Source organism: Bradyrhizobium barranii subsp. apii (genome assembly GCF_011516635.5).
Classification (GTDB): Bacteria; Pseudomonadota; Alphaproteobacteria; order Rhizobiales; family Xanthobacteraceae; genus Bradyrhizobium; species Bradyrhizobium barranii.
Map to the genome: position 1 here is coordinate 573,909 of NZ_CP096255.1, position 57,671 is coordinate 631,579.

Below are 57,671 nucleotides of genomic sequence, written 5' to 3' on the forward strand. Positions count from 1 at the left end.
GATGGCGACGTTGGGCACGGTCAGCGCCATGCAGGCATCGGTCGAGCGTGCGATCGCCTCGGCCTGGCCGCGCTCTTCGGCGCCGATGCCGGGATAGGCGCCGGCGGAATCGGCGAGCGACAGCACGGGCAGGCCGAACCGCTCGGCCATCTCCATCAGCCGCACGCATTTGCGATAGCCCTCGGGCCGCGCCATGCCGAAATTGTGCCGGATGCGACTCTCGGTGGAATCGCCCTTTTCCTGGCCCATCACGCAGATGGCCACACCGCGGAAGCGGCCGAAGCCGGCAACCAGCGCCTCGTCCTCGCCGAACTTGCGGTCGCCCGCGAGCGGGGTGAATTCGGTGATCAGGCCCTTGATGAAGTCGTTGAAATGCGGCCGCTGCGGATGCCGCGCGACCAGCGTCTTCTGCCACGGCGTCAGGTTCAGATAGAGGTCGGCCAGCGCCTGCGCTGCCTTGTCCTCGATCTTCCCGATTTCCTCGGAGATATCGGTGCCCGAGGCCGCAAGCGTCCGCAGCTCGTCGACCTTGGAGTCGAGCTCGGCGACCGGCTTTTCGAAGTCGAGATAGCTGCGCATGTGATCTGGCATCAACTCAATATAGCGAGGACGGGGCGGGGCGTCGAAGCAGGTTTGGACCGGCGGAAAGAAATGTAGCTTCTTCAATGAGTTGGCTTGTGCGCTCTAAAGCAGCCCGCCAAATCATGCGTGAGGCCACGGCTCTTTCTGCGGAGATGTGGCCGAAGTCAAGGCGGTTTCATGGGTTGTCTGTAGCCCGGATGGAGCGAAGCGCAATCCGGGAAGGTCTTTCCGCGAGGCGGGCGGCCCCGGATTTCGCTGCGCTCCATCCGGGCTACAAGAGAACTATTTCTCCGCCAGCGGGTGCAGGTCGCGCACCAGGCTCTTCAGGCGCTCCTCGACCACATGGGTATAGATCTGAGTCGTAGAGATGTCGGTGTGGCCGAGCAGGGTCTGCACGATGCGCAGATCCGCGCCGTTGTGCAGGAGGTGGCTGGCAAAGGCGTGGCGCAGCACGTGCGGGGAGACCAGCCGGGCCTGCAGCCCCGAGGCGACAGCAAGCTCTTTCAGGTCGCGGGCGAAATGCTGCCGCGTCAGATGCCCGCTCTCGCCGAACGATGGGAACAGCCATTTCGAGGCGGCCACGCTGTTCTTCTTGTCGGCTTTTGCCGCTTCCGTCGCCGCGAGATAATCGGCCATCGCCTGCCGTGAGGCCTCGTTGAGCGGCACCAGGCGTTCCTTGTTGCCCTTGCCGCGCACCACGATCATGCGGGCGTCGCGTTTGGCCGCGGAGCGCGGCAGCGCCACCAGCTCGGAGACGCGCAGGCCCGTGGCGTAGAGCACCTCGAGCAGGCAATAGAGCCGCAACGCGCGCAGCCGTTTCGAGGGCGAAGCGTCCTCCGCCTCGCTCAATTCCTTGGCGCGGCTGAGCATGCGGTCGACATCCGCGATCGACAGCACCTTCGGCAGGCCGCGGCCGCGCTTGGGGCCGGACAGGATCGCCGCGGGATCCTCGGTGCGGATGCGCTCGTTCAGGAGAAAGCGGTAGAGATGCCGCATCGCCGACAGCCGCCGCGCGACGCTGGTGGACTTGAAGCCGCGGCTGTCGAGATCGGCGAGATAATCGCGCAGGATCTGCGTCTCGGCGTCGGCAAAGCTGTGCCCGACGCCGCCCAAAAATTCCGAGAAATCGGTGAGGTCGCGGCGGTAGGCGTCGAGCGTATTGGGGCCGGCGCCCTGTTCCGCCGCGAGCATGTCGAGGAACAGGCCGGTGAGCTTGCTGTCTGAGGGCTGTACGCGCATGCCCTGGAGGCTAGCTCCTATTTCTTGAGAAATTTATCCGGCGGGATCGTCACGGTCATTTCTCGCGACTTCGGGCTCACGAAGTTCGCCAGCGCGAAGACCACGCCATAGACGATGCCGGCGAGCACGGCGACGACCGTCAGGAAGCGGAACAGGCTGGGCATCGGGCAAGGTCTCGGGAAGGTCTCAGGCGTCCAAATTAACCAATGAAATCATCCAACATGTTCGCCGTTTCGTGGCAAGAGTCCTGTGGCGAGGGCCCCGAGGGGGTCGTATAGGTGGCCAAAGCATGCCGCCTCCGGCGGCAGATCGAGCGAGACCCATGCCCGACGCCGCGTTGCCGATACAAGCTGCCCCTGAGGCCGACATCCTGTCGGCGCTCGGGACGCGCTCGATCGTGCTCGTCGGCATGATGGGGGTGGGCAAATCCACCATCGGCCGCCGCATGGCGGCCCGGCTCAAGCTGCCGTTCGTTGACGCCGACACCGAGATCGAGGTCGCTCATGCCGGCATGACCATACCGGAGATTTTCGAGCGCCATGGCGAGCCGTATTTCCGGGATGGCGAGGCGCGGGTGATCGCGCGCCTGCTCGACGGCGAGCCGATCGTGCTGGCGACCGGCGGCGGTGCCTTCATGCGCGAGGAGACACGCAACCGCATTGCGGCCAAGGCGGTCTCGATCTGGCTCAAGGCCGACCCTGACGTCATCATGCGCCGGGTGCGCCGCCGCGCCGACCGCCCGCTACTCCAGACCGCCGATCCCGAAGGAACCGTGACGCGCCTCCTCACCGAGCGCGAGCCGATCTATCGCCATGCCGACCTCACCATCGCCTCGCGCGACGTGCCGCACGACAAGATCGTCGAGGAATGCATCGAGACGCTGCGCGCCCATCTCCGCGGCGAACAAGCCGCCCAATCACCTGCCGACGTTGCGAGTGCCGTACGATGACTGCGCCGTTGAAACATTCAGATCCTGTCAACGTCGATGTCGCGCTCGGCGATCGCGCCTATGACATCGTCATCGGCCGCGGCGTACTGGCCTCGCTCGGCGAACGGGTCGCGCGCTTGCGGCCCGGCGTGCGTACGGCAATCGTCACCGATCGCACCGTCGCAAAATACTGGCTCGAGCCGGCCGAAGCGTCGCTCGCTTCTGCCGGCATTCCGACCTCGCGCATCGTGGTCGAGGAAGGCGAGATCTCGAAAACCTATGCCGGCCTCGAAAAGGTCAGCGAGGCCCTGATCGCCGCGAAGGTCGAGCGCAACGATCTCGTCATCGCGCTCGGCGGCGGCGTGGTCGGCGATCTCGCCGGCTTTGCGGCCGCGATCCTGCGCCGCGGCGTCGATTTCGTGCAGGTGCCGACCTCGCTGCTGGCACAGGTCGATTCCTCCGTCGGCGGCAAGACCGGCATCAATTCGCCGCAGGGCAAGAATCTGCTCGGCGCCTTCCACCAGCCCGTGCTCGTCATCGCCGACACCGCCGTGCTCGACACGCTGTCACCGCGGCAATTCCGCGCCGGCTATGCCGAGGTCGCCAAATACGGCGTGCTCGGCGACGAAGCCTTCTTCACCTGGCTGGAGAAGAACCATTCCGATATCTTCAAAGGCGGCTCCGCGCGCGAGCACGCGATCGCGACCTCCTGCCGCGCCAAGGCCGGCGTCGTCTCGCGCGATGAGCGCGAGACCGGCGAGCGCGCGCTGCTCAATCTCGGCCATACCTTTGGTCACGCGCTGGAGGCCGCGACCGGTTTCTCCGATCGCCTCTTCCATGGCGAGGGTGTTTCGATCGGCATGACGCTGGCGGCGCAGTTCTCGGCGAAGCTTGGCATGATCGGCGAAGCCGATGCCGCGTGCGTCGAGCGTCACCTCATCGACGCCGGCCTGCCGACGCGCCTGCAGGACATCGCCGGTTTCACGCAGGAAGGACTTGCCGACGCCGACGCGCTGATGGCGTTGATGGCGCAGGACAAGAAGGTCAAGCGCGGCAAGCTCACCTTCATCCTGCTGGAGGCGGTCGGGCGTGCCGTGATCGCGAAGGACGTCGAGCCGGCGCCGGTGCGCGATTTCCTCAAAGAGAAGCTCGCGCAGAAGGCTTGATGCGCGGCTAACCGGTTTTTGAGTGGTGCATGGACTGGCTCGGATTTACCATCGTCATTCTCTGCCTGCTCGTCTCGGGCTTCTTCGCCGCGAGCGAGACCGCGCTGACCGGCGCCTCGCGCGCGAGCATGCTGCGGCTCTCCAAGCAGGGTAACCACGACGCCGATGTCGTCTCGCAGCTGCTGGACATGCGCGAGCGCCTGATCGGCGCGCTGCTGCTCGGCAACAACATCGCCAATATCAGCGCGTCCGCGCTCGCCACCAGCATCTTCACGGCCTGGTTCGGCGATGTCGGCGTGCTCTATGCCACCGGCGTGATGACGGCGCTGGTCGTGATCTTCGCGGAGGTGCTGCCGAAGACCATCGCGATCAACGCGCCCGACCGCATGGCGCTTGCGGTCGCCCGCCCGATGCGGCTGACGATGTATGTGCTGGGACCGTTGCTGCGGATCGTCGAAGTCATCGTGCGCCTGTTGATGCGCCTGTTCGGCCTTGCCGGCGAGCACCAGGCAATCCTGTCGCCGACCGAGCGCCTGCGCGGCGCGGTCGACCTGTTGCACCACGAGGGCAAGGTCGAGAAGCAGGACCGCGACATGCTCGGCGGCCTGCTCGATCTGCGCGAGCTGCAGGTCTCCGACGTCATGATCCATCGCACCGAGATGATGATGATCAATGCCGACCTGCCGCCGGAGGAACTGGTGCGCGAGGTGCTGGCGACCGAGTACACCCGCATTCCGCTGTGGCGCGAGAAGCCGGAAAACATCATCGGCGTGCTTCACGCCAAGGATTTGTTGCGCGCGATCCGTGCCGCGGACGGCGATACCTCGCGCATCGATGTCTCCACCATCGCATTGCCACCCTGGTTCGTGCCGGAAATGCGCCCGGTCTCCGAGCAGCTCAAGGCATTCCGCCGCCGAAAAACCCATTTCGCCCTCGTCGTCGACGAGTACGGCGAGGTTGAAGGTCTCGTGACGCTGGAAGACATTTTGGAAGAGATCGTCGGCGACATCTCCGACGAGCACGACGTCGTGGTCGCCGGCGTGCGCGCCCAGCCGGACGGCTCGGTCGTGGTCGACGGCTCGGTGCCGATCCGCGATCTCAACCGCGCCATGGACTGGCACCTGCCCGACGAAGAGGCAACGACGGTCGCCGGCCTCGTCATTCACGAGGCGCGCTCGATCCCCGACCGCGGCCAGAGTTTCACGTTCCACGGCTTCCGTTTCCGCGTCCTCCGCCGCGAACGCAACCGCATCACCGCGCTCCGTATTTCACCGGTGCCGCGTGACGCGGAAATGGAAGAGGCCAAGCCACGGCGGGCGGGAACGTCGTTTTGACGCACGGTGTCATCGTCCGCCTTGTGCGCAGTTGCGCACTGGGGCGGACGATCCAGTACGCCGCGGCCTATCGATTGAAACTCGCCAGCAGTGTTTACTGGATGCCCCGCCTTCGCGGGGCATGACAGCCGAATTGGCGAGCTAGGTCCCGCCTTCCCCCGGCGCCTGTGCGTGGATCGCGAGCGCGTGCACGCTGCCGGCAAGTTCCGCGGCCAGCGCCGAATTTATCATGCGGTGGCGATCGACCCGGCTCTTCCCTTTGAAGGCCTGAGACACAATATAAACGCGAAAGTGTGTCTCGCCGCTCGGTCGATGGCCGGCGTGGCCCTCATGCAAATGTGACTCGTCGACGACCTGCAGGCTTTCCGGCGTGAAAGCTTCCCGCAACTTGTTGCTGATAGTGTCTTTCATAACCATGAGTGCCATTAAAGCGCGCAGCCGCACTCCGTCAATTGCATAGGCCGCCTGCGGCGGCCGTACCTCGAAGACGCCGGAGTGAAACTTCGGCTGCGGGTTCCCAGCTAATTGCAATGTCAAGACTTGAAGGTTTTTGCATTGCGTAGTCAAAGTCAGTCATGCCGATCGATTCATCAAAGTTCTTCGACTCCATCCGGGTCAAGCCGAAAGGCAAGCAGCCGGAAGTGAAGCCGCGCGACGCCGTGGTCAATTGCGAATGGGCCGGGTGTCAGAACAAGGGTGCGCACCGAGCGCCGAAGGGCCGCGAGAACCAGCGCGAGTACTGGCACTTCTGCTTGAACCACGTGCGCGAGTACAACCAGAACTACAATTTCTTCTCCGGCATGAATGCCGATGCCGTCGCGCGCTACCAGAAGGATGCGCTGACCGGTCACCGCCCGACCTGGAAGATGGGCGCCAATGGCGGCAAGAAGGGTGCGGAAGCCGAGATCGACATGGCGTCCGATCCGTTCAGCATGTTCAGTGAGATCAACGGCCGCGCGGGCTGGCGGAAGGGTCCGCAGGCCGAGCCCAAGGCCGAGACGCGCAAGGTGATGAACGCCGAGCGCAAGGCGCTCCAGGTCATGGGCCTCGGCCCAGATTCCACGCTCGCCGACGTCAAGAGCAAGTACAAGGCGCTGGTCAAGCAGCACCACCCCGACGCCAACGGCGGCGACCGGTCGACCGAAGACCGTCTGATCGAGATCATCAAGGCCTACAACTACCTGAAGACGGTGGTCCGCGAGGCCTAGGCTACGCCTTCCGGGAAGGACAGTTCGCAAACCAGTCCTTCCGGCCTCCACTGCCGGGTCATGGTTCCGCGCAAGGTCCGGATGATGCCGTCGACCGCGCCGATTCCAAAACCCTTGCGCGTCGGCGCCTCGTTGACCCGAGGACCGCCGCTCTCCGACCAGTGCAGCACGAGAGCCTCTGCACCATTGGTTTCCCAGCTGATCTCCAACCTGCCCGAAGGCCTCGACAGCGCGCCATACTTGGCGGCGTTGGTGGCGAGCTCATGCAGCGCGACGGCGATCGACTGGGCCAGCGTGGGCGGCAGGTGGACGTCGTCTCCCGCGATCCTGATCCGCTCGCCGTCCCGGCTTGCGTACGGCCGGAGTTCCTCTTCGACGATGGTCTTCAGATTCGCGCCGGTCCAACGCGAAGCCGAGAACAGCCTCTGCACGTTGGCAAGCGCGCTGAGCCGGCCTGCAAACACGGTCTGGAACTCTTCCGCGGTATCCGCCTTCGTCAGCCGCAGCATCGCCTGAGCCACTGCGAGCAGGTTGTTGGAACGATGATCGACCTCGGAGGTGAGGAGCATCATCCTCTGCTCGGCCTGCTTGCGGGCCGTGATGTCGACCAGCATGTTCACCGCGCCAACCAACCGGCCGCGTTCGTCGCGCAGCGGCGTCGGATAAGGCATGAAGCAGATCCGGGAGCCGTCCGGCCGCTCGGCCACGGCCTCGACGTCGCGCACTGGCCGGTTCTGCTTGAGCGCGATTGCCATCGGGCATTCATCGTGGGGAAGCGCCGTGCCGTCGGGCAGATAGAGCTTCCAGGTCACGCACCACATCTCGCCGATCTTCGGCATGCGTCCGGCAAAATCGATGCAGGCGCGATTGAAGAAGGTGATACAGCCTTCCGCGTCGGTTGTGTAGATCGCGGCCGGCAGAGCCTGCAGCAAGTCACGGAATCGTCTTTCAGAATCCGTGCCGGCCTCGGTCCGGTTGGCGGCATAGCCTGCGGCGATCTCGCCGATCCTGGCCTCGTCCGCTTGTCCAAACAGGTCCAGCATTGGAATCTTGATCCGAGGGGGCTCACGGTTAAGTCCCCAGACCCAAAGATGTTCCAAGTTCGTCGCCCGGACCGTGCGCGCGTTCCCGCAATTACGATCTCGCGCGACGGCTCTGCCGTGTCATCGTGCGTCCGAGCGAGGCACGACAGCGCAGTGAACGGCCCGGCTGTCGTGCGCTTTCTACTCTATCCGACGGAAGCCTCCGGCATCGCCCCCACATAGGACGAACTCGGCCGGATCAACCGCCCCGTCCGCTGTTGCTCGCGCGCATGGGCGGTCCATCCCGCTGCACGCGCCACGGCGAAGATCGGCGTGAAGGCCTGGCGTGGAATGGCGAGAGCATCGAGCAGAATCGCCGTGAAGAACTCCACGTTCGTCTCCAGCGGCCGGTCCGGATTTTTCTTGCGCAGCGCGCTGCGGATATAGGCCTCGACCTCGCCGGCAAAGGGCAAATCGGTGCCGTTGGACGCCAGCGCCTCGACTGCGGTCTTGAGCACATCGGCACGCGGATCGCGCACGCGATAGACGCGGTGGCCAAAGCCCATCATCCGCTCGCCGCGCGCCAGCGCCGCATCCACCCAGGGCTGGATGCGCTCGCGCGAGCCGATCGCGTCGAGCATTTCCAGCACCGGCTCGGGCGCGCCGCCATGCAATGGACCGGTGAGGGCACAATAGCCGGCGGTGACGGCCGCGAACAGGTCAGCTTGCGTCGAAGCCACCACGCGCGCGGTGAAGGTTGACGCATTCATGCCGTGATCGCTGGCGGTGACGAGATAGGCGTCGAGCGCGGCGACCTCGCGCGGCTCCGGTGAGGCGCCGCGCAGCATCCGCAGCGTATCGGCGGCATGGCTCGCATTCGGATCGGGCGCGACCGGCTCCAATCCCTTGGCGCGACGGACCAGCGCGCCTGCGATCACCGGAAACGCGCCGACGATCGTCGCCTCATGTTCCAACCCGTTCTCCGCGCGCAGGCCCGCGACCGCCGCGCGGAACCCGTCGACGATGCCCATGCCGCGCGTCGCCGGCAACATCTCCGGCAAACGCGCGAACGCACGCTCGCGCGCCGCGCCCAGGCTCGCCCGCACATTGGCTTCGCTCAGCGTGGTCTTGCTCGCGCCATTCCAGAGCCGGGCGGTAACGCCCTCGAAGCTCGACTGGCTTGCGAGGGTGCCGACATGCTCGCCGGCGATGATCAGCTCGCCGCGCTCGCCATCGACATGGCTCAGCACGGTCTCGGCCGCGGGAACGCCGTCCAGCCCGATCTGGCTTTTGGTGAGGTGGATGTTCATGACCCAATCTCCTTTGCACTGCACCAGGAGAAAATCAGGCCTCTCGACAGATTGATCAATCTTGATTACATAAATCAATATGAATAATTCCGAGGAACTCTATCTGTCGGCCCGGGAAGCTGCCGCCGAGCTCGCGATCTCGCCGGCCACGCTCTACGCCTATGTCAGCCGCGGCCTGATCCGCTCCGAGCCGACGCCGGATTCGCGCAAGAACCGCTACCGCGCCGAGGATGTCCGCGCGCTCAAGGAGCGCCGGGTGCCGTCGCCGGAGCCGCGCGGCCTGCGCAGCTTCGACGCTGACCTGCCGGTCATGGACACGGAGATCTCGACCATTACCGAGGAGGGCGCGATCTACCGCGGCGTCAATTGCGTCGATCTCGCTGAGAACGACACGCTGGAGCACACGGCGACGCTGCTGTGGGACGTCTCCGACGTCGATCCCTTCACGCCGGACAATCAGCCCCAGATCTCCGACGAGATGCGCGCGATCGCGGAGGCCGCCCGCCGCGCCGCGCCGATCGACCGTGCCATCGCAGTGCTGGCGCTCGCGACCAGCGCGGACGCGCGTGCGTTCACCCGCGCGCCCGACGGCCGCGCGATGGTCGGCGGGCGCATTGTCCGTCTCCTGGTTGCGACCATGCTCAACGCCGAGCCATCATCCGAGCCGCTGCACCAGCAGATCGCGAAGGCCTGGGCGCCCGACAACAAGCACGCGCCCGACCTCATCCGCCGCGCACTGGTGCTGCTCGCCGATCACGAATTGAACGCCTCGACCTTCACCGCGCGCTGTGCGGCATCGACCGGCCTCAACCTCTATGACTCCGTCATCGCCGGCCTCGCCGCGTTGAAAGGGCCGAGGCATGGCGGCGCCGGCGTGCTGGCCTCGCAGCTCGTCAAGGCGCTGGTCGATCGCGATGTCGCCCCGATGGTTCGCGAGCGCGTCGCCCTGGGTGAGCGCTTTGCCGGCTTCGGCCACGGCGTCTACAAGCGCGGCGATCCCCGCGCGCAGTCGCTGCTGAACGCGCTGGCGCGTGCCGGTGCGCCGCGCAAATTCACGCGCGAAGTGCCGGAGCGGATCGTCGAGGCGACCGGCGAGCTCGTCAATATCGACTACGCGCTCGCCGTCCTCGTGCACGCGCTGCGCCTGCCCTTAGGCAGCGAGCTCGCGCTGTTCGCGATGGCCCGCAGCGTCGGCTGGATCGCGCACGCCAGCGAGCAATTGCAGTTCGGCAAGCTGATCCGTCCGCGGGCGCGCTATGTCGGACCGGCGCCGGGAAGAAGGGCTAGTTAGAATCTCTCAGCGAGCGCGTCGTCCTCCGCTGTCGTCCCTGCGCCCCGTGCGCAATTGCGCACTAGGCAGGGACGACGCCGGCGCACTAAGCCCGCGGCTTGGACGTCGCGACGAGGCCGTTCTGCCGGCGGCGGTAGTACCAGATGCCAAGGCCGCCGATGATCGCCACGGCCACCACCATCAAGATCCAGATGTGCTTGAACGGATGCCCATGGTGCGGCACGCCGAAATATTGGTGAAAGGCCGATACCGCCAGCACGCCCGGCAGCACATGCGCGGGAGCCCAGACCAGGATCGCCGGGATATTCACGGCATAAAACCTCGCAGGGGGCATCCCCAACGCGCCGGCGGTGACGGGCACGAAGGCGCGGATTGGCGGCACGAAACGGGCGAAGAACACGGCCCAGGTGCCGAAGCGGTGAAAGAAGCTTTCGCTCTCGGCGACCACCCGCGGATAGTTGGTCAGCGGCCAGGTGTTGAGGATCTCGCGCTGCCGCCGGTGCCCGATCCAGTAGGCCGAGCCGTCGCCGAGCACGGCGCCGATTGCCGCCGCCAGCAGCACCCATTGCAGCTTCAATTCCCCGCCTGGAACCAGCGCGCTCAGTGCCAGAATGATGGTCGAGCCGGGGATCACCGACCCCACCACCGGAACGGCTTCGAGCAGCGCCGCCAGGAACAGGGTCAGATAGGCCAGCCACACATGGGCTGAAACGAAGGATATGAGGGGATCGAGAAAGGACGTCACGTCGTCTTTCGTGGGGGGCTGGAGCACCGGGGTTCGGACCCTACATAAGTAGGTGCACGCGGTAAAAGTGCCATTCGCGTGGGCAGGCCACACCTCCCGCCCGAAATTCGAGCGTGATTCGCAAGGCAGCCCTCCAAAAATCGCGTTCCTTGCCTATCTAAATGAAAAGACAATGGAACTTTGATTGGGGCGCGGGCTTCTGCCGGCACGTTGTCTCTGATAAGTTCGCAACCGCACCCAGCCGCAGCCAACGTGCAAATAACTGGTCTCGGGATCGCCCGGGGCCTCGGAGGATTGATGACGACCGCCGCTCTGTCCAAAGTTGAGGAAATTTCCGGTCTGCCCGACATGAAGGTGTCGGTGCGCCAGGTGTTCGGGATCGACAGCGATCTCGAAGTCCCGGCCTATTCCGAAGTCGATCCTCATGTGCCCGAAGTCGATTCCGACTACCGCTTCGATCGTGCCACCACGCTCGCCATTCTCGCCGGCTTTGCCCGCAATCGCCGCGTGATGGTGACCGGCTATCACGGCACCGGTAAATCCACCCATATCGAGCAGGTCGCCGCGCGCCTGAACTGGCCCTGCGTGCGCGTCAACCTCGACAGCCACATCAGCCGTATCGACCTCGTCGGCAAGGACTCCATCGTGGTCCGCGACGGCAAGCAGGTCACCGAATTCCGCGACGGCATTTTGCCCTGGGCGCTCCAGCACAACATCGCGCTGGTGTTCGACGAATACGACGCCGGCCGCCCCGACGTGATGTTCGTGATCCAGCGCGTGCTGGAAGTCTCCGGACGCCTGACGCTGCTCGACCAGAACAAGGTGATCAAGCCGCATCCGGCCTTCCGCATGTTCTCGACCGCCAACACGGTCGGCCTCGGCGACACCTCGGGCCTCTATCACGGCACCCAACAGATCAACCAGGGCCAGATGGACCGCTGGTCGATCGTCACCACGCTGAACTATCTCGCCCATGACGAGGAAGTGGAGATCGTGCTGGCCAAGGCCAAGCACTATCGCACCCAGGAAGGCCGCGAAATCGTCAACAAGATGGTCCGCCTTGCCGATCTCACCCGTAACGCCTTCGCCAATGGCGATCTGTCGACCGTGATGAGCCCGCGCACGGTGATCACCTGGGCCGAGAACGCTGATATCTTCGGCGATATCGGCTTCGCGTTCCGGGTCACCTTCCTCAACAAGTGCGACGAGCTCGAGCGTCCCCTGGTCGCCGAGTTCTATCAGCGCTGCTTCAACGCGGAGCTGCCGGAATCGGCGGTCAACGTGGCGCTCAGCTAGACCATGCCAAACATCACCGTCGAGCGCACCATTGGGACCACCAAAAAGGCTGTGCTCGCCGGGCTCGGCGCCTATAACGACGAGCAGTTCGGGAAGCAGAAGGTCAGGAGCATCGCGGTCTCGCTGAAAGACCGCGGCAAGATCGTCGGCGGCATCGTCGGACACCTCTGGGCCACGGTTCTGTTCATCCAGTACTTCTGGATCGACCAGAAGCAGCGCGGCAAGGGTCTTGGCACGAAGCTGATCGCGGCGATCGAGGACGAGGCAAGACGGCAGGGCGCGATCCAGGCCCATGTCGACACGATGAGTTTCCAGGCGCCGGGCTTCTATCGTTCCTGCGGGTACGAGGAGTTCGGCACCCTCAAGGGCTATCCCGGCGGCGTGACGCGCCACTCGTTTACGAAGTCGCTATGAGCACATCATCATCCAATTCCAAATTCCGTAACACCAAGGAAGCCCCGACCGAGCCGTTCAAGCGCTCGGTGGCCTCCTGCTTGAAGGCGATCGCGAAGTCGCCGGAGCTCGAGGTCAGTTTTGCTGCCGAGCGCCCTGGTCTGGCGCCGGGCAAAGCGCGGCTGCCCGAGCCCGCGCGCAAGATGACCAAGCGTGACGCTGCGATCGTGCGCGGCCACGCCGACTCCATCGCGCTCAAGATCGCCTGTCACGATGCAAAGCTGCATCGCAAGCTGATGCCCGGCAATCCGCAGGCGCGTGGCGTGTTCGAGGCGGTCGAGCAGGCCCGGGTCGAGGCGATCGGCGCGCGCCGCATGGCGGGCGTTGCGAAAAACCTCAGCGCGATGCTCGACGACCATTTCCATCGCGGCAAGTTCGACGAAATCACCGATCGTGCCGATGCGCCGCTGGCGGATGCGCTGGCGATGCTGGTGCGCGAGCGCCTGACCGGCATGGCGCCGCCCACGGCGGCGAAGAAGATGGTCGATCTCTGGCGGCCCATTCTCGAGGACAAGATCGGCAAGCGGCTCGACCGGCTCGATGGCCTGGTCGAGGACCAGACCAGGTTCGGCGACGCCGTGCATGACCTGCTGACCGCGCTCGAGCTCGGCGACGAGCGCAGCGCCGACAGCGAAGACAACGACGACGACGAGGAAAACCGCGACGGCGACAACGACCAGTCCGGCGCCGAAGGCTCGCCCGATTCCGACGCCGCGCAGGAGATGAGCGCGGATCAGGCGCAGGCCTCCAGCGAGGAGATGAGCGAGAGCGCGATGGAAAGCGCGCAGGCCTCGACCTCCGACACGTTCGACGACGGCGAGCTTGGCGACGACGAGACGCCGGGCGAGGCGACGCGTCCGAACGCGCACGGCAAGAACGAGCCGCGCGGGCCGGAATATCACGCCTTCGCGCCGAAATTCGACGAGGTCATCGCGGCCGAAGACCTCTGCGACCATGACGAGCTGGAGCGCCTTCGCGCCTATCTCGACAAACAGCTCGCGCATCTGCAGGGCATCGTCGCCCGCCTCGCCAACCGCCTTCAGAGGCGCTTGATGGCGCAGCAGAACCGCGCCTGGGACTTCGACCTCGAAGAGGGCATTCTGGATCCGGCGCGGCTGTCGCGCGTGGTGACCGATCCCTATCACCCGCTGTCCTTCATGCACGAGAAGGAGGCGACGTTCCGCGACACCGTGGTGACGTTGCTGCTCGACAATTCCGGCTCGATGCGCGGACGCCCGATCACGGTCGCCGCGACCTGCGCCGACATCCTGGCGCGCACGCTGGAGCGTTGCGGCGTCAAGGTCGAGATCCTCGGCTTCACCACGCGCGCCTGGAAGGGCGGGCAATCGCGCGAGGCGTGGCTTGCCGCCGGCAAGCCGGCCAATCCCGGCCGCCTCAACGATCTCCGCCACATCATCTACAAGTCCGCCGACGCCCCCTGGCGCCGCGCGCGGAAGAATCTCGGCCTGATGATGCGCGAGGGTCTGCTGAAGGAGAACATCGACGGCGAGGCGCTGGACTGGGCGCACAAGCGCCTGCTCGGTCGGCCCGAGCAGCGCAAGATCCTGATGATGATCTCCGACGGTGCGCCGGTCGACGATTCCACGCTGTCGGTCAATCCCGGCAATTATCTCGAGCGGCACCTGCGCCACATCATCGAGGAGATCGAGACCCGCTCGCCGGTCGAGCTGATCGCGATCGGCATCGGCCATGACGTGACGCGCTACTATCGCCGCGCGGTGACAATCGTGGATGCCGAAGAGCTCGGCGGTGCCATCACCGAGAAGCTCGCCGAACTGTTCAGCGAGACCAACACCGCGCCCACGCATCAGGCCGGTCGCCCGCGGCGCAAATTGCATTCGTGAGCGCGCAATCGTCCCGCCGCAGCTTTCTTGGCTACGCGGCGGCGGGATTTTCCACTCTCGCACTCTCCCGACTGGCGCAGGCGCAGCCGACGACCGAGCCGCCGCCGCGCACCGCGCAGATCGAGCACGCCGTCACCGAGCCGGTCAGCGTCGAGGTGAACGCGCGGCCGATTCCCAATTTCGAGCCGCGCGACCGCTCGCGCGTGCGCTTCGGTCAGCTGCAATATCGCAGCGGCCTGGTGCTGACCTCGCCCTATCGCGGCTTCGGCGGCCTGTCCGCCATCCGGCTCGATGCGAAAGGCGAGCGCTTCCTCGCGATCTCCGACCAGGGCGGCTGGTTCACCGGCAGCATCCGCTATTCCGGCGGCAAGATGATCGGGCTCGACGACGTCGAGGCGTCCCCGATGCTCAATTCCGAGGGCCGGCCGATCACGGAGAAGCGGTTCTGGTACGACACCGAGTCGCTCGCGCGCGACGGCAATGTCGTTTATGTCGGGCTCGAACGCGTCAACCAGGTCCTGCGCTTCGATTTCGCCAAAGGCGGCACGCGCGCCCGCGGCGAGGTGTTGCCGACGCCGCCCGCCGTGCGGAAGCTGCCCTCCAACAAGGGGCTCGAAGCGATGGTCGTCGTGCCGAAAGGCCAGCCGCTCGCGGGCGCCCTGATCGCCTTCTCCGAGCGCGGGCTGGATGCCGACGGCAATCTGGTCGCGTTCCTGATCGGCGGTCCGTCGCCCGGCCAGTTCAGCGTCCGCCGCACCGAAAAATTCGACATCAGCGATGCCGTGCTGCTGCCGTCCGGCGAGCTTCTCATCCTCGAACGCAAATTCTCCTGGTTCACCGGCATCAACATCCGCATCCGGTCGATCCCCCTGAAATCCATCGCGCCCAACGCGCTGGTCGACGGGCCTGCGCTGTTCGCCGCCGATCTCGGCCACGAGGTCGACAACATGGAAGGCATCGACGCCCACGTCACGCCCGAGGGCGAGACCGTGCTGACGTTGGTGTCGGACGACAATTTCTCGATGCTCCAGCGCACGCTGCTGCTGCAGTTCACGCTGGTGGAGTGAACGTCCGCCCGCCCTTCTCCGACAAACCGTCATGCCCCTCCGCCGCGCCATCCTCGCCCTTATCCTCACGCTCGCTGCATCCTCGCCGGCCTTCGCCACGGCCGAGCATCGGTATGGAAAGAACGAATACGCCATCATCCAGGGCGGCCGCGCGCCGAATGGGAAGCTGTCCGTCGCAGCCCATGGCGGCGGCGAGTCCGGGAGCGAAGGCTTTCGCATCTACCTGATGGCTGAGCCCGGCCATCGTCGGCTGATGACGCTCGACAATGTCGACGACGACAACATTCTGGACTCGGCGCCGGATGCCTTCCACGCCGCCTGGTCGCAGGATTCGCGCACCGTCGCGGTCTCGTTCCGCAGCGAGCGCCATATCGTCACGCTGAATCTCTACGCCATCGACGGCGGCCGCGCGCGGCTGGTCGCCGGGCCGGATCTGTTCCGCGACGTGACCGGCCGCAGCGTCGACATCAAGACCGACGGCGACATGCGCACATCCGTGCCCGCGCTGACATGGCAGGCGCCGCGCCGTTTTCACCTCACCGAGTACCGCGTGTTCGTGCTCGACGACACCGCTCTCGCCGACAAGCTCGGCCCGCTCGGCAAGGCCAGCAAGCGTGACGGCGGCGGCAACACGATCCAGTTCTCGGCCGAAGCCGACGGCGAGCTGTTGCCCGACGGCCGCATCCGCATGGGCAAGCCCGTGCCGGGCAGGTTCGAGGAGCTGGAGTAGGCCCGGCTGTCGTCCCTGCGAACGCAGGGACCCATACCGCGTGATCTACCGATTGCGGGTGGTGCTAATCCTGAACGACCAATCTTCGCCAAACTCCTCCCTGGGGTTATGGGTCCCTGCTTTCGCAGGGACGACTGCGGAGATCGCGGCACGATCCCGTGATCATATGACGCGCGCAATGCATGGCGCCGCGGGCGGGCATGTCCGCCGTGCAGCTGGCAATTCGCCGTAGGGCTACTAAACTTCATGCAATCGCTTCCATTCCTCCATCCCCCGGAACTCCCTGCATGAGCGCCCTGTTTTCCCCGATCAAGCTGCGCGGCCTGACGCTGAAGAACCGCGTCGTGGTGTCGCCGATGTGCCAGTATTCGGCCGACGACGGCGTCGCCACCGACTGGCACTTCACCCACATCAACAATCTCGCGCTGTCGGGCGCGTCGATGTTCTGCATCGAGGCGACCCATGTCGAGGCGATCGGGCGCATCACGCCGGGCTGTCTCGGGCTCTACAGCGACGCCTGCGAAGCCGCGCTGAAGCAGATCCTTTCCTCCGTGCGCAAGCATTCCTCGACGGCCATCGCGATGCAGCTCGCCCATGCCGGCCGCAAGGCCTCCAGCGCGCGGCCCTGGGACGGCGGCCAGCTCATTCCGCAGAGCGCGGGCGGCTGGCAGACGGTGGCGCCGTCGGCGTTGCCGCACAAGGAGGGCGAGGCCGCGCCGCTGGCGCTCGATGCCGCGGGCCTGAAGCGCATCCGCGAGGCCTTCGTCGACAGCGCCAAGCGCGCTGCCCGGCTCGGCATCGACGCGATCGAGCTGCACGGCGCGCACGGCTATCTCATGCATCAGTTCCTGTCGCCGATCTCGAACAGGCGCACCGACGAATATGGCGGTTCGCTCGAAAACCGCATGCGCTTTCCGCTCGAGATCTACGACGCGGTGCGCGCGGTGTTTCCGCACGACAAGCCGGTCGGCATGCGGGTGTCGTCGACCGACTGGGTCGAGGGCGGCTGGGACCTGGCGCAGACCATCACGTTCGCAAACGCGCTGAAGGCGCGCGGCGTCGACTGGATCGATGCCTCCTCCGGCGGCGTCTCGCCGCTGCAGAAGATCCCGCTCGGCCCCGGCTATCAGGTGCAGTTTGCCGAGGCCATCAAGCGCGAGACCGGGTTGCCCACCATCGCCGTCGGCCTGATCACCGAAGCCAAACACGCCGAGGAGATCGTGGCATCCGGCAAGGCCGACATGGTCGCGCTCGGCCGCAGCCTGCTCTACGATCCCCGCTGGGGCTGGCACGCCGCGGCCGAACTCGGCGGCGAAGTCGAAGCCCCGCCGCAATACTGGCGCTCGCAGCCGTCGACGCAAAAGGCGCTGTTCGGCAAGACCACGTTCGGGGCGAGGTAGGGCGCGACGGGGGCGCTGCACTCACAACTGTCGTCCCTGCCTGGTGCGCAATTGCGCACTAGGCAGGGACCCATACCGCGTGATCTCACGATGATGCGCGGTATGAGTTGCCACTGCACAACTTAAAGTCTTCGCCAAATCTCTCCCTGTGGTGATGGATCCCGGATCTGCGCTTCGCTTGTCCGGGACGACAGTGGTGGGGGCGGCGCGGGCCATCGTCCCCTCACTATCGCGCGCCCTCACGCATCCGTAACTCTCCTCACCTTCCACGCACCGCAAAACTGGCCTACCCTCCCGCGCACCCAACTCCTCAGGGAGGCCCGCCATGCGGTTTCGTGTTCGCAAGACTGCCCACGTGTTCGAGCGCGTGGGTCTCGCGATGGCAGGCGCGGCGTGCGGGTTGTTCGTCGGCGCCTATGTGGGATCTTCGATCGCCCCGCTCACCACGCAGGGCTTCCTGCTGCTGATGATGCTGCTCGGCTTCGTCGGCTTCTATCTCGGCATCGACACGCCGCAGCTGCCCTTCGACGACGCGCACAGCGCCATCGACGCCGCGGAATTCCTCAGCGCCGCCGGCACGCTCTGCGCCACGCTTACCGCGCTCGCCTCCGTCGGCGTCATCGTGCTCCGCCTCGAGCCGCACTTGGCGTGGACCTGGCTCGCTTTGTTCGGCTGGATCGCCGGCGTCGCCATGCAGATCGTCGCCGGCACGAAAGCCAGAATGCGGGCGTAGCTACGACAGCTGTTGGAAAGGTCGCGCCACAAGCACACCGCGTTCCCTCCCCCCCCCTTGCGGGGGAGGGTTGGGGAGAGGGGTAGCCACACGGCACGCGCTATCGAATGAAGCGAGCCTGTGTTGCATCACCTCGCACGCAGCCAACACCTATTGCTGGGCCACCCCTCTCCCCAACCCTCCCCCGCAAGGGGGGAGGGAGCAGAGCGGAATGCTCAGCGGGATTATTCAGTTACGGCGAGCACCGCTAAAACACCACGCCGATCCGCGAGCCGCGCTTCCAGGCGATGCGGCAGCGCTTCTTGGTGTTGACGTGCAGCAGCTCGAGCCTGTCGGGGATATTCACCTGCCCGCCGAGATCGACGCAGGCGCCGCCGGGAAAGTAGTCGATCAGCGTGCAGGGGATCACCGGCGCGCGCGGGTCGGTGATGATCTTGGCCTGGCGGGACACCAGCCCGGAAGGTTTCACGCGGGCATGTCGGCGCGGATGCATTGGCACTCTCCTCCAATTCCGCGGACGGCGCGGGTGGTCTTGAGCGGCATGATGGAAAAGAGTTGATGCGATCCGACTAAGGGCGGCCCGAGAATTTTAATGAAAAGTAGCAGCGAACGCAGAAAGCGCCGGTAGCGGGGTGGGGCGCCTCCATCTCCGCCGTCGTCCCTGCCTAGTGCGCAATTGCGCACGGGGCGAAGGGACCCATACCGCGTGATCTGTCGGTTGTCGGCGGTGGGCGTACCGAGCCACTGGTCCGCGCCAAACGGCTCCTTGTGGTTATGGGTCCCTGCGTTCGCAGGGACGACAGCTGAACAGGTGGCGCGCTCCCGCTTCCAATGACGAACTGGCAGCGCCATTACGCCGTCGCGATCTCATCAGCCTCAGCACTAGCCTCCGCATGCGGCCTCACCGGCATCGGCACGGTCACATAATCCTTCGGCAAGTTCACCGGCCGGTAGCCCGGCTCCACCGCCATGCGCTTCAGCACGCTCTCGTGCACATGCGCGCCTTCGGGGATCACGCGCGGCTCGCAATCGGGGATGTAGAAGCCCAGAAAAACCTTCCGCTCCGGCCATTCCTTGTACTTCGCGCTCTTCGGCACAAATTCCAGCACGCGCCAGAGCGCTGTCATCGAATTGTGCAGCTCGCCCACCTTGCCGGTGTATTCAGGCTCGACATAGCTAAACGGCGAGTTCTTGCGCTGGATGCCCCAGGCGAGCTGGTTCACGGTGCGCGGGTTGAAGTTCAGCCCGGCCTTCGCCGCTTCCTCGATCATCCAGATCAGCGGATATTTGGACTCGCCGCTCTCTATCTCCGGATAGCCGCCGCCGACGTCGCAATGAACGCCGGCGAACCACACCTGCAGGATGTCCTGCGGCTCTTTCTTCTCGTCGGGCACGTAGCGGTTGCGCCAATATTCCTGCGGCTCCTTGTACTCTTTCAGGCGGAACATGCAGCGCCGCTCGTCGATCGCGATCGCCTGCCGGAAGATTTTGACGCTCGGATTGCGCAGCGTGAAGGCGAGCTCCTCCAGGCTGAACACGAAGAAGAAATTGTCGCGCCGCGGCACAATCACGCTCGCCACCGTGTCCCAGACGCCGATGAAGTGGATGGTCGGCCAGCGCGTCGAGGTGATGCGCGCGAACTGGGCGGCGAGGTCGAATTCGTCCTTCGGCAGCGGCCCGCTCTCGTCGAAGGCGACATCCTTGAGGTCCTCGATGTCGTTGCCGCGCCCGGTGCCGGAATATTGCTTGTAGGCGACGAGGCCGGACCCTGCGAGGTTCGCCTGCTCCGGCGAGATCAGACCAATTTTGTGGATCAACCCCGCCAGCACTCGCACGGTATAGGCGCCGCGTGAAAAGCCGAACAGATAGATCTTGTCGCCCGGCGCGTAGTGCTCGACCAGGAAGCAATAGGCTGACAGCACGTTGTCATCGAGCCCGTAGCCGGTGGCGAGCCCCAGCACCAGATTGACGTTGGCCTTGAGCCGGTGCCACGTCGAAGGCTCCGTCACCGTGCCGACGCCCGGATCGTAAAACACCATCTGCCGCGGCTTCGTCTTGTCGGTCTTGCGCAGGCAGCGATAGAGCTTCAGGACGTTGGAGATGTTCTCCGAGATCTCGTTGCCGGTGCCGTCACAGCAGATGACGAGGTTTTTCGGCTCGGTTTTGGGTTTGTGCTGGTCGTCGTGCTCCACGGTATGCCCCTCCCGGTGATGCTACCGGGGCGAGTATAGCGAAAATGGATGGCAGCGAGGAGACGAAGTCGGCATCGGCGGCATGGTGCCTCATTGCCCCATCATCTGTTGACATTAACCACCTGTTAACCATGTCGTCGCCTAATGAGGACGGTGGGGGTCACCATGTCGGCCCATATGACGCGACCGAAGTTGATGCCTTTTTCGGCCGATCCAGCCTTTGGTTCGCTTAACCGGCTGGCGGTTCGCGTCACGGCTGTCCTACGGAGCAAAGCCATGTTCGGGAAGGACGATCTAGTGGACAATCTCAGTCGCGATCTCGATCGTGCGCGCCTGCGCCGCGATGCACTCGCATCCGAAGCCACGACTCTCACGGCTCAGATCGCCGAAATCGAAGCCCGCCTTTCGGAAGAGAAGACCAGGCGGGAGCGTGATCGCGTCTTGGCCGAGATCGAAGCGATAAGAACGCGAATCAAGCAAGCCGCCGGCGCGTTCGCACCGGTCGTCGACGGTCTCTCCAGGGCGATCGAGTCGGCCTCGGCCGTTGTGCCCGAGGCTCGCGAGCTCAACAGTTTCATCGTGTCGGTGGCGACCGAAATCGACAGCGTGCTCGATCCCCTGATGCGCGAACTGGATCAGCGCGCGGATGCGGTGCGGGCAGGGCAGGCCGTGCTGGACCTCCCGCGTTCGGCCAATGAAGCACCGCCCATCGAGCCGCCAAAAGACGGCAACGATCGCCTGCTTCGCTTCCCGGCATGGCTGTCTCGCGACAAGGAGCCGGAAAAAAGGGAAACGGCGGAGACCCCGCGCAGCACGGCAGCGTGAACGATCGGCGCGCCGCGCAGATCGGAAGCTCGCCTGCGGCTATCCTTCAAGACGCCCGCCTACGGCGGGCCCTCAGGATGAGGTCGCGTTTCGCGGCGAGATATCAGAGCCTCGTATCACAGTGGTTCGGCACAGCCGGGGCCACAAACTCGTCATGCCCGGGCTTGTCCCGCCTGCGCGGCCGAAGCCGCTCCGGCGAGGCGAAGGCCCGGGCATCCACGTTCTTCGTGCCGTGGGAAAGGTCGTGGATGGCCGGGACATGCCCGGCCATGACGATGTGGGGGCATCGCGCTCGAGCGATTGCCCCCGCGGTAGACAGAAAACCCCCGCGACCGCTCAGTTCGCCGAGCGGCGCAGGAAGGCCGGGATGTCGAGAAGGTCTTCGTCGGCCATATTGCGCGGAGAGGTGCGGCCGTAGGGATCGAGCGGCTGAGGCGCCGCGCGGCGCGCATATTCCGGATCGGGCCTTGCCGGTTGCACTGCGGGTCGGCCGGCCGCCGGGTGGAGCGGCGGGCTTTCCACATGCGGAAGCGGCGCACTGCGCTGCTCGATGCGATCGGCGATGCGGCGGCTGTCGTCGCGCAGCCTGCCGGCGAGCTGCGTGAGTGCGGTTTCCACCGGCGCCGCCAGCTGCGCCGGGTCGACATTGTCGATCCCGGTCGCCACCACCGAGACGCGGACGATGCCTTCGAGGCTTTCATCGAACGAGGCGCCGACGATGATGTTGGCGTCCGGGTCGGCCTCGTCGCGAATGCGGGTCGCGGCTTCGTCGACTTCGTACAGCATGAGATCCTTGCCGCCGGTGATGGAGATGATGAGGCCGCTGGCGCGCTTGATCGAGGGGTTCTCGATCAACGGATTGGAAATGGCGGCCACGGCGGCGGCGAGCACGCGCTTCTCGCCGGAAGCCTCGCCCCGTCCCATCATGGCCTTGCCCTTCTCCCGCATCACGGAGAGAACGTCGGCAAAATCGAGATTGATCAGGCCTTCCTTGACGATGAGGTCGCTGATGCAGGCCACGCCCGAATAGAGCACCTGGTCGGCAAGGGCGAAGGCATCGGCGAACGTGGTCTTCGCGCTGGCCACCCGGAACAGGTTCTGGTTCGGGATGATCAGCAGGGTGTCGACCGTCTTCAGCAGTTCCTCGATGCCGGCTTCGGCAAAGCGCATGCGGCGCTGGCCCTCGAAATAGAACGGCTTGGTGACCACGCCGATCGTGAGGATGCCGAGCTCGCGCGCGGTCCTGGCGATGATAGGTGCGGCCCCGGTGCCGGTGCCGCCGCCCATGCCGGCGGTCACGAACACCATGTGCGCGCCGGTCAACTGATCGCGGATCGTATCGATGACCTCCTCGGCTGCGGCGCGTCCCAATTCGGGCTGCGAGCCGGCGCCGAGGCCTGCGGTCACCTGGGTGCCGAGCTGGATCAGGCGCGGCGCCTTCGACATGGCAAGCGCCTGCGCGTCGGTATTGGCGACGACGAAGTCGACCCCCTGCAGCCCGGATGTGATCATGTTGTTGACGGCATTGCCGCCGGCGCCGCCGACTCCGAACACGACAATGCGCGCCTTCATCTCGTGAATATCGGTCATGCCAGTCATTCTGTCCTCGCGATTGCTCCGGCAGGCCGGGATGGAGAAGGGTTCGAGTGCTATCTGCGAGCCGCGCGGTCTGCGCCCACGATGGCCGCGGCCAGATGTCCCAATCGACGCGCGGCTCCCGCGGTCGTGCCGCCAGCCTGGCGACCGGTCCGTAAGTCCGCCACTTCGTCTTCCAGTCGTGCCGCCCACGCATTGGCTGCCGCCGTCTCGGCGGCCGCCTGCAGCAGCTCGACGGCCAGGCGATCGGCACGCTCGCGCTCGAAAACTAACCTGGCGCCGGCTGCGAGGGCTTCGAGCCGCGCGATCTCCGCCTTGAATGCCTCGATCTTGAAGGCCTCGATCTTGAAGGCCTCGACCTTGAAGGCCTCGATCTCAGCCATGGGGGCAGCGATGGGGGCTGCCTTGCGGCCAATTCGCGGGCGGGGCGTGTAGCGGAGCTCGGAGAGATCAACGCTCACCAGGGCCTTGCCGTCCTCCGCCCGCGAGCGCGGCAAACGGCGACGTCTCGCCAGGGCACGAGCGGCCTCGCGCGAGATATTGAGCCGGGCACTGAGATCGGCATACGTCAACAACGCAACGCACATCGGCGCTTCTCCTGGAGCAAACCGGGAAGGCATTTCGAGCTAATGATGGCTGGACGATTACCGCAGGCTAGGCTGCGTTGGTTAACGGACGGTTAACGCGCGCGGGGGGTGTTTACGGGTGCGGTACCGTGCCGGCCCCGGGATCGAAGGGCACCATCTGCCGCGGCTACGTCCTGTTGGTCTGGCGCAGTCAGCGACCGGGCTTCAGGACGTTGGAGGTGTTTTCAGAGAACTCGTTGCCGGTGCCGTCTCAGCAGATGACGAGGTTTTTCGGCTCGGGTTTGTACTAGTCGTCGTGCTCCACGGTACTCCTTCCGGTGATGCTACCGGGGCGAGTACGACGCCCTGGGGGGATAATTTGGGCTCACGCAAGTCAGCTATCTTCATTTTTACTGAGAGGTTCGTGGCGCGTTGAGTGCTGTAGATTTGCTGCGTTCGATGCAAAATTTCCCGCGGTCCAAGTGTTGTAGATCAGCGCTTCTTCAGCAAGGAAGAATTCGCCTCCAAGAAGCTCTGCCCCTCCTGTTACGAGGCGATGCTTCATTGCATCCTCTCCCGCAATGGCTACTTCAGCATTCGAAAAGGGAGGGGGATCTGGGATGGTCTTCGGGAAGAGTACGGACCATTCGAATTGACCGCGCGGATATGCGCTTTGAATCTGGTCCCGGCGAGTTAGTACGACTGAGTCACAAAACCGCAGGCTTTATCCGGCCGGAATCAGCGATGGTTGAAGCATGGACCATCAGCCGAGGAGGCTACATGAGCGGGCGTGGCACCAAGACCAGTGAGATGCGATTTGCGACGTATTTGGAAGGGCTTGCCAGCGTCATCGGTCATGCTGATCGGAAGGCACCGCTGCGCGACTATTGCGTCGGCCTCATGGCCTGTGGCGGTCGTAAGAGCGTGGAGCCAATGGCGGCGATGACGGCTCCGGAACGGACGGCCGCCCAACATCAATCGCTGCTGCATTTCGTCGGCAGCGGCGCCTGGTCGGATGAGAAGGTGCTGGGCAAGGTACGAGAGATGGTCCTGCCGGCGATCGAACGCCAGGGCCCGATCGAAGCTTGGATCATCGATGACACCGGATTTCCCAAGCAGGGGCGACATTCGGTTGGAGTTGCACGGCAATATTGCGGGCAGCTCGGCAAGCAGGATAATTGCCAGGTGGCGGTGTCATTATCGATTGCCAATCACCACGCCAGCCTGCCTGTTGCCTACCGCCTTTATCTTCCGAAGGAATGGACTGAGGATTGCGATCGGCGGCGCAAGGTGGGCATTCCTGCCGAAGTCGGCTTCCGGACCAAGCCGGAGATCGCGCTGGAGCAGTTGCGGTGGGCCTGTGCGACCGGCCTTCCGCGTGGTGTCGTGCTGATGGACGCGGGCTATGGCAACAACAGCGATCTGCGCACGGAGATCACGGCGCTGGGATTGACCTATGTGGCGGGTCTTCTGTCGAGCACAACGGTATGGCGCCCGGCACCGGTCCCTTGCCGCCGAAGCCATGGTCGGGCCGCGGCCGTCCCCCGAAACTGATGCGCCGCAACCGTCAGCGTCGGCCGGCCGCCGTTAAAGCGCTCGCGATCGGCCTGCCGGCCAAAGCTTGGCGCACCATCACGTGGCGGCAAGGAACGAACGAAAAGCTGAGCTCGCGCTTTGCCCGCGTGCGGGTCCGTGCCGCGCACCGTGATTATTGGCAAACCACCCAGCGGTTGGAGGAATGGTTGCTGATCGAATGGCCGAAAGGCGAGGACCAGCCTACCAAATACTGGCTCTCGACATTGCCGGAGGATGTGGCATTCCGGACTCTCGTAGAGACGGCTAAATTGCGCTGGCGCATCGAACGCGACTATCAGGAACTCAAGCAGGAGGTCGGGCTTGGCCACTTCGAGGGACGCGGCTGGCGCGGCTTTCATCATCACGCAACGATGTGCATTGCAGCCTTCGGATTCCTGATCTCCGAGCGGGAGGCGTTTCCCCCCTCAGGCGCTCGGCGCGCCCGGCCGATCCCGCTCGCTCGCGTTTCCGCGGATTACAGACCCCGCGGTTCTGCCGCTACGGACCCAACGTCACATTCCAAATTCGATCACGACGATGCGACGGCGACTCGAACAAGGGCTGGTCCGAACGTTGTCGAGATGTCCTTGTTGTGCAATCAAGTTCGCCCATTTCACAGACCACCGTTTGTGACGCAGTAAGATTAGGGGGCTCTTTGAGTCTGTCCGGAAAGATTACCTTGGATTGCATAGCTTTCGCAGCATGAGTCGGATGGAGGCCAGCTTGAGAAAGGCGAGCGCCCTGTGATTGAAGCATTCCCAATCTTTGGACAGTCTTCGGCATCGCCCGAGCCAGGCAAAGGTACGCTCGACGATCCAGCGTTTGGGCAAGACGACGAAACGGTGAGCCTGATCGGAGCGTTTGACGATTTCGAGGTTCACGCGCTTCAGAGCGCTACGCAGCCCCTTCTGGAAATGTGGCCCTTGATATCCGCCGTCGGCGTAGAGCTTCAGAAGAAAGGGATAGAGGCCGAACAACGTTGCCATCAGGAGCACGCCGCCGTCGCGATCCTGGATGTCCGCCGCATGCACGATGGCGTGCATCAAGAGGCCTTGCGTGTCGACGAGAATGTGCCGCTTCTTGCCCTTGATCTTCTTGCCCGCGTCGTAGCCATGGAGATCATGAGGCCCCCTTTTTCAGCGCTTTTCACGCTCTGGCTATCGATGATGGCGGCGGTGGGAGAAGCCTCGCGCTCGGCCCTTTCGCGACATTCGACATAGAGGGCGTGATGAATTTTATCGAGCGTGCCGTTCCAGCTCCACAGATCGAAGTAGCCATACAGCGTCGAGCGCGGCGGCAGGTCCTTGGGGATCGCGCGCCACTGGCAACCTGTGCTCAGGATGTACATCAGCCCGTTGGCAATCTCGCGCAGGTCCACCGTACGCTTGTTGCCGCCGCGCTTGGCCGGCGGGATGCGAGGCGCGATCAGCGCCCACTCCTCGTCGGTCAAGTCGCTCGGATAGCGCAGGCGGCTGCGGTCGTAGCGTGCACGGTTCTCGGTAGTCCACATTGGCGGCGCGTCCCCATCGAATCAGGCCGCTCACCTTGAATCACAACCGATTCATTCGACTCAACATGTTTTGGAACAGACACCAAGACGACGTCAATATTGTTGCCGCGCAGTGCTTCCTCGAGCTTTTGCAACTCGGGAGCAATTTTCTTGTCAAATTCGGCTTTCAGATGATCCTGCCGAGCGCGGTCATCTGGAATTTCACGGAGAGAAGCATTCTGTTGTGCAAACGCGACCGCTGCTGCCTGAAACTTGCCGCGTTCGCCCGCAAGCTGTTCACGGACTTTAGCAATCTTTTTTGCCGGGATTTGCGCGATGTTTTCGGGCAGGATGGTCCGCAATGCCAATAAAGCGAAGGCCTGCTCGAGTTCGCGCTCCGTCGGGCGCTCATCAACCAGGTTCACGTCGGCAAGTAGGAGCTGGGCGAGCCTCTCCGTTGACAGCCCTGAAAGCGCCAGATGGTCAATCGTTTCGTCTGTCATCGGCTGAAGCTGACGCTCGCCGGCAAGTTGGTCTGCGAGAGCAGTCATGTACACACGCGCGAGCATCGGATGCATGCCGATCCATCGGTCATCGCCGGGATCAAACCTGGCTAGGCCTGATGTGAGGAAGCTCTGGCGCAATTCCGGCGTCATTTTTTCGAAGTAGACGTAGGACAGGCGAGGATCGATGCCGGACCGCCCGCCGGCGACGGGAGGCACCTGATCTTTCGGCTTGGCATCCCATTGATCTGCCTTGGCCACACCGTAGCGGTCGACAAGTCGCGTGTGATACTGATGGATGAACTGGCCAAACGTTTCGCCAAATGCAGGGCTTGCCCATTCGGGGCGCACGACGTCGACGAAGCCCTCAAGGTCCCTGACGGTATCGCTATCCTCCGTCGTGTAGGTCGACGGCACGATCCGATACATCTTGTCGAAATACACCGCTGACAATTTCAGCCAGTTGTCGTCCTTGAAGTGGATAAAGGGATAGTAGAGCCCAAAATTTGCGGCCATTGCGACCTCCACTTGCTGTGTGCGCAAGGTTAGCGCAACGAGCCTCCTTTGATTGTGAAGTAGCCGACAGTTCTTCCGATTTGGGTTCGGCGGCAGCGCGCCTGCTAAATCCGGGCTACAGGCCCGTCACCGCCGCAACACTGCAATCGTCCGGTTCGCGAACGTCAGCCGCTCGGCCATGACCGACACGAAATAGGTCAGCAGCTTGTGGCTGAGCGCGGGGTCGTCGTCCCTGATCGCGTCGAACTGGAGCGTGTTGAGCACGTAGAGCACGCTGGCGACCTCGGCCTGGATCGTCGCGCTGCGCGGCGTGTTCGACACCAGTCCCATCTCGCCGATCGTGGTGTAGCGCCCCAGGCTGCGCACGCGCGTGGTGCGGTCGTCGGCGGCGGGGACCATGATGCCGACGCGGCCGTCGAGGATGAAATGCATGGAATCGGCGGGGTCGCCGGCCTGCACGATGATGTCGCCGGCCTCGACCTCGAGGCGCTGGCAGCGGTGGATCAGCGCGTCGGCGTCGGCCTCGCTGTCGAGTATCCCGGTGAACCAGTCGCGCAGGCTGGCTTCTTCCTGCACCCGCCCCTGATGCTGCGAGATGATCTCGTTCTCGCACCATTCCAGCGCATGATCGAGCTCGCCGATGATGGTGACGCCCTCACCGACGAAGTCGCTGGAGCGCAGCACCTTCTCGGCCGCCGCCGACAGATGCACCAGGATCAGCTCGACGCCGAGGTCATGCGCGCTGCGCTTGATCTGGGCGAAGCTGTAGGCGGCCGAGGAGTCGACGCCGGTGACGAGCTTGAAGTCGAACAGCAGATAACGGCACTCCGGGCGCTCCTGGAGCAGCTGTTTGACGTGCTGGTAGAGCCGGTTGGCGGAGCCGAAGAACAGATAGCTCTGCAAGTTCAGGCCCTGGATGTTGCCGCCATGGGCCAGCAGCACCTCCTGGTCGTCGCGCGAGCGGTCGAGCGAGGAGCGATATTCCGAGCCGTCGAAACTGTACTTGATCGACTCCACCCGTGCGGCGCTGAACGCAAACGTCGCGCAGCCGATGATCACGCCGATCAGAATGCCCGGCACGAAGCCCCAGGTTACGATGATCGCGATGATGGCGATCAGCGAGAGATATTCGAGCTTCGAGAGCCGCTTGCGCGACTCGATGATCCATTTGTGGAGCTGGTCGGCACCGAGATAGAGCAGAAGGCCACCGATGACGAATTTCGGGATGAAGCCGAGCAGATCGGGCGCGACGGCAAGCATCAGCAGGGACAGCGCCGCGACCGTAAGGCCGGACAAGCGCCCGCGGCCGCCGCTGGAGAAATTGAGGATCGAACGGCTGATCGAGCTGCAGCCGGCGTAGCCACCCAGCATGCCGGTCAGGATATTGGCGGCGCCGGTGACGTTCAGCTCGCGCTCCAGATTGGCCTCGCGATGCACGGCAACCTCGATGCCGGTGGTGTTGAACAGCGTGCTGGACGCCGTGACGAAGATGACGGCAACCACGTTGCCGAGCAGGTCCGGCACGGCAAACCAGGGATAGCGGGCGAGATCGTCGGTGTGCCAGGGCAGCATGAAGACCGCCTGCTGCGGCGGCTGAAACGTCCAGCCCAGGGCGCGCGCGTGATCGAATGAAACGCCGGTGATCCAGAACGCCAGATGCGCCGTGAGCACGCCGCCGACCAGGATGATCGGCAGTCCGAACGGGCTGCGCGAGCGATGCCAGGTCAGGTACAGCACCAGCGCCATCGCGCAGGCGGCGCCCAGCTCCAGCAATGTGGTGCCGTTGGTGAAGTGCGGCAGCGTCGTGAGCTGGAGCGGGTGGTTGGTGATCACCCGCACCGCGCCCAGGGCGATGAGAAGTCCGGTGGCGCCGAGGAAGCCGCCGACGACGGGATAGGGCACGTAGCGGATGGCGCGGCCCAGCCGCGTCAGGCCCAATCCGCACAACACCAATCCCGTCAGCACCGTCGACAGGCCGAGCGTGATGAGAACCGGCGAGAGCAGCGGTGCCGACAGGTTCGCCGTCTCGAGGCGTTCGACCACTGAGGCTGCCAGGATTCCCGTCACCGCCGCGGTCGAGCTGTCGGGAGCACCAATTGCGAAGGGCAGGGAGCTGCCGAGCCCGATGACGATCGCAAGCACCGCGGAGCTGACGAACGTCGCCGTGATTCCGTAGGACAGGTACGGCGAGAGCGGCCCGGCGAAGATCAGCAGCGAATAGGACAGCCCGAAGGTGACGGTCAGGACGCTGGCCGCCGTTCCGCCCAATATATCATTCAACGCTTGAGGGCCGGATTGAATCGCGAAGCCGGGCTGAGAATAATTGCTGGATCGGTCACGCCGTTGCGCTCGCCCCTGAAAAGTCCCGTCCCGAGACGTAGACGAGTACGGGCTTAGCGCAACTGGATTCTTGTAACTGCGAAATATCCGACAGTTTTGCGGTGAGGATCTCCGTTCACGACGTGTGAATGGTCAACCATATGATGGACAGAAAAAACGAAGCCTGCGCGGCAACATTCGATGCTGTGGCAGAAAGCCGTTCCACGCCCACCGCTGTCATTCCCCGCGAAAGCGGGGAATCCAGTACGCCGCAGCCCCTCCGTTTCCCTTCGCCGTCTCTGGAATACTGGATCGCCCGGTCAAGCCGGGCGATGACAGTTGAGGGTGTGGCGAACAGCTTTCCAATCCCGTCATTGCGAGGAGCGAAGCGACGAAGCAATCCAGACCGTTACCGCAGAGGGATTCTGGATTGCTTCGCTTCGCTCGCAATGACGGAGCGAGAGGTGGCGACGAAGCTAGATCTTCAGCTCTTTCCCCGTCACGCGCCTGTAGGCTTCGAGATAGCGCTTGCTGGTTGCATCCACGACGCTGGCGGGCAGCGGGGGCGGCGGCGCGTCGCCGTTCCAGCGGCCGGCGTGGCGCTCGACGTCGAGATAATCGCGCAAAGGCTGCTTGTCGAAGCTCGCCTGCGCTTGGCCGGGCTTGTAGGCATCGACCGCCCAGAAGCGCGAAGAATCCGGCGTCATGACCTCATCGATCAGGATGATGCGGCCATCCTTGTCGCGGCCGAACTCGAACTTGGTGTCGGCGATGATGATGCCCTGCTCGCGGGCGAGCTCCTCGCCGAGCGTATAGACCGCGCGCGTCATGCTCTCGAGCGTGTAGGCGACCTCGTCGCCGACGACTTCGCGCATCTTGGCGATGGTGATGTTCTCGTCATGGCCAGTCTCGGCCTTGGTCGCCGGGCTGAAGATCGAAGGCTCCAGCTTCTCGCTCTCGACGAGGCCCGCCTTCAGCTTCTCGCCGGCCAGCGTGCCGCTGGCGGCATATTCCTTCCAGGCGGAGCCCGAGAGATAGCCGCGGATCACGCATTCGATCGGGAAGACGGTGGTGCGGCGCGACAGCATGGCGCGGCCGAGGATCTCGGCGCGATGCGGCTTCAAGGCCGGCACGGCGGCAATGATCTCGTCGGCGTCGGCGCTGATCATGTGATGCGGCACCACGCCTTCGAGCTCGTTGAACCAGAATGCGCTGATCTGGGTCAGCACCGCGCCCTTCATCGGGATGGTCTCGCCCATCACGACGTCGAAGGCGCTGATGCGGTCGGTGGTGAGGAGCAGCAGGCGGTCGTCGTCGACGGCATAGATATCGCGCACCTTGCCGCGTCCGATCTTGGGTAGGGGCAGGTCACTGGAGAGCATGGCGGTCATCGGCAGAGCCTTCGCAGACAAGTCCTTCGGACAGGGGATTCAGGCCGCACTGGATGGTACGGCCTAAATCGGGATAGCCTATTCCGGCAGCGGAATGAACTCATGTTCCTGCGGAACTGCGGCGAAGCGGCCGGTTTTCCAGTCCTGCTTGGCCTGCTCGATCCGCTCCTTGCTGGAGGAGACGAAATTCCACCAGATGTGGCGCGGGCCTTCCAATGCATCGCCACCGAGAAACATCATGCGCGTCGCTTTCAACGCCTTCACGGTGATGCGGTCGCCGGGCCGGAAGATCAGGAGCCGCGGCCCCTCGTACCGCTCGTTCGCGATCTCGACCTCGCCGTCGACGACGTAGATGGCGCGCTCCTCATGGTCGGGGTCGAGCGGCACGCTGGCGCCCGCGACCGCCGTGACCTCGGTGTAGAACCACGGCGAAACCATCGTCACCGGCGAGGTGATGCCGAAGGCGGAGCCCGCGATCACCCGCGCGGTAAAATCGCGCTCGGAAATCATCGGCAGATCGCCCGCGCCGTAATGCTGGAACGACGGCGCGATCTCCTCGGATCCGGCCGGAAGCGCGATCCAGCTTTGCAGGCCCAGCATCTGCTGGCCCGAGGCGCGCTGCGCGTCCGGCGTACGCTCGGAATGGGCGATGCCGCGGCCGGCGGTCATCAAGTTCATCGCGCCCGGCGCGATCTCCTGGACGTTGCCCTCGCTGTCGCGATGCATGATCGAGCCGTCGAACAGATAGGTGACGGTGGCAAGCCCGATATGCGGATGCGGCCGCACGTCCATGCCCTTGCCGGAGACGAACTGCACCGGGCCGAAATGATCGAAGAAGATGAAGGGCCCGACCATCTGCCGCTTGCCATGCGGCAGCGCACGCCGCACCACGAATCCGTCGCCGAGGTCGCGGGTGCGAGGCACGATGACGAGATCGAGCGCGTCGCAGGACATGGGATCGCCGAGCACGGGATCGTTCGAAGGTTGCCAGCTCATCTTGGTCTCCTGTTTCTTGCTGGTATGATCGTAACAGAACAATGTCGGGAACGGGAGAAGACCGATGATCCCACCGCTCAAGCCAGGCGCCAGGCTGCTCGAGGTCACAGGCCCCAGAATCGAGACGGAACATTTGATCCTGCGGCCATGGCGCGCGGGCGATATTGCGCCGAACGCCGCGATGCTGTCCGATCCCGGCACCGCCCGATTCATCGCCGCCGACGGCAAGCCGGTCACGACCGAGATTGCCGGCTGGCGTAACGCGGCCGTGATCTCCGGACACTGGGCGCTCCACGGCTTCGGCATGTTTGCGGTCGAGGAGAAATCGAGCGGCAGCTACATCGGGCGGGTTGGTCCGTGGTGCCCGCCGGGCTGGCCCGGCTTCGAGGTCGGTTGGGGCATCGCCAGGGAATTCCGCGGCAAAGGTTATGCGGTGGAAGCGGCCAGCGCGTCGATCGACTGGGTGTTCGACAGCTTTGAGATCGACGTGATCATGCACTGTATCGAGAGCACGAATACACCGTCGCAGGGCGTGGCGCGCAGCCTGGGAGCCCGGAAGGAGCGCGAGATCGATCTGTTCGGCAAGCCGGCCGACGCCTGGATCACGTCGCGCGCCGCGTGGACCCGGCGAAATTGAATCGGTCTTTGATCTGAACTAGGTTCGCCTCACGCGCGTGCGTGCGCGATCGGGTCGACCGGATGCTGCTTGCCAATCTCGAACTTGCCTTTCGCGCCGGCGCCGTGGCGCTGCTGTTGGTGTTGGCGGCATCGTTGCTCTCGGACTTCCGCAACGTGCTGGCGGCGCGCCTCGGCGCAGCCTTCGCGCTCGGCTCGGCCGCGCATGCGGTGAGCTATTCGGTCGGCGTGACGTCGCTGGTGCCGGCCTGGCATGCGCCGCTGATTGCACTGTCGACCGGCAATATCGTGGTGTTCTGGCTGTTCACGCGCGCGCTGTTCGACGACGATTTTCGCTTGCGCTGGTGGCATGGGTTGATTTGGGCTCTGGTGACAGCGTTCAGCTTCGCCGGGTGCGTCTGGATCGCGCCGGGCGGCCATGTGCGGTTCTCCGTCACCGTGGTGAACCTGATTGTGCTCGGCTTCATCGCGCTCGCGGTGGGGCAGACGATCGCCTCGTGGCCGGCCGATCTGGTCGAGCGCCGGCGGCGTGCCCGCGTCTTCATCGTCTGCGCCGCCGCGCTCTATGGCGGACTGAACGCGCTGCTCCAGATTGCCGTCGCCGGCAGCGACGTCGGCGATGCCGCCAACACCATCAATGCCGGCGTGCTGGCCTGCGTCGTCGCGGCCATCGCCACCGCGATGATGCGTGTCGATGGCGCGGACCTGTTTCCGGCGAATGCCGGAATCACACCAGCGGTCGTTCTGAGCCATCCCGCAGCCACCGATGAAGCCGCCGACCAGAAGCTGATCGATGCCCTGATGCGGCTGATGGCGGACGAGCGGATCTATCGCCAGGAGAACATCACCATCGGCGTGCTGGCGGGCCGGCTGAAAATTCCCGAATACAGGCTGCGCCGGCTGATCAACCAGCGGCTCGGCTACCGCAATTTCAATGTGTTCCTGAACAACCACCGGATCGAGGAAGCCAAGGCCGCGCTCGCCGATCCCGCGCAGGCCGAGGTCCCCGTCATCACCATCGCGATGGACGCCGGCTTCCAGTCGCTCGGTCCCTTCAACCGGGCCTTCAAGGCGGTCACGGGCGTGACGCCGACGGAATACCGGCGGCTGAAGGTGAGCGCGGCGTAAGTTCTAAGCCTTTCTAATCACGCCGAAATTCCAGAATCGACCAGCCCGGTTCAGTTTCAGCCAGTCCATTTTCCAAATCCGGCGAGCACTCCTCCGACCGCTCCGGCTTCCTCCCGGCACGTTCCCCGAAGCCGGAGAAAGCCCGTGACCCGCCGCCGCAAGATCATCCTCCTGACCACCGCCGTCGCCTGTATCGGCCTCGCATTCGGCGCGGCTCGCGCGCGCAACGCGCCGCAGGTCGCCACCGGCTTCCTCGCCGACATCCTCTGCGCCGAGACATTCGTCTCCGGCCTCGATCCGCAGCGCACCTTCACCGAGACCACCGACGCGATGCCCGGCTCGGGCCTGATCACCTGGGCGATGGACTACCGGATCGACCGGGTGCGCAAGGACGTCACCGTGACGCTGTTCGGCCTCGGCCGTAGCCATGCCGTCTATCGCGAGGGGCTGGGCTGTACGCTCGAGCACGGCGCTGATATCGCCGACGTCGCGCCGCCGGCGGAGGACAAGCAGCCCGCATTGCTCCCCGAGATCGCGGGACCTCTGATCGTGACGCCGCAAAGCGAGGGGCTATCGGCTGCACTCGATCGCGCCTTCACCGAACCGGCGCAGCCGCCCGCCCGCCGCACCCGCGCCATCGTCGTCATGAAGTCGGGCCGCGTCATCGCCGAGCGCTATGCGGATGGTGTTGGGCCGGAGACGCCGCTGCTCGGCTTCTCCATGACGAAGTCGGTGATCTCGGCGCTAACAGGCATTCTCGTGCGCCAGGGCAAGCTCAAGCTCGACGGCCCCGCGCCGGTCGCGGCGTGGACAGATCCGGACGATCCCCGCCACGCCATCACCGTCGACCAGCTGCTGCGGCACACCGCGGGTCTCGCGCTCGGCAGCTCGCTGCAAGCTTCGCTCGGCTCCGCCTTCGAACCGGTCAATCGCATGAAATTCATCGAGGACGACATGGCTGCCTATGCCGCCAGCATCCCGCTTGCGACCGCGCCGGGCACGGTGTGGAATTATCACGACGGCAACACCATCATGCTCGCGCACCTGATCCGCAACGCCGCCGGCGGCAACCCCGCCGACGCGCTGCGCTTCGCGCGCCGCGAATTGTTCGCGCCGCTCGGCATGCGCCACGTCACGCTCCAGCTCGACGGCGCCGGCACGATCGAGGGATCGAGCGCGATGCTGGCCTCCGCGCGCGACTGGGCGCGCTTCGGTCAGCTCTATCTCAATGACGGCGTCGCCGGCGGCAAGCGTATCCTCCCCGAGGGCTGGGTGAATTACGCGGCGTCAGCCACGCCGAATGCCTGGGTCGGCATCGGCGCCGGCTTCTGGACCAACCAGGGCGACAGTTTTGGCGCGAATTTCCGCGCGGAGCACGGCTGGCCGCGTGATGCGTTTTTCGCCAAGGGCACGATCGGGCAGTACACGATCATCATTCCCTCGGAGCGTCTGGTGATCGTGCGGCTGGGCCGCTCGCCGAACTGGCCGCCGGAAGCGGATGGCGTGTTCGATCTGGTGCGGGATGTCGTGGCGGTGACGCGCGAGAAGGGGAAAATGGCGGGGGTGGATTGAGGTGCGAGCTCCTCTTCCCTTCTCCCCTTGTGGGAGAAGGTGGCGCGAAGCGCCGGATGAGGGGTTCTATCCGCGCGTCCGAATGAGAGAGGTTCAACCGCGGAGACAAACCCCTCACCCGTCTCGCCGCTACGCCATAGCCGATGCAAAGCATCGGCGTTCTTAAGAGACGGCGGCCAGAGGCCGCCTATGCCACCCCCACAAGGGGAGAGGGGAAGACCGTCACGGCTTGTTCGGATCGAACCGCTTCTCCAGGCCCGTCCAGCAGTCCGCGTAATTGTCCTGCAGCGTCGACGACTTCGCGGCATGCGCTGTCACGCGCTGCGGGTAGCGGGTCTCGAACATGAAGGCCATGGTGCCGGTCAGCTTGACCGGTTTCAGCTCGCCGTTGCTGGCGTGCTCGAAGGCATCGCGGTCGGGGCCGTGCGGCAGCATGCAATTGTGCAGGCTGATGCCGCCCGGAACAAAACCCTGCGGCTTGGCGTCGTAGACGCCGTAGATCAGGCCCATGAACTCGCTCATGATGTTCATGTGATACCAGGGCGGGCGGAAGGTGTTGTCGGCGACCATCCAGCGTTCGGGGAAGATCACGAAGTCGATGTTCGCGGTGCCCGCGGTCTCCGACGGCGAGGTCAGCACCGTGAAGATCGAGGGATCGGGATGATCGAAGCCGATCGCACCGACCGGCGAGAAGGTGCGCAGATCGTATTTGTAGGGCGCGTAATTGCCGTGCCAGGCCACGACGTCGATCGGCGAATGCGGCAACGTGGTCTTGAACAGCGATCCGCCCCATTTCACGTAGAGCTCGGTCGGCGTGTCCTTGTCCTCGTAATGCGCGACCGGCGTGAGGAAATCGCGTGCGTTGGCGAGGCAATTGGCGCCGATCGGCCCGCGCTCCGGCAGCGTGAAGGCGCCGCCGTAATTCTCACAGAGATAGCCGCGCGCGGGACCGTTCGAAATCTCGACGCGGAATTTGACGCCGCGCGGGATCACCACGATCTCGCCGGGCTCGGCGTCGATACGGCCAAACTCGGTGACAACGCGCAGATCGCCCTGCTGGAGCACGAACATCAGCTCGCCGTCGGCATCGTAGAAGTGCTGGTCCACCATCGATTTGGTGATGAGGTAGACATGCGCCGCCATGCCGGCCTGCGTGTTGACGTCGCCGGCGGTCGTCATGCTCTGCACGCCCTGGAGGAAGGTCATGTCCTCCTTCGGGATCGGCGCCGGGTCCCAGCGCAGCTGCGCGATCGGCAAGTCGTATTCATGGCAGGGCGCCGAGCGCCACAGGCCGGCATCGGCCTTCTCGAAGCGGCCGGAGTGCTTCACCGACGGGCGGATGCGATAGAGCCAGGAGCGCTCATTGGTGCCGCGCGGCGCGGTGAAGGGCGAGCCGGAGAGCTGCTCGGCATAGAGGCCGTAGGCGCAGCGCTGCGGCGAGTTGCGTCCGATCGGCAGCGCGCCCGGCAGCGCCTCGGTCTCGAAGCTGTTGCCGAAGCCGGACATGTAGCCCGGCGTGACCTGCGCCGAGCTGCGAATGATCTGATCAGGCGAGGTATTGACGTTCATGACTATCCTCCTCCTTGCAGGGCGGCCCACATTTCCTGGTCGCGCTTGTCAGTCCAGATCACGGGGTCGTCGATCCCCGACGCCTCGTCATAGGCGCGCGACACGTTGAACGGCAGGCAGTGCTCGTAGATGGCGAAGCTGTGGAATTTCGGATCCATCACCTCGCGCGTCGCCGCCATCGATTCCTTCAGCGTGCGCCCCCTGGCGACCGAGATTTCGGCCGCGCCATAGAGCGACGTGACGAAGTCGCGCGTCATCGCGATGGCTTCGCGCACCGTGGCTGTGCCTTTCAGGGCATCGCCGCGGCCCGGCGCGATCGCCTTGGGATTGAAGTTGCGGATCTCGTTCAGCGTCAGCGGCCATTCGCGCAAATGCGCATCACCGCAATAGCAGGCCGAGTGATATTCGATGAGGTCGCCGGAGAACATGACTTCGGCATCCAGCACCCAGGCGACGATGTCGCCGGAGGTGTGGCCGGCCCCTAACTGCATCAGCCGCACTTCGCGCTTGCCGAGATAGATCGACATCTCGCCTTCGAAGGTCAGCGTCGGCCAGGTCAGGCCGGGAATGCTCGCGGCATCCTGGAACAGGCGCGGGAAGCGGCCATATTCGGAATCCCAATCCTGCTGGCCGCGTTCCTCGATGAGGCGATAGGTCTCCTGCGAGGCCACGATGCCCTGCGCCTTGTAGGCGGAGGCGCCGAGCACGCGGACGGCGTGATAGTGCGACAGCACGACGTATTTGATCGGCTTGTCGGTGACGGTGCGGACGCGCTCGATCACCTTGTTGGCCATCGCCGGCGTCGACTGCGCGTCGAACACCAGACAGCCGTCGTCACCGACGATGATCGCGGTGTTCGGATCACCCTCCGCGGTGAAGGCATAGAGATCGGTGCCGATCTCGGAGAAGGTGATCTTCTTTTCGGAGAGATCGCCGGTGGATGCGAAGTTCTTCGCCATCAGGTCATCCTTAGGTCTTTGGGTTATTGTTGTTGCTGTTGTTGCTGCTGGCCGTCGGTCATGCGCCGCTTCGCGAGCACGATCGCTTCCCGCAACACGTCGATGTCGCCGATATGGTTGGCGAGGATCAGGACCAATGCCGCGTCGAAATCGGCGCTCTGCTCGTCGGTGAAGCCGCGGTGCGCCTCGACGATGGCGCGAAAGGCATCGTCGGGCCGCGCGAAGTTGGAGCTGGTTGAAAGCGGCATGCGAATCCTCAATTCAAGCCTTGGGCCCGCGACAACGCGGCCGCGATCGCCGCACGCGTCGGATGGCGGAAGCGTGCCGCAACGTAGCCGTCGGGCCTGAGCAGATAGGCAGTACCTAGCTCGGCGCCATAGCGCTTTGCGACGAGGCCCGAGGGATCGGCAAGCCCGCCCTCGGCACCGATGCGGATATCCTTCACGCCATCGGGCGCGTCGATCGCCGCGCCATTGCTGAACGACAGCAAGGTGAAGTCTGTTCCACCGCGGCGGAATGCATCCGTCAAATAGGCCTGCTCGCCAGCGGGGGCGTCGAGCATTGAACAGCCGGGCGCCGGTCCCCCGCGCCACGCATCCGCATCGGGCGATGACAGCGGCGAGTCGTAGCTGCACGGCACCGAGAGACGGCCGCCATTGACCATGCGCTTTCCGAACTCGGTCTCCTTGGCCAGCGACAGCACCGCCTTGCGCAGCCGCGCTTCCTGATGCGAGTTCGGCGCCATGAAATCCGTCGAGCGGGTCGATTCGCGGATGTTCTCGTCGGCCGCGAGACTCCGCTCGACATGGTAGCTCTCGAGCAGGCTTGCGGGCGAGGTCCCGCGCAGCACGCGGTCGAGCTTCCAGGACAGATTCTCCGCGTCCTCTAGCCCGGAATTGGCGCCGCGCGCACCGAAGGGCGAGACCTGATGCGCGGAATCGCCCGCAAAAATCACCCGGCCGTGGAGGAAGCGATCCATCCTCCGGCACTGGAATTTGTAGAGCGAGATCCACTCGAACTCGAACTTGTCGTGACCGAGCATGCGCGCGATCCGCGGCCGCACGTTCTCCGGCTTCTTCTCGACGACGGGATCGGCAAAGCGATTGAGCTGGAGATCGATGCGCCAGACATCGTCGGGCTGCCGGTGCAGCAGCGCGGAGCGCCCGGCATGAAACGGCGGATCGAACCAGAACCAGCGCTCGGTCGGGAACTCCGCGGTCATCTTGACGTCGGCGATCAAAAACTGGTCCTCGAACACCTGTCCCGCGAACTCGGCGCCGACCATCTGCCGCAGCGAGGAGCGTGCGCCGTCGCAGGCGACGGCATATTGCGCGTGCAGGCGATAGGCGCCCTCCGGCGTCTCGATCGTCAGCGCGACGGAATCGTTGCGCTGTTCAAGCGCCGTCACCTTGTTGCGCCAGCGCAGATCGATCTCAGGGAGATCGCTGATGCGATCGACCAGATAGGCCTCGGCGTAATATTGCTGGAGGTTGATGAAGGCCGGCCGCTTGTGCCCGTCTTCCGGCAGCAGGTTGAACTGGTAAAGCTGGGACTCGCCATGGAAGATGCGACCGACGCTCCACACCACGCCCTTCTCGACCATGCGGTCGCCGACGCCGAGCCGGTCCCAATATTCGAGCGACCGCTTGGAGAAGCAGATCGCGCGCGAGCCTTCGCCGATCCGGTCGGCATCATCCAGAAGCACGACGCGCTGGCCGCGCTGGGCAAGGTCGATCGCGAGCGACAGCCCCACCGGCCCGGCGCCGACGACCACCACGGGATGCTCGGCCGCACTCTGGCCGGGACGATCCTGGTCGGGATGGCGGCGATAGCCGAACTGGGTTTTGGCCTGCTGCGTATTGGCCTGCGCCATGCGCTAACCTCGGCTCTGGTCAAGAGAGGACTGATCTGCTAGATAGTCTCACGTGCAACTATTTTGGACCGGAGCCGGCCGGCCGTCAACTGGAATTCGGAGCGCTCTCCTTGGCGAGGACATCCAGCGACATCGCGCTGAAGGCACGTGAGGCCGACGAGGCTTCATTGCGGCCGAAGGCGCGGCTCGATTTGTTCAAGTTTGTGCCGTTCCGCCTCAACCGGCTAGCGGCGGAGGTGAGTTCCGCGCTTGCGGTCGAATATCAGGAGCGTCACGGCCTCGACATTCCGGCCTGGCGCGTGATCGCCACGCTCGGCTTCCGCAACGATCCCTGTAGCGCGCAGTACATCTCGCAATGCACCCGCACGCACAAATCCACCATCAGCCGCGCCGTGACCGCGCTGCTGCACCAGGGGCTGATCGAGCGGGTCGAGAACGAAGCCGACCGCCGCGAATTCCGCCTGCAACTGACGAAGAAAGGTCGCGCGCTGTACGAAGAGCTGTTCCCGCAATTGCTGCGGCGGGAAGACGAGATCCTCGCCTGCCTCTCGGCGCAGGAGCGCAAGCAGCTCTCGGCCCTGCTCGGCAAGATCGAACAGAGCCTCGACCTGATCCAGACCAGCGAAGAGGCCGACGCGAAAGAGGCGTATTAGGGCGCGTACTCATAGAGGTGCAGACGTCGGCTTTTGGGAGGCCGATTGAGAAAGCTTGGCAGGTCCGTGACAGCACTGGCTTATATAACGGCGCTACTTGCGGCGTTTGCCGCAACTCGCGCATACGCCGCTGACATAGGTTATCTGGCTTCCCCCGGAGTAGCTGCAAACGAGTTTCCCTCACCACAGCGCCCTGTTGCACGGATCGTCAGCCCGCGCCGCGCCGCCGAAGAGCGCCGAGACGCCCTCAATGAGGCCGGTCAAATCGCGCGTGCTCTTGAACTGAAACCAGGTATGACAGTGGGCGACATTGGAGCAGGCAGCGGCTACCACACAGTCAGGCTCTCGCTCCTCGTCGGCCCCGCTGGCTCTGTCGTTGCCCAGGACGTCACGCGGGATTACCTCATCGAGCTCGCCAGGCGAACAGAACGTCTGAAGTTGACGAACGTGCAATTCGCCCTCGGCGAACCACACGACCCGCGTCTGCCCGCTTCCTCGCTGGATGCTGCAATCCTCGTGCACATGTATCACGAGATAGCCCAACCCTATGCCTTCCTCTACAATCTCGCGGCCGCTCTAAAGCAGGATGCGCGGGTCGGATTTGTCGATCTTGAGCTTCCGACGTCGAAGCATGGCACGCCAATTGAGCTCTTGCGCTGCGAATTGACCGCCGTCGGCTATCGCGAGGTTGCCACATACAAGCTCGCAGGGGACGGAGGATACCTGGCGGTATTCTCTCCGCCGGAGGTAGCGGCTCGAAAATCTCCCCGCGATATCGTTGCTTGTGCGGATCCTGCCGGCACTCGCTGACACCACGCCCCGGATTCCGTCACCCCGCAAACGACCGCGACGGTGGCAAATGCAGGGCCCAGGCATCGACCTTGTCGCTGGCACGCGGATAGATCTCCGTCACGATCGGATCGTGGCCGGGGATGAAACGATCGGGATGACCGGCGAGGCGTTCGATCGTCTCCCAGCCCTGCGCCATGTCGCCGATATTGTAGACGATGGGGAACGGGCTCTTGCGCTGCAGATTGGCGTAGTAATGCGCGGCATCGGACGCCAGCACCACCGGCCCGCGCGCGGTCTCGACCTTGACCACCTGCAAGCCGTCGGAATGGCCGCCGACACGGTGCACGGTGACGCCGGGCGCCACCTCGCCGTCGCCGGAATAGAAATTGACGCGCTCGCCATAGACATGACGCACCATCTGCGTGACGTGCTCGACCGAGAACGGATGTCGCAGCAGTCCGTTGCACATGCAGCGTCCCGTCGCGTAAGCCATCTCGCGCTCCTGGAGATGGAAGCGCGCATTAGGGAAGGGATCGAGATTGCCGGCGTGGTCGTAATGCAGATGCGTCACGATAATGTCGCGAACGCTCGACGCCGCGACGCCAAAGCGCTCCAGCGCATCGACCGGATTGAGCGTCAGCTTGCGTGCCCGCGCACTCGCTTCCTCGGCATTGAAGCCGGTGTCCACCAGGATCTCGCGGCCGCCGCCGCGGATCAGCCAGACGAAATAGTCGAGATCCTGCGCCGCGCTGTCATGCGGGTCGGGCTGAAGGAAATTCATGTTGGGGGTGCGTGGCGACATCGTCGCATAACGCAGGGCGTAGATTTCGTAGGCATTTCCCATGGTTTTCTTTTCTGAGTTGGACCTTCGGGGACGATCGATCGCACCAAGCCATTGTCGGCCGCAAAGGTCAAACACCGGAGGGCTGCGACAGCGTCCGGCCTGCTATGTGAGACCCCTCACATCTTCTTTGTCGCGGCTGCTCCAGCATCCTGCCGCAGAGTCGAACCAGATGGCGCCGAGCACAACCGTGACAGTCCTTTTATTCCCCTCCCGGCGCGCCCATGCATCGCGGTCAATTGTCGCGATAATGCCGAATCTCCAAGCGGTTGACGCCCCCTTTCCGCGGTTTGATAATGCGCATTGCGTAAGTTAAGGTCGCCGCGGCGCAAGCTGGTAACGGCGCCTTTTTGGCTGGACCGCGCTGATTATGAAAATTCGCTTCCTTTTTCTTCTGCCCTTGCTCGTTTCGCTCGTCCCGGTTGCGCCATCCCTGGCCGCCGGCGACCGTTATGCGTTGGTCATCGGCAACGCCAAATATCCGGACGCGGACGCCCCGCTGAAGGAACCGCTCAACGACGCGCGCGACGTCGCCGACGAGCTCAAGCGCGACGGCTTTTCCGTTGAAATCGGCGAGAACCTGACCGGCGACGGCATGCGCCGCGCCTTCGACAAGCTCTATGGCAAGATCAAGCCGGGCTCGGTGGCGCTGATCTTCTTCAGCGGTTTCGGCATCCAGTCGGCGCGCCAGAGCTACATGCTGCCGATCGACGCGCAGATCTGGACCGAATCCGACGTGCGCCGCGACGGTTTCAGCCTGGAGACCGTGCTCGGCGAGCTCAATACCCGCGGCGCGGGCGTCAAGATCGCGCTGGTCGACGCCTCCAGGCGCAATCCCTTCGAGCGCCGGTTCCGCAGCTTCTCGGCCGGCCTGACGCCGGTCATCGCGCCGAACGGCACGCTGGTGATGTACTCGGCGGCACTGGCCTCGGTGGTCTCGGACGCCGGCGGTGAGCACAGCCTGTTCGTCCAGGAGCTCCTGAAGGAGATCCGCGTCCCCGACCTGATGGCCGAGGAGACGCTGAACCGCACCAAGATGGGCGTCACCCGCGCCTCGCGCGGCGAACAGGTGCCGTGGATCTCCTCGTCGCTCGCCGAGGATTTTTCCTTCATTCCGGGTGCCGGCGGATCGCGTCCGTCGATGACGGCACCGCCGCCATCGCCGCCGGTCGTCGCCAACAACCCGCCGCCGGCTCCGCCCGCACCGCCTCCGCCGCCGAAGCCGGCGGACACGGCAGCGGCACCTGCTCCAGCACCTGCTCCGGCACCGGCGCCCTCACCGAAACCGCAGGTCGAGGCCGCCTTACCGCCGGCGCCACCGCCGGTGAAACCAGCCGAGACCACCCCCGCACCGAGCATGGATAGCGGGCCGAGCGCGGCCGCGCTGGCGGAGGATCCGACCATCAAGGGCCTGACGGCCAAGATCGCCGCCAATCCTGATGACGTGAACGCGCTGTACCGGCGCGGTCAGGTCTATGCCAGCAAGGGCGCCTACAATTTGGCCATCAAGGATTTCGACGAGACGCTTCGGATCAACGCGAAGGACGTCGAGGCGCTGAACAACCGCTGCTGGACCCGCACCGTGGTCGGCGACCTCCAGGGCGCGCTGAAGGATTGCAACGAGGCGCTGCGGCTGCGGCCGAATTTCGTCGATGCGCTGGACAGCCGGGGACTCGTCAATCTGAAATCGGGAGCGGTCAAGAACGCCATCGCCGATTTCGACGCAGCCCTGAAGATCAACCCGCGCCTGACCTCCTCGCTCTTTGGCCGCGGGATTGCCAAGCAGCGCAACGGCTCGGCGCAGGAAGGCGCGCTCGACATCGCCAATGCCAAGGCGATGGACCCGAACATTGTTCAGGAGTTCGCAAGCTACGGAGTACGCTAGTATTTTTTTTGAGTTGAGGCGACAGACGCCTCGAACCCTCGGCGGCCCAGGGAAGACTAACGGACGGATGCCGCAGGCGGCCTTTCCCGGGGGGCCATTGCAGGAATTTTGGAACCGCGCGGTCAGCTGCGCAGGAGGGACTGGTAATGAGATTGGCTACCGCGATCCTGTCCATCATCACGGTCGGCGCCGCTCTGTCGCTGACGACCCCGCTCGCATTCGCGGGCGACGACGGCAACAGCAAGAACGTCACCGAGGACGAGATCGTCCGCGCACTGGCGCCGCCGCCGAAGAAGCCGTTGACCCGCGGCCTCTCGATCGCCCCGCAGGCCGATCCCGCACCCAGTGCGGCGGAAACCAAGCTGATCCAGTCCGTGCGCGGCCGCTCGACGCGCTCGCTTTCGTCGACCGAGCGCGAAGAGATCGCCTCGGTGGCCAAGGACAAGCCGAACATCGATCTTGAAATCACGTTCGACTACAACTCGGCCAATATCAGCGCCAAGTCGCTCGCCTCGGTACAGGCGCTCGGTCGCGCGCTGACCAGCCCCGACCTGAAGGGCTCGACCTTCGTGGTGGCCGGCCACACCGACGCCGCCGGCGGCGAGGGCTATAATCAGGACCTGTCGGAGCGCCGCGCGGATTCGATCAAGCGCTACCTCGTCGACAAGTACGGCATCTCCGCGACCGATCTCGTCACCGTCGGCTATGGCAAGAGCAAGCTGAAGGACCCGGCCCAGCCGATGGCGGAGGTCAATCGTCGCGTGCAGGTCGTCAACATGGAAAACAAGACCACCGCATCGAAGTGAGAGCACGACGTAATCCTTTGAAGTGCCAAATCCTTTGAAGTGCCAAGTCGTGATGTGGTGTAAAGTCTTGCTTCAAAAGCGCGTCCCGCAGCCTTGTGGGACGCCGCTTTATTTCAGGGAAACGCTCTCAGCAGGCCTCGTGCGGATGGCCGTGAGCCAGGCCAGGACAATCCGGCGATGAACGCCTCCGAATATCTCAAGCCTGCCGGAACCGTGGTGTTCGTCGTTGCGCTCGGCGTCGGCTATTATCTGTTCGAGCATCGGCATCGCCCCGAGGCGAAGGAAACGCCGAGCGAGGCGCTCGTCATCGTGACGAAGTCGACCAACGCCTGCTTCTCCGACCTCGTGCGGGTGACCGGCTTCTTCGTGCCGCGCCGCGAGGCCGTGGTCGTCGCCGACCAGGAAGGCTCCAGGGTCACCGACCTCTTCGTCACCGAAGGCGCCATGGTCACCGACAATCAGGAGCTGGCGCGCCTGACGGCGCCGCCGCAGATCCCCGGCCAGCCGCAAAGACCCGGCCCGCAAGGCCCGATCTCGCTGAAGGCGCCCGCGCCGGGCCTCGTCACCGAAGTGCGCACCATCGTCGGCGCGCCCGCCTCGCCGCAGGCCGGCCCGATGTTCCGCATCGCCGTCAACAACGAGATCGAGCTCGACGCCCAGGTCCCGGCGGTGCACATGCCCAAGCTCAATCCCGGGGCGACCGTGCGCATCAGCCGCGATGACGCGCCCGATTTGATCGGCCGGGTCCGGCTGGTCGCGCCCGAAATCGACCGCACGACGCAGCTCGGCCGCGTCCGCATCAGCGTCACCAACAATCCATCGCTCAAGGTCGGCGTGTTTGCCCGCGCCTCGATCGACGCCAAGCGAAGCTGCGGCGTCTCGATCCCCAAGACCGCGATCGACCATCTCACCATTCAGGTCGTCAAAAACAATATTGTCGAGACGCGCAAGGTACGGGTCGGGCTGTCGTCCGACAGCGCGACGGAAATCCTGGAAGGCCTCGAGGTCGGCGAAATCGTCGTGGCCGACGCCGGGTCTTCGCTCCATGACGGCGACCAGATCAAGACCATGTTCGCCGATGAACTCGATCGCACGCGGGTACGCTGATGGCTCTCAATATCTCGGCTTGGTCGATCCGCAATCCGCTGCCGTCGGTCGTCTTCTCGATCATCCTCCTGGTCCTCGGCTGGGTGTCCTTCACCAAGCTCGCGGTGACGCGGCTGCCTTCGGCCGACATTCCCGTGATCTCGGTCGTGGTGTCGCAATTCGGCGCCGCGCCCGCGGAACTCGAATCCCAGGTCACCAAGACGGTTGAAGATGCCGTCTCCGGCGTCGAGGGGGTCAGGCACATCACTTCCTCGATCACCGACGGCGTGTCAGTGACCACCATCCAGTTCGCGCTGGAGACCAACACCGACCGCGCGCTCAACGACGTCAAGGACGCGGTGACGCGGGTGCGCTCCAACCTGCCGCAGAACGTCACCGAGCCGCTGATCCAGCGCGTCGACGTCATCGGCCTGCCGATCGTCACCTATGCCGCGATCTCGCCCGGCAAGACGCCGGAGCAGCTCTCCTATTTCGTCGACGACGTGGTCAAGCGCGCGCTGCAGGGCGTGCGCGGCGTCGCCCAGGTCGAGCGCATCGGCGGTGTCGAGCGCGAGATCCTGGTCTCGCTCGATCCGGACCGGATGCAGGCGATGGGGCTGACCGCGGTCAATGTCAGCCAAAGCCTGCGCGGCACCAATGTCGACGTCGCCGGCGGCCGCGCCGAGATCGGCAAGAACGACCAGGCGATCCGCACGCTTGCGGGCGCGAAGACACTGGGCGATCTCGCCGGCACCATGATCCCGCTGTTCGGCGGCGGTGAGGTCCGGCTCGACGATCTCGGCACCGTCACCGACACCATCGCCGACCGCCGCACCTTCGCCCGCTTCAACGGCGAGCCGGTGGTCGCGCTCGGCATCAAGCGATCCAAGGGCGCCAGCGATGTGAAGGTGGCCGAGGCCGTGCAGAAGCGCATCGACGCGCTGAAGGCCGCCTATCCCGACGTCGACCTGAAGGTGATCGACACCTCGGTCGAATATACCAACGGCAATTACCACGCGGCGATCTCGACCCTGTTCGAAGGCGCCATCCTTGCCGTCATCATCGTGCTCCTGTTCCTGCGGGACCTGCGCGCCACCATCATTGCCGCGATCTCGCTCCCGCTGTCGATCTTCCCGGCGTTCTGGGCGATGGACCTTCTCGGCTTCTCGCTGAACCTCGTCAGCTTCCTCGCCATCACGCTGTCGACAGGTATTCTCGTCGACGACGCCATCGTCGAGATCGAGAACATCGTCCGGCACATGAACATGGGCAAATCGCCCTACCGTGCCGCGCTCGAGGCCGCCGACGAAATCGGCCTCGCGGTGATCGCGATCTCGCTGACGATCATTGCGATCTTCGCGCCAGCGAGCTTCATGTCGGGCATCGCCGGACAGTTCTTCAAGCAGTTCGGCATCACCGTCTCGGTGCAAGTGTTCTTCTCGCTGCTCGCGGCGCGCTTCGTCACGCCGGTGCTGGCCGCCTACTTCCTCAAGCACCATGCGCACGAAGAGCCGCCGCCCGGCCGCGTGCTGCGGGCCTATCACAGGATCGTGGCCTGGTCGGTGAAGCACCATTTCATCACCGTGCTGATCGGCTTCGGGGTGTTCGCCGCCTCAATCTGGAGCATCACGCTGCTGCCGCAGGGCTTCCTGCCGGCGCAGGACAGCGCGCGCTCGCTGCTGGCGCTCGAGCTGCCGCCGGGCACCCAGCTTGCCTACACCGAGAAGGTCACCGAGGACATCGTCGCACGCCTGCGCAAGCGGCCGGAGGTGAAGAGCATCTTCGTCGATGGCGGGCGCGTCCCGCCGGGCACCCAGGAAGTCCGGCGCGCCTCTCTGATCATCAACTACACGCCCAAGGACAGCCGCGACATCACCCAGCGCGAGCTCGAATTCTCGATCAGCCAGGAGCTGGAGAACGTTCCCGACATCCGCTTCTGGTTCCTCGACGAGAACGGCCTGCGCGCCATCTCGCTGGTCGTGACCGGCGTCGACGCCAACATCGTCAACAACGTCGCCAGCGAGCTCGCGACGCAGATGAAGCGGATTCCGACGATCTCCAACGTGATCTCGGAAACCACGCTCGAGCGGCCCGAGCTACGCATCGAGCCGCGCGCAGATCTCGCCGCGCGCCTCGGCGTCTCCACGGAAAGCCTGTCGCAGACCATCCGCGTCGCCACCATCGGCGATGTCGGGCCCGCGCTCGCCAAGTTCGACGTCGGCGACCGCCTGGTGCCGATCCGCGTTCAGCTCGAGGACGCCGCGCGCGGTAATCTGAGGACGCTCGAACAGCTGCGCGTGCCGCTCGGCGAGCGCGGCGAGAAGGGCGGCGTGCCGCTCGCGGTCATCGCCGACGTCAAGCTCGACCAGGGTCCGACCAGCATCAACCGCTACGATCGTGAGCGGCAGGCAACCGTCGCCGCCGACCTCGTCGGCTCCACCGCGCTCGGCGACGCGACCAAGAAGATCTACGACCTGCCGGTGATGAAGAGCCGGCCGAAGGGCGTGAAGGTCTCGCCCTCCGGCGACGCCGAAAGCCTGAACGAGCTGTCCGACGGCTTCGCCACTGCAATCACCGCGGGCCTGATGATGGTCTACGCCGTGCTGGTGCTGCTGTTCGGCACCTTCCTGCAGCCGATCACCATCCTGTTCTCGCTGCCGCTCTCGATCGGCGGCGCCATCGCCGCCCTGCTCATCACCGGCAAGCAGCTCACCACGCCGGTCTGGATCGGCATTCTGATGCTGATGGGTATCGTCACCAAGAACGCGATCATGCTGGTGGAATTCGCCATCGAGGCAATCCGCGCCGGCAAGCCGCGCGAGGAAGCGATGATCGACGCCGGCATGAAGCGCGCGCGCCCGATCGTGATGACCACGATCGCGATGGCCGCGGGCATGACGCCGAGCGCGCTCGCGGTCGGCGCCGGCGGCGAGTTCCGCTCGCCGATGGCGCTCGCGGTGATCGGCGGCCTGATCTTCTCGACCATCCTGTCGCTGGTATTCGTGCCCGCGATGTTCATGGTGATGGACGATCTCGGCGCCTTGATCTGGCGATTCGCCAAGCGGCTGATCGTGCACAGCGAGGATGCCGAGACCGCCGATCATCACGGCGCGGCGCCGGATAAAAAGGGCATGGTGCACCCCGCGGCGGAGTAGCCGTGATGCGGACATCGACAGCTCAAGCTGGTTCAGCGAGCGGCGTCAGTGAACCCGACGCCGCAGGAGATCGTCTCCGCTACGAAGCGTTCAAGCGCACCGGTCGCGCCGTCCGAACGACGAAGCGGTTTCGCCGATCTCTCTACTCGTTCCGCGCGATGGCCGTCAGCTTGGTCATGTTCCGCAGCAGGATGCGGCCGCGCTGGAGATCGAGGATCGCCTCCTTGCGCCAGGCCTGAAGCTGGCGGTTGACGCTCTCGCGGGCGGCGCCGACGAAGATGCCGAGCTGCTCCTGCGAGATGTGGACCTCCGAGCCGAAATCGGCGGCGAGCGCGCAGAGCCGCCGCGCCAGCCGAACCGGCAGCGGTTGCAGCATGGATTCTTCCATGCGCTCGCTCTGCCAGCGGATGCGCTGGCACAGCAGCGCGATGATCTTGATCGCGACCTTCGGCTCGCGTTCGAGGAAGCTGAGAAAATCTTCGCGCCGCAGCACGAACAGTTCACTGGCTTCGCCTGCAGTCGCATCCGCAGTGCGGCTCTGGCCGTCCAGCACCGCGACCTCGCCGAACAGGTCGCCCGGCCCCATGAAGTTCAGGGTCAGACGGCTGCCGTCGGAGACGCCGGTCTCGATACGGACCTGGCCCCGGCGCACGCCGAACAGCGCGTCCCCCGCATCGCCCTTCTGGAACAGCACCTCGCCATTCCCCAGATGCTGGGTGTGGCAGAGATTCGACAGCCGCTGGAGCTCGTCTGCGCCGAGATCGGCGAACATCGCGTTCATCTTCAGGATGACCGCAAATTCGGCCTGCTTGCTCATTTCAATGTCCTTGTGAATTTCCTTAGCCAGTTTCCCTGGCAAATCGCTTGGAACCATCAAATCAGGATCGCGTAATACCGCGCGGGGGAAGTGTGTCATAAGTCACATAACTTTGCAGCACCCCCTGACTATTTTTACGTGCTTGGAGCCGCTTCCCGTCCGGGGATAAACTCAGGCGCAAAGGACGGATGCATAGGACGGTCATCTGCGGGATTCGCCGCCGATTGTCCGTCGTTGGAAAGTCGACATGAGAGCAGTGAAATTCGCCGGCGCGGCGATAGCCGCCGTCATCATCGTGATCGGGCTTCTCCTCGTGATCGGGATTCCCTCGGGATTCCTGACCACGACGATTGCCTCGCGGGTCGAGAGCGCGACCGGCTACCGCCTGTCCATCGACGGCACCACGAAGATCAGCCTGTGGCCGACGCTGAATGTCACGCTCAACGATCTCACGCTTCAGGACCCGAAGGACCGCAGCGGCATCACGCGCCTGACGGTCGACAGCGTGCAGGCCGACATGTCGCTCTCGAGCGTATGGTCGGGCAGCCCGAAGATCAGCGAACTCGTCGTCACCCATCCCGTGCTCCACCAGCCGCTGCTGCGTGAGCGACTGCCGAATGCCGGCACCGCGTCTAAGCCGCTGGCGCTCGACACCGGTGGTGCGACCATCGACCGCGTCAAGGTCGTCGACGGCGAAGTCGCGTTCGCGCGCGTGCGCGACCGTGTCGAGGGCCGCATCAGCGCCATCAACGCCGACGCCGTCGTTGGCCGCGACCGCAAGGTCGACATCGCCGGCACCGCGCGGGTCGGCGATCACCCAACCAAGTTCGACATCAAGGCGTCGACGCCGGCGTCGCCGGCCGACCGGCCGACCATTCCAGTGGATTTCGCCATCGACATGCCTGATGTGCTGAAGTCCCAGCTCACCGGTCATGCCGAGATGCGGCTGAGCGGCGATGTCGTGATGATCAACGGCGTGAACGGCAGGCTCGGCGACGGCGCCTTCAACGGCTGGGCCTCGGTCGATATTGCGAGCAAGCCTCTGGTCAAGGTCGATCTCGACTTCCAGCGGCTCGCGATTCCGGTGGCGAAATCGCCGGAGGGCACGTCGGGACAGCCCTGGAGCAATGCACCGATCGACGTGTCCGGGCTCAATTATGTCGACGCGCAAATCAGGATCTCCGCGAACGAGGCCGTGATCGGCGATGCGCGCCTCGCGCCGCTGGCGCTCGATGCGAAGCTCGCCGGCGGCGTGCTGAAGGCCGGCACCGCCAATCTCGGCGCCTATGACGGCCAGCTCTCGGGCGAGGTGATCCTGGATGCCACAAGCGGCGCACCGAGCTTTGCCATGCATTCCGATCTCGTCGGCGTGCGCGCATTGCCGCTGCTCCAGGGCCTTGCCGAGTTCGACCGGATCGACGGCAAGCTGCAAGCCAAGCTCGCGCTGCGCAGCGCCGGCACGAGCCAGCGCGCGCTGATGGCGAACATGCAGGGCACGGCCTTCGTCAATTTCCAGGACGGCGCCATCCGCGGCATCAATATCGCGCAGATGGTCCGCTCGCTGACATCGGGCACGCTGTCGGGCTGGCAGGACAGTGAGGCCCAGAGTACGGATCTGTCGCAGCTCTCGGCGTCCTTCCGCATCGACAAGGGTCAGGCGGTGACGACCGATCTCAATCTGATCGGACCGCTGGTGCGCGTGACCGGCGCCGGCACCATCGCCCTCGACACCAAGATGATGGGTTTTCGCGTCGAGCCGAAGCTCGTGACGACCACCGAAGGCCAGGGCCGCACGTCGGAGCCGGTCGGCTTCGGCATTCCCGTGATGATCCAGGGCAGCTGGTCGCAGCCGCGGATCTACCCTGACATGGCCGGCATGCTGGACAATCCGGACGCCGCCTATGCCAAGCTGCGCGAGATGGGCAAGGGCCTGTTCGGCCCTGACGGCGCCGGGCTCGGCAATATCCTGGGCAGCCTCGGCTTGGGCGGCACCGCCGCGCCGGGCGGCGGCAACGCCAATCCGCAAACCCAGCAGCCGGGACAGAATAACCCGCTCGGCGGTCCGCTGGGCGAGGCGATCGGCAATTTGATCCAGCAGGGGCTTTCCAGCGGCGCGGGGACCAGCACTGGCACCGGCCGCAGCCGCGGCCTGCCGGCAACACCGTCCACCCCCGCTCCGCAAGCCTCTCCCGCGCCCCCGGCCCAGGACGACCCGGCGGTGGTGCAGCAGGACAGCCAGCCGATGAACGACGTGCTGCGACAGCTCTTTAATCGATGATTGGCCGACCAACGTACCGGACTCCACGCCAATCCCTACATCGGCCTCCCCGTCCGCCGCTTCATCCGAAGGGATGAGGCCGCGACAATTCACGACCCTTTCGGCCTAGTCCGGCGTCGACGGCGGGTAACCACGCTGGCCGGTCGACCGGTCGCAGGACCGTCTCCTGGCCCGAATTGTGGTAGAAGGGCGCCTGGACCGGTACGGCCCGTAGCGCCGGCGTCGATGACGGCGCGAGAGGATCTGGATGGCGGGAGCGAAAGACAAGACACGGTTTCTGCGCGAGGGCCTGTTCGCCAAATACGTCGTCTCCCTCGTCGGCCTCGTCGTGTTTGTCCTCGCCGTCAACGGCGCGATGGAGACCTGGATCTCCTATCGCGCCACCAAGACCCAGCTGACCGACGGGCTCGACGACAAGGCGCAAGGAGCCGCCCGGCGGATCGAGCAGTCGATCTCCGAGCTCGAGCGCCAGATCAGCTGGGTGACGCGGGCAAGCCAGGACACGCTCGAGAAGCGCCGAGCCGACTACGCATCGCTCCTGCACCAGGTCTCGGTCGTCAACCAGCTGTTCCAGCTCAACGGCGAAGGACGTGAGGTGCTGCGCGTCTCGCGCCAGTCGACCACGACCGGCGGCAATGCCGACCTCTCCCGAGACATGCGCTTCACCGATACGGTTGCCCGCGGCGTCAGCTACGCGCCGGCCTGGTTCTCCGACCGGACGCCGATGATGTCGATCTCGGTGGCGCATTCCGGCTTCAATGCCGGCGTCACCGTGGCCGAAATCGACCTCAGCTTCCTCTCCGACTTCCTGTCCGACGCCCAGGTCGGCAAGGCCGCGTTCGCCTATGTGGTCGATCCGCGCGGCCGCGTGCTGGCGACGTCGTCGAAAGGGCCCGATGTCGGCAAGGATCTGTCGAAGCTGCCGCAGGTGGCGGCGGCGATTGCGCCCGGCCGCGAGCCCGACACCTCGGGTACCGACTTCAACGGCCATGCGGTGATGAGCGCCGCCAGCACCGTGCCGAAGCTCGGCTGGAACGTGATGTTCGAGCAGCCGACGACGCAGGCGTTGATGCCGATCCGCGACCAGCTCGTGCGCATCGCGCTGTTGATCGGCATGGGCCTGATGGTCGCGATCCTCGCCGGCACGCTGCTCGCCCGCCGCATGATCATCCCGATCACGGCGCTGCGCGACGGCGCGCACAAGCTCGGCGAGGGCGATTTCAGCCACCGCATCGACGTCCGCACCTCCGACGAGCTGGAAGACCTCGCCGGCCAGTTCAACCGCATGGCCGGCCAGCTCCAGGAAACCTATTCGGACCTGGAAACCAAGGTCGAGGAGCGCACCCGCGATCTCGCGCAGTCGATCAACGAGCTCAAGGCGCTGGAAGAGGTCGGCCGTGCGGTCGCCTCCTCGCTCGACCTCAACGCCGTGCTGCCGACCATCGCCGCGCGCGCGATCGAGATCACCCATGCCGATGCGGTGCTGATCTACGGCTTCGATGCCGAGACGCGCCGCTTCAACCTGATCGAATCCAACGGCATCGACAAATCGGCCGACGGCGCGCATGTCACGATCCAGCAAGGCGCGAACATCCTGAGCGATGCCGCCGAGAGCGGCGAGCCGATCGCGATTGCCGATCTCGACCGGGCCTCCGAGCAACCGCTGCGCGACGTCGCGATCGATGCCGGCTTCCACTCGGTGCTGGTGGTGCCGCTGGTGGACCAGCAGGGCACGCTCGGCTCGCTCGTGGTGCTGCGCCGGGCCGGCGGCGAGTTCGGCGGAAGCCTCACCGGCCTGATGCGCACCTTTGCCAACCAGGCCGTGCTGGCGATGCGCAACGCACGGCTGTTCACCGAGGTCGATCACAAGGGCCGCGAGCTCGCCGCGGCACATAACACCGTGCAGCAGCAGGCGGCAAAGCTCCAGGAGCAGACCGAGCAGCTTCGCAACTGGAACCGCTCACTGGAAGAGCGCGTCGAGAAGCAGCTCGGCGAGATCAGCCGCATCAAGCGGCTCGAACGCTTTCTCGCGCCGCAGGTCGCCCAGCTCATCGCTTCGTCGGATGGTCATGACTCGCTGCTCGACAGCCATCGCCGCGAGGTCACCGTGCTGTTCTGCGATTTGCGCGGCTTCACCGCCTTCACCGAGGCGACCGAGCCGGAAGAGGCGATGAACGTGCTGCGCGAATATCACGCAGCGCTCGGCAAGCTGATCTTCAAATACGAGGGCACGCTCGACAAATATGCCGGCGACGGCGTGATGATCCTGTTCAACGCGCCGATCCAGTTCGAGGACCACACGCGGCGCGCGGTGCAGATGGCGGTGGAGATGCGCGACACGATCGGCCCGCTGACCGAGAAGTGGCGCAACCGCGGCCACACGCTCGGCTTCGGCATCGGCATCGCGCTCGGCTACGCCACGCTCGGCCAGGTCGGCTTCGAGCAGCGGCTGGAATATGCCGCGATCGGCAGCGTCACCAACCTCGCCTCGCGTCTCTGCGACGAAGCCAAGGCCAACCAGATCGTGGTCAGCCGCCGCGTCTACGGCATCGTCGAGCCCTGGGTCGAAGCCCGCGCGCTCGACGACCTCGTGCTCAAGGGGTTCAATCACCCCGTGCTAGCGATGGAGATTTTGTCCTGGCGCGAGCAAGTGGAGAACGTGGTGGATGCGTCCGCAGCGCGGCGGAGAGGGTAGCCAACAACAAAAAGCGCGAAAACAACCCCATGCACAGTAGACGGGGACTGTCGGATCAATGACTTACGCGGGTGCCGGAGCGGTTTGACACGTCGGGCAAAAGACCGGCAGGATGGTATCATCTCCCACACCGCGCCCACGAACCACATCCCTCCTCCCTGCGACTAACCATCGCCTCAACGACGAGGCGAGAATTCGGATGGAGACGATCGTGGCGTTTGCCTTGCCTTCGCGCGCGTATGATTTGCAGATGCTGGACCGTCCCGCCGATCGTGCGCGCGATCACGGTTGGGTCTTTGGCCTGCCGCCGGGCATCAGCAGCGAGCAATGGCCGCTCGATCCCGTCACCGGCTTTCCGCTGATGCACGGCTTCACCTTGAGGCTGCCGGACGATTATCGCGTGCATGGCGAGGACATCGTCGCGGTGTCGTTCTTCGCCACCGCGCCCGACCACAATGACGGCGGGGCGCCCGATGATCCCGAGATTCGCGAGGCCGTGGCGGCGCGACCAGCGCATCCGCGGCTTTCGCGCATGACCGATATTCTCGACTACGAATATGCAGCGTTGCTGCTGACCAAGGCCGAATATGAGAGCGCATTCGCGGCGCCGCCGGCACCGCTTCCGCTTGCGACAGCCGATCGGCCGCGCTGGCTCGACGTCGGCGGCGCCAGTGCCTTCTTCGAGGCCGCCGCGCCTTACGCAAAAAAGATGTTTGCCGCGCAGCTGCGCGCCGATCTCAGCGAGACCCGCGCGATCGCGCTTGTGCCACGCGCGACCGATCCCAATGCCGGCAAGGGCCCGCAGGACGAGCACACCCGACAAAACCCGCCGACCGGTTATCAGCCCTACTATTACTATGTCGGCGGCGTGCCGAGCCGCGACAATTTCCGGCTGCACGACTGGGGCAAGGATCACGCGCACAACCATCTCGGCGGCACCATGCGGCCGTGCCAGGCGGTGCCGGAGATGAGCCCGTTCTACATCGAGTTCGAGGAATATTTCGGCGGCTACAATTTCGGCGGCGGCAACGCGCAGCTCGACTTCAAGGACATGAAGTTCGACTGGGCGTGCGGCTGATCACGCCCCGCGCTTCGGCCCGATCGCCTCGAAGCGGGCCTTCTGCTCGTTGCTCAAGTCTGCCTCGAAATCGTCGAGCGCGTCGCCGACGCCCTTCACCGCCTGCAGCATCGTCTCCAGCCGCGCCTTCACGGCCGTGAGGCGGGCTTGGGGCGTGGGCTCGGCCTTGAGCTCGGTCTTGGACGGGCAGGCACTCAGCGTCTCCATGGTGCGCAGCGTGGTGTCCTGGAGCACCTCCAACCGGGCGCGAGCTGTGTCGTCAAGCCTGAGCGTGGACGCGATCTCGCCGGCGGGCCATTGCTGCTGCACGAGCTGCTCGTATTGCCGCTGCGCCTGCACATCATAGCGGAGATCGTAGCCGGCCTCGCACGCGGCTGGCGCCTGCGCGTCCTTGCGCTGGCCGGCCGCAAGCGCGGCACGGCGCTCATTGGCGAGCGCCTCGAGCTTTGCCTTCTGGCCGGCGTCGAGGAGATCGGCGAATTTTGCCAGCGGCGGCGCGATTGCGTCCGTCGCCTTGATCATGGCCGCGAGGCGCGTCCGCATCAGGCCGAGGCGCTCCGCGGCGGTCGCGGGGGCCTGCGTCGGGCAGGCCGTGCGAATGGTGTAGCGCGCAGCCAGCCATGCGGTCGCGAGCTCATCGAGCGCTGTGCGCTGCAATTCGTTCGGCTGCACCAGGGCGACGATACGGTCGACCGGCAGGCCGCCGGTGTCGCTGGCATCGCAAACGGCCTCGACCGAAGGGACCTTTCGCGCGCGCCTGCCTTGCGGCGCTGTGTAGGCGGCGAACTCCGTGGCCGCATAGGGCGCGAAGATCGCGGCGTAGATGTCGCCATAGCCATAGAGCGAGAGACTGGTCGTATCGCCCAGGATGATTGCGGTGGTGAGGTCGTCATGCGCGAACGGCCAGAACACCGGGCCCGCCCAGCCATAGCTGCCATCGGGGTGGCGCCACCAGCCCTGCGGGCGGCGGCCACCGTGCCAGCCCGACAGCGCAGCTTGCGCCGTGAGTGCCGCGCGCAGGATGTAGGGGTTGGCTGGCTGGCCGCGCTCGGCGCCGCGAGGATCCTGCGACCTCAACGCGGCGGAGCGGTATCGGCCGCCCCGTACCGCCATGCGCGCGTGGCGCAGGCGCGACATGCCGATCACGTGGCCGACGGCAAAGCGCGCGACACCGAGCGGGCCGCCGCGCAATCCGAACTGCGCCTCGGCTTTATTCGGCAGCAGCACTGCCGCAACCATGAGAGCAGCGCCCGCCAGCGCCAGTCCCATGCGTCCGGACATGAAAGCGGACCTGACCACCTCGGCCTCCTCCCAGCGCCAAGCGCGCACTGGGTCGCATCACAATGACGCGCTGGGGAACCGAATGTTCCGGAGAGACGGAGGGCAAAGCGTCGCAACGCGCACCGGCGTTGCCGATGCGACCTCAATCCGCCTTCCGCGGCACCACAAAAGTCTGGCCGGGATAGATCAGGTTGGGGTTGTGGATCTTGCCTCGGTTAGCGTTGAAGATC

General features: G+C 65.0%; 49 protein-coding genes and 2 pseudogenes (2 of these 51 cut by a window edge). 26 read left to right on the forward strand and 25 right to left on the reverse strand.

What is annotated here, in order from left to right; all coding sequences use genetic code 11:
- The 3 genes from HAP41_RS02685 to HAP41_RS02695 form a co-directional block, all read right to left on the reverse strand.
- Positions 1–591, reverse strand: the 5' portion of a protein-coding gene (locus HAP41_RS02685; protein WP_166060093.1) for an acetyl-CoA carboxylase carboxyltransferase subunit alpha. 372 nt of this gene lie to the left of the window's left edge; only the first 591 of its 963 coding nucleotides appear in the window; the start codon lies at positions 589–591; the stop codon falls past the left edge of the window.
- Positions 592–864: 273 nt separating this feature from the next.
- Positions 865–1,821, reverse strand: coding sequence for a site-specific tyrosine recombinase XerD (xerD, locus tag HAP41_RS02690; RefSeq protein ID WP_166060042.1), 957 nt, complete (start codon positions 1,819–1,821; stop codon positions 865–867).
- A 17-nt stretch (positions 1,822–1,838) separates the two neighbouring features.
- The gene (locus HAP41_RS02695; protein WP_035730492.1) at positions 1,839–1,985 is read right to left on the reverse strand and encodes a hypothetical protein; all 147 of its coding nucleotides are present in this window, start codon (positions 1,983–1,985) and stop codon (positions 1,839–1,841) included.
- Positions 1,986–2,143: 158 nt separating this feature from the next.
- On the opposite strand from HAP41_RS02695, the gene HAP41_RS02700 reads away from it, so the two are divergent.
- Genes HAP41_RS02700 through HAP41_RS02710 form a run of 3 tightly spaced genes read left to right on the forward strand, consistent with a single transcriptional unit; the run spans position 2,144 to position 5,249 of the window.
- Positions 2,144–2,770, forward strand: a complete 627-nt coding sequence (locus HAP41_RS02700) for a shikimate kinase (RefSeq protein WP_085403588.1) — start codon at positions 2,144–2,146, stop codon at positions 2,768–2,770.
- On the forward strand, positions 2,767–3,915 hold the full coding sequence (gene aroB, locus HAP41_RS02705) for a 3-dehydroquinate synthase (RefSeq protein ID WP_166059982.1): 1,149 nt from the start codon (positions 2,767–2,769) through the stop codon (positions 3,913–3,915). Before HAP41_RS02700 ends, aroB begins: the two co-directional genes overlap by 4 nt.
- A 29-nt stretch (positions 3,916–3,944) precedes the next feature.
- Positions 3,945–5,249 carry an HlyC/CorC family transporter gene (locus HAP41_RS02710; protein ID WP_071908474.1) on the forward strand — a complete coding sequence of 435 codons (1,305 nt, stop codon included), beginning with the start codon at positions 3,945–3,947 and terminating at the stop codon, positions 5,247–5,249.
- A 141-nt stretch (positions 5,250–5,390) separates the two neighbouring features.
- Here HAP41_RS02710 and HAP41_RS02715 read toward each other — a convergent pair whose 3' ends face one another.
- Entirely contained in the window at positions 5,391–5,666 is a 276-nt protein-coding gene (locus HAP41_RS02715; RefSeq protein WP_028149466.1) for a BolA family protein, read from the reverse strand.
- 158 nt (positions 5,667–5,824) lie between these two features.
- On the opposite strand from HAP41_RS02715, the gene HAP41_RS02720 reads away from it, so the two are divergent.
- The gene (locus HAP41_RS02720) at positions 5,825–6,457 is read left to right on the forward strand and encodes a J domain-containing protein (protein ID WP_014490400.1); all 633 of its coding nucleotides are present in this window, start codon (positions 5,825–5,827) and stop codon (positions 6,455–6,457) included.
- Here HAP41_RS02720 and HAP41_RS02725 read toward each other — a convergent pair.
- Both HAP41_RS02725 and HAP41_RS02730 read right to left on the reverse strand, forming a co-directional pair.
- The gene (locus tag HAP41_RS02725; protein ID WP_166059949.1) at positions 6,454–7,500 is read right to left on the reverse strand and encodes a sensor histidine kinase; all 1,047 of its coding nucleotides are present in this window, start codon (positions 7,498–7,500) and stop codon (positions 6,454–6,456) included. The two genes, HAP41_RS02720 and HAP41_RS02725, sit on opposite strands and share 4 nt — an antisense overlap.
- 185 nt (positions 7,501–7,685) lie before the next feature.
- The gene (locus HAP41_RS02730; RefSeq protein WP_166059886.1) at positions 7,686–8,789 is read right to left on the reverse strand and encodes a citrate synthase/methylcitrate synthase; all 1,104 of its coding nucleotides are present in this window, start codon (positions 8,787–8,789) and stop codon (positions 7,686–7,688) included.
- A 79-nt stretch (positions 8,790–8,868) separates the two neighbouring features.
- Between HAP41_RS02730 and HAP41_RS02735 the strand changes: the two genes are divergently transcribed.
- Positions 8,869–10,080, forward strand: coding sequence for a citrate synthase family protein (locus HAP41_RS02735; protein WP_166059861.1), 1,212 nt, complete (start codon positions 8,869–8,871; stop codon positions 10,078–10,080).
- Positions 10,081–10,165: 85 nt separating this feature from the next.
- On the opposite strand, the gene HAP41_RS02740 is transcribed toward HAP41_RS02735, so the two are convergent.
- The gene (locus HAP41_RS02740) at positions 10,166–10,825 is read right to left on the reverse strand and encodes a DedA family protein (protein WP_166059846.1); all 660 of its coding nucleotides are present in this window, start codon (positions 10,823–10,825) and stop codon (positions 10,166–10,168) included.
- A gap of 297 nt (positions 10,826–11,122) precedes the next feature.
- Here HAP41_RS02740 and cobS point away from each other — a divergent pair, with 297 nt between their 5' ends.
- From cobS to HAP41_RS02775, 7 genes are all read left to right on the forward strand, one after another.
- Positions 11,123–12,121 carry a cobaltochelatase subunit CobS gene (gene cobS, locus HAP41_RS02745; RefSeq protein WP_166059834.1) on the forward strand — a complete coding sequence of 333 codons (999 nt, stop codon included), beginning with the start codon at positions 11,123–11,125 and terminating at the stop codon, positions 12,119–12,121.
- Between the two features lie 3 nt (positions 12,122–12,124).
- Complete coding sequence (locus HAP41_RS02750; RefSeq protein WP_028149462.1) at positions 12,125–12,535, forward strand: GNAT family N-acetyltransferase; 411 nt, start codon at positions 12,125–12,127, stop codon at positions 12,533–12,535.
- Complete coding sequence (cobT, locus tag HAP41_RS02755; protein WP_014490393.1) at positions 12,532–14,439, forward strand: cobaltochelatase subunit CobT; 1,908 nt, start codon at positions 12,532–12,534, stop codon at positions 14,437–14,439. Before HAP41_RS02750 ends, cobT begins: the two co-directional genes overlap by 4 nt.
- Positions 14,436–15,506 (forward strand): esterase-like activity of phytase family protein, encoded by a 1,071-nt coding sequence (locus HAP41_RS02760; RefSeq protein ID WP_166059788.1) that lies wholly within the window; start codon positions 14,436–14,438, stop codon positions 15,504–15,506. The genes cobT and HAP41_RS02760 overlap by 4 nt, the downstream gene beginning before the upstream one ends.
- Positions 15,507–15,537: 31 nt before the next feature.
- Positions 15,538–16,236 (forward strand): hypothetical protein, encoded by a 699-nt coding sequence (locus tag HAP41_RS02765; protein ID WP_166059775.1) that lies wholly within the window; start codon positions 15,538–15,540, stop codon positions 16,234–16,236.
- A 287-nt stretch (positions 16,237–16,523) separates the two neighbouring features.
- Positions 16,524–17,636, forward strand: coding sequence for an NADH:flavin oxidoreductase/NADH oxidase (locus HAP41_RS02770; protein WP_166059760.1), 1,113 nt, complete (start codon positions 16,524–16,526; stop codon positions 17,634–17,636).
- A 325-nt stretch (positions 17,637–17,961) separates the two neighbouring features.
- Positions 17,962–18,369, forward strand: coding sequence for a hypothetical protein (locus tag HAP41_RS02775; RefSeq protein ID WP_063980635.1), 408 nt, complete (start codon positions 17,962–17,964; stop codon positions 18,367–18,369).
- A 247-nt stretch (positions 18,370–18,616) separates the two neighbouring features.
- Here the strand turns inward: HAP41_RS02775 and HAP41_RS02780 are convergent, their stop codons facing one another.
- Entirely contained in the window at positions 18,617–18,862 is a 246-nt protein-coding gene (locus HAP41_RS02780) for a PilZ domain-containing protein (RefSeq protein ID WP_166059694.1), read from the reverse strand.
- 358 nt (positions 18,863–19,220) lie between these two features.
- Positions 19,221–20,561, reverse strand: coding sequence for a T6SS phospholipase effector Tle1-like catalytic domain-containing protein (locus HAP41_RS02785; protein WP_166059678.1), 1,341 nt, complete (start codon positions 20,559–20,561; stop codon positions 19,221–19,223).
- Between the two features lie 165 nt (positions 20,562–20,726).
- On the opposite strand from HAP41_RS02785, the gene HAP41_RS02790 reads away from it, so the two are divergent.
- On the forward strand, positions 20,727–21,386 hold the full coding sequence (locus tag HAP41_RS02790) for a nucleotide exchange factor GrpE (RefSeq protein WP_063980637.1): 660 nt from the start codon (positions 20,727–20,729) through the stop codon (positions 21,384–21,386).
- Between the two features lie 336 nt (positions 21,387–21,722).
- Here HAP41_RS02790 and ftsZ read toward each other — a convergent pair whose 3' ends face one another.
- The 3 genes from ftsZ to HAP41_RS02805 form a co-directional block, all read right to left on the reverse strand.
- A complete protein-coding gene (gene ftsZ / locus HAP41_RS02795) occupies positions 21,723–22,985 on the reverse strand; it encodes a cell division protein FtsZ (RefSeq protein WP_166059651.1) in 1,263 nt (420 codons plus the stop codon).
- Between the two features lie 50 nt (positions 22,986–23,035).
- Entirely contained in the window at positions 23,036–23,569 is a 534-nt protein-coding gene (locus HAP41_RS02800; RefSeq protein WP_166059631.1) for a hypothetical protein, read from the reverse strand.
- A 373-nt stretch (positions 23,570–23,942) separates the two neighbouring features.
- Positions 23,943–24,113, reverse strand: a complete 171-nt coding sequence (locus HAP41_RS02805; protein ID WP_166059597.1) for a hypothetical protein — start codon at positions 24,111–24,113, stop codon at positions 23,943–23,945.
- Positions 24,114–24,328: 215 nt separating this feature from the next.
- On the opposite strand from HAP41_RS02805, the pseudogene HAP41_RS02810 reads away from it, so the two are divergent.
- Positions 24,329–25,764 (forward strand): annotated as a pseudogene (locus HAP41_RS02810) (IS701 family transposase).
- 33 nt (positions 25,765–25,797) lie between these two features.
- Here the strand turns inward: HAP41_RS02810 and HAP41_RS02815 are convergent.
- The 5 genes and pseudogenes from HAP41_RS02815 to HAP41_RS02835 form a co-directional block, all read right to left on the reverse strand.
- A pseudogene (locus HAP41_RS02815) lies at positions 25,798–26,633 on the reverse strand (IS5 family transposase).
- Entirely contained in the window at positions 26,570–27,631 is a 1,062-nt protein-coding gene (locus tag HAP41_RS02820) for a DUF6236 family protein (protein WP_166059585.1), read from the reverse strand. Before HAP41_RS02820 ends, HAP41_RS02815 begins: the two are co-directional and overlap by 64 nt.
- A gap of 126 nt (positions 27,632–27,757) precedes the next feature.
- Positions 27,758–29,899: an SLC26A/SulP transporter family protein gene (locus HAP41_RS02825; RefSeq protein WP_248577174.1), complete on the reverse strand. Its 2,142-nt coding sequence runs from the start codon at positions 29,897–29,899 to the stop codon at positions 27,758–27,760.
- 527 nt (positions 29,900–30,426) lie between these two features.
- Positions 30,427–31,341: a phosphoribosylaminoimidazolesuccinocarboxamide synthase gene (locus HAP41_RS02830; RefSeq protein WP_166059578.1), complete on the reverse strand. Its 915-nt coding sequence runs from the start codon at positions 31,339–31,341 to the stop codon at positions 30,427–30,429.
- Positions 31,342–31,419: 78 nt separating this feature from the next.
- Positions 31,420–32,337, reverse strand: coding sequence for a pirin family protein (locus HAP41_RS02835; RefSeq protein ID WP_166059546.1), 918 nt, complete (start codon positions 32,335–32,337; stop codon positions 31,420–31,422).
- Between the two features lie 64 nt (positions 32,338–32,401).
- On the opposite strand from HAP41_RS02835, the gene HAP41_RS02840 reads away from it, so the two are divergent.
- The 3 genes from HAP41_RS02840 (at position 32,402) to HAP41_RS02850 (ending at position 35,673) form a co-directional block, all read left to right on the forward strand.
- The gene (locus tag HAP41_RS02840; protein WP_166059483.1) at positions 32,402–32,974 is read left to right on the forward strand and encodes a GNAT family N-acetyltransferase; all 573 of its coding nucleotides are present in this window, start codon (positions 32,402–32,404) and stop codon (positions 32,972–32,974) included.
- A gap of 62 nt (positions 32,975–33,036) precedes the next feature.
- A complete protein-coding gene (locus HAP41_RS02845; protein ID WP_166105267.1) occupies positions 33,037–34,101 on the forward strand; it encodes a helix-turn-helix domain-containing protein in 1,065 nt (354 codons plus the stop codon).
- Between the two features lie 144 nt (positions 34,102–34,245).
- Entirely contained in the window at positions 34,246–35,673 is a 1,428-nt protein-coding gene (locus HAP41_RS02850; protein WP_166059436.1) for a serine hydrolase domain-containing protein, read from the forward strand.
- Between the two features lie 222 nt (positions 35,674–35,895).
- Here the strand turns inward: HAP41_RS02850 and hmgA are convergent, their stop codons facing one another.
- The 4 genes from hmgA to HAP41_RS02870 are packed head-to-tail and all read right to left on the reverse strand — an operon-like array spanning position 35,896 to position 40,074.
- A complete protein-coding gene (gene hmgA / locus HAP41_RS02855; protein ID WP_166059401.1) occupies positions 35,896–37,242 on the reverse strand; it encodes a homogentisate 1,2-dioxygenase in 1,347 nt (448 codons plus the stop codon).
- Positions 37,243–37,244: 2 nt separating this feature from the next.
- On the reverse strand, positions 37,245–38,201 hold the full coding sequence (locus HAP41_RS02860; protein ID WP_166059389.1) for an MBL fold metallo-hydrolase: 957 nt from the start codon (positions 38,199–38,201) through the stop codon (positions 37,245–37,247).
- Between the two features lie 23 nt (positions 38,202–38,224).
- The gene (locus HAP41_RS02865; RefSeq protein WP_014490505.1) at positions 38,225–38,449 is read right to left on the reverse strand and encodes a DUF2783 domain-containing protein; all 225 of its coding nucleotides are present in this window, start codon (positions 38,447–38,449) and stop codon (positions 38,225–38,227) included.
- A gap of 8 nt (positions 38,450–38,457) precedes the next feature.
- Positions 38,458–40,074 carry an FAD-dependent oxidoreductase gene (locus HAP41_RS02870; RefSeq protein WP_166059337.1) on the reverse strand — a complete coding sequence of 539 codons (1,617 nt, stop codon included), beginning with the start codon at positions 40,072–40,074 and terminating at the stop codon, positions 38,458–38,460.
- Positions 40,075–40,184: 110 nt separating this feature from the next.
- On the opposite strand from HAP41_RS02870, the gene HAP41_RS02875 reads away from it, so the two are divergent.
- Positions 40,185–40,727 (forward strand): MarR family winged helix-turn-helix transcriptional regulator, encoded by a 543-nt coding sequence (locus HAP41_RS02875; protein ID WP_166059311.1) that lies wholly within the window; start codon positions 40,185–40,187, stop codon positions 40,725–40,727.
- A gap of 66 nt (positions 40,728–40,793) precedes the next feature.
- On the forward strand, positions 40,794–41,537 hold the full coding sequence (locus HAP41_RS02880; protein ID WP_166105263.1) for a class I SAM-dependent methyltransferase: 744 nt from the start codon (positions 40,794–40,796) through the stop codon (positions 41,535–41,537).
- A gap of 19 nt (positions 41,538–41,556) precedes the next feature.
- Here HAP41_RS02880 and HAP41_RS02885 read toward each other — a convergent pair whose 3' ends face one another.
- Positions 41,557–42,363 carry an N-acyl homoserine lactonase family protein gene (locus HAP41_RS02885; RefSeq protein WP_166059269.1) on the reverse strand — a complete coding sequence of 269 codons (807 nt, stop codon included), beginning with the start codon at positions 42,361–42,363 and terminating at the stop codon, positions 41,557–41,559.
- 367 nt (positions 42,364–42,730) lie between these two features.
- Here HAP41_RS02885 and HAP41_RS02890 point away from each other — a divergent pair, with 367 nt between their 5' ends.
- From HAP41_RS02890 to HAP41_RS02905, 4 genes are all read left to right on the forward strand, one after another.
- Entirely contained in the window at positions 42,731–44,245 is a 1,515-nt protein-coding gene (locus tag HAP41_RS02890; protein WP_166059247.1) for a caspase family protein, read from the forward strand.
- A gap of 146 nt (positions 44,246–44,391) precedes the next feature.
- A complete protein-coding gene (locus tag HAP41_RS02895) occupies positions 44,392–45,051 on the forward strand; it encodes an OmpA family protein (RefSeq protein ID WP_166059233.1) in 660 nt (219 codons plus the stop codon).
- Positions 45,052–45,228: 177 nt separating this feature from the next.
- Positions 45,229–46,158: an efflux RND transporter periplasmic adaptor subunit gene (locus HAP41_RS02900; RefSeq protein ID WP_071908567.1), complete on the forward strand. Its 930-nt coding sequence runs from the start codon at positions 45,229–45,231 to the stop codon at positions 46,156–46,158.
- Positions 46,158–49,292 (forward strand): efflux RND transporter permease subunit, encoded by a 3,135-nt coding sequence (locus HAP41_RS02905; protein WP_166059194.1) that lies wholly within the window; start codon positions 46,158–46,160, stop codon positions 49,290–49,292. The genes HAP41_RS02900 and HAP41_RS02905 overlap by 1 nt, the downstream gene beginning before the upstream one ends.
- Before the next feature lie 142 nt (positions 49,293–49,434).
- Here the strand turns inward: HAP41_RS02905 and HAP41_RS02910 are convergent, their stop codons facing one another.
- Positions 49,435–50,109, reverse strand: coding sequence for a Crp/Fnr family transcriptional regulator (locus tag HAP41_RS02910; RefSeq protein ID WP_028149299.1), 675 nt, complete (start codon positions 50,107–50,109; stop codon positions 49,435–49,437).
- 247 nt (positions 50,110–50,356) lie between these two features.
- Between HAP41_RS02910 and HAP41_RS02915 the strand changes: the two genes are divergently transcribed.
- From HAP41_RS02915 to HAP41_RS02925, 3 genes are all read left to right on the forward strand, one after another.
- Entirely contained in the window at positions 50,357–52,387 is a 2,031-nt protein-coding gene (locus HAP41_RS02915) for an AsmA family protein (protein WP_166059173.1), read from the forward strand.
- Between the two features lie 247 nt (positions 52,388–52,634).
- On the forward strand, positions 52,635–55,082 hold the full coding sequence (locus HAP41_RS02920) for an adenylate/guanylate cyclase domain-containing protein (RefSeq protein WP_166059137.1): 2,448 nt from the start codon (positions 52,635–52,637) through the stop codon (positions 55,080–55,082).
- A gap of 211 nt (positions 55,083–55,293) precedes the next feature.
- Positions 55,294–56,160 carry a hypothetical protein gene (locus HAP41_RS02925; protein WP_166105259.1) on the forward strand — a complete coding sequence of 289 codons (867 nt, stop codon included), beginning with the start codon at positions 55,294–55,296 and terminating at the stop codon, positions 56,158–56,160.
- Here HAP41_RS02925 and HAP41_RS02930 read toward each other — a convergent pair whose 3' ends face one another.
- Positions 56,161–57,441, reverse strand: coding sequence for a Spy/CpxP family protein refolding chaperone (locus tag HAP41_RS02930; protein WP_166105255.1), 1,281 nt, complete (start codon positions 57,439–57,441; stop codon positions 56,161–56,163).
- 142 nt (positions 57,442–57,583) lie between these two features.
- A protein-coding gene (locus HAP41_RS02935) for a LysM peptidoglycan-binding domain-containing protein (protein WP_166059101.1) crosses the window boundary here: on the reverse strand, positions 57,584–57,671 show its final stretch. It continues 926 nt past the right edge of the window; only the last 88 of its 1,014 coding nucleotides appear in the window; the start codon falls outside the window, past its right edge — the gene reads right to left on this strand; its stop codon occupies positions 57,584–57,586.

Bases quoted from the DNA above. Each gene is read 5' to 3' on its own strand.
- xerD (WP_166060042.1), bottom strand. From the start codon at position 1,821: ATGCGCGTACAGCCCTCAGACAGCAAGCTCACCGGCCTGTTCCTCGAC.
- HAP41_RS02695 (WP_035730492.1), bottom strand. From the start codon at position 1,985: ATGCCCAGCCTGTTCCGCTTCCTGACGGTCGTCGCCGTGCTCGCCGGC.
- HAP41_RS02700 (WP_085403588.1), top strand. From the start codon at position 2,144: ATGCCCGACGCCGCGTTGCCGATACAAGCTGCCCCTGAGGCCGACATC.
- aroB (WP_166059982.1), top strand. From the start codon at position 2,767: ATGACTGCGCCGTTGAAACATTCAGATCCTGTCAACGTCGATGTCGCG.
- HAP41_RS02710 (WP_071908474.1), top strand. From the start codon at position 3,945: ATGGACTGGCTCGGATTTACCATCGTCATTCTCTGCCTGCTCGTCTCG.
- HAP41_RS02715 (WP_028149466.1), bottom strand. From the start codon at position 5,666: ATGGTTATGAAAGACACTATCAGCAACAAGTTGCGGGAAGCTTTCACG.
- HAP41_RS02720 (WP_014490400.1), top strand. From the start codon at position 5,825: ATGCCGATCGATTCATCAAAGTTCTTCGACTCCATCCGGGTCAAGCCG.
- HAP41_RS02725 (WP_166059949.1), bottom strand. From the start codon at position 7,500: ATGCTGGACCTGTTTGGACAAGCGGACGAGGCCAGGATCGGCGAGATC.
- HAP41_RS02730 (WP_166059886.1), bottom strand. From the start codon at position 8,789: ATGAACATCCACCTCACCAAAAGCCAGATCGGGCTGGACGGCGTTCCC.
- HAP41_RS02735 (WP_166059861.1), top strand. From the start codon at position 8,869: ATGAATAATTCCGAGGAACTCTATCTGTCGGCCCGGGAAGCTGCCGCC.
- cobS (WP_166059834.1), top strand. From the start codon at position 11,123: ATGACGACCGCCGCTCTGTCCAAAGTTGAGGAAATTTCCGGTCTGCCC.
- HAP41_RS02750 (WP_028149462.1), top strand. From the start codon at position 12,125: ATGCCAAACATCACCGTCGAGCGCACCATTGGGACCACCAAAAAGGCT.
- cobT (WP_014490393.1), top strand. From the start codon at position 12,532: ATGAGCACATCATCATCCAATTCCAAATTCCGTAACACCAAGGAAGCC.
- HAP41_RS02765 (WP_166059775.1), top strand. From the start codon at position 15,538: ATGCCCCTCCGCCGCGCCATCCTCGCCCTTATCCTCACGCTCGCTGCA.
- HAP41_RS02770 (WP_166059760.1), top strand. From the start codon at position 16,524: ATGAGCGCCCTGTTTTCCCCGATCAAGCTGCGCGGCCTGACGCTGAAG.
- HAP41_RS02775 (WP_063980635.1), top strand. From the start codon at position 17,962: ATGCGGTTTCGTGTTCGCAAGACTGCCCACGTGTTCGAGCGCGTGGGT.
- HAP41_RS02780 (WP_166059694.1), bottom strand. From the start codon at position 18,862: ATGCATCCGCGCCGACATGCCCGCGTGAAACCTTCCGGGCTGGTGTCC.
- HAP41_RS02790 (WP_063980637.1), top strand. From the start codon at position 20,727: ATGTCGGCCCATATGACGCGACCGAAGTTGATGCCTTTTTCGGCCGAT.
- ftsZ (WP_166059651.1), bottom strand. From the start codon at position 22,985: ATGACTGGCATGACCGATATTCACGAGATGAAGGCGCGCATTGTCGTG.
- HAP41_RS02800 (WP_166059631.1), bottom strand. From the start codon at position 23,569: ATGTGCGTTGCGTTGTTGACGTATGCCGATCTCAGTGCCCGGCTCAAT.
- HAP41_RS02805 (WP_166059597.1), bottom strand. From the start codon at position 24,113: ATGAAGCATCGCCTCGTAACAGGAGGGGCAGAGCTTCTTGGAGGCGAA.
- HAP41_RS02820 (WP_166059585.1), bottom strand. From the start codon at position 27,631: ATGGCCGCAAATTTTGGGCTCTACTATCCCTTTATCCACTTCAAGGAC.
- HAP41_RS02830 (WP_166059578.1), bottom strand. From the start codon at position 31,341: ATGACCGCCATGCTCTCCAGTGACCTGCCCCTACCCAAGATCGGACGC.
- HAP41_RS02835 (WP_166059546.1), bottom strand. From the start codon at position 32,337: ATGAGCTGGCAACCTTCGAACGATCCCGTGCTCGGCGATCCCATGTCC.
- HAP41_RS02840 (WP_166059483.1), top strand. From the start codon at position 32,402: ATGATCCCACCGCTCAAGCCAGGCGCCAGGCTGCTCGAGGTCACAGGC.
- HAP41_RS02845 (WP_166105267.1), top strand. From the start codon at position 33,037: ATGCTGCTTGCCAATCTCGAACTTGCCTTTCGCGCCGGCGCCGTGGCG.
- hmgA (WP_166059401.1), bottom strand. From the start codon at position 37,242: ATGAACGTCAATACCTCGCCTGATCAGATCATTCGCAGCTCGGCGCAG.
- HAP41_RS02860 (WP_166059389.1), bottom strand. From the start codon at position 38,201: ATGGCGAAGAACTTCGCATCCACCGGCGATCTCTCCGAAAAGAAGATC.
- HAP41_RS02865 (WP_014490505.1), bottom strand. From the start codon at position 38,449: ATGCCGCTTTCAACCAGCTCCAACTTCGCGCGGCCCGACGATGCCTTT.
- HAP41_RS02870 (WP_166059337.1), bottom strand. From the start codon at position 40,074: ATGGCGCAGGCCAATACGCAGCAGGCCAAAACCCAGTTCGGCTATCGC.
- HAP41_RS02885 (WP_166059269.1), bottom strand. From the start codon at position 42,363: ATGGGAAATGCCTACGAAATCTACGCCCTGCGTTATGCGACGATGTCG.
- HAP41_RS02890 (WP_166059247.1), top strand. From the start codon at position 42,731: ATGAAAATTCGCTTCCTTTTTCTTCTGCCCTTGCTCGTTTCGCTCGTC.
- HAP41_RS02895 (WP_166059233.1), top strand. From the start codon at position 44,392: ATGAGATTGGCTACCGCGATCCTGTCCATCATCACGGTCGGCGCCGCT.
- HAP41_RS02900 (WP_071908567.1), top strand. From the start codon at position 45,229: ATGAACGCCTCCGAATATCTCAAGCCTGCCGGAACCGTGGTGTTCGTC.
- HAP41_RS02905 (WP_166059194.1), top strand. From the start codon at position 46,158: ATGGCTCTCAATATCTCGGCTTGGTCGATCCGCAATCCGCTGCCGTCG.
- HAP41_RS02910 (WP_028149299.1), bottom strand. From the start codon at position 50,109: ATGAGCAAGCAGGCCGAATTTGCGGTCATCCTGAAGATGAACGCGATG.
- HAP41_RS02915 (WP_166059173.1), top strand. From the start codon at position 50,357: ATGAGAGCAGTGAAATTCGCCGGCGCGGCGATAGCCGCCGTCATCATC.
- HAP41_RS02920 (WP_166059137.1), top strand. From the start codon at position 52,635: ATGGCGGGAGCGAAAGACAAGACACGGTTTCTGCGCGAGGGCCTGTTC.
- HAP41_RS02930 (WP_166105255.1), bottom strand. From the start codon at position 57,441: ATGTCCGGACGCATGGGACTGGCGCTGGCGGGCGCTGCTCTCATGGTT.